Below are 56,833 nucleotides of genomic sequence, written 5' to 3'. Positions count from 1 at the left end.
CCAACTGGGACTGGCACGACGTGCCGTTGCTCGACCTGCTCGCCGAACACATCGCGTATCCGCTGTACTTGGACAATCCGCTGCGCGCGGGCGCGGTCGCCGAACTGTGGTTCGGGGCGGCCCGCGGGCACGGGGACGCCGTGGTGGTCAACCTGGGCACAGGTGTCGGGGCCGGCCTCGTCCTCGGGGGCGGGCTGCACCGGGGCGTCAGCAACAGCGCCGGGGAGTGGGGGCACACCACCCTCGTGCTCGACGGCCGGCTGTGCCGCTGCGGCAACCACGGCTGTGTCGAGACGTACGTGGGCGCGCCCGGCATCATGCAGAACCTGCGTGAACTCAGCCCGCGGAGCCCTCTGTTGCATCCCGACGACCAGACCGCCACGATCGACGCCCTGGCCGCCGGGGTCGCCGCGGACGACCCGGTCGCCGTCAAGGTCGTCCGCGACACCGCCCGCTACCTCGGCGCGGGCATCGCCAATCTGGTCAACGTGCTCAACCCCGAGGTGGTCGTCCTGAGCAGCTGGGTCGCCGCCCGGCTCGGCGAACCCCTGCTCGAGGAGGTGCGGGAGGCGGTCGCCCGGCACGCGCTGAAACGGCCGCTGGCCGCCAACCGGATCGTCCTCTCCCCCATCCCCACCGACCCGGCCTGTCTGGGCGCGGCGACGTTCGCGCTCGAAGGGGCGTTGCAGTCGGTCGGTCAGAGAAACGCCAAGCGCACCGTTTTCACCGGCGCGAGGAGCCGTACCGCGCCGCCCGCCCCGCCCGCGTGAACCAGGCGGAGCCGCACCACCTTCACGACGACGGAAGGGATGCAGTGTTACGCGCACCGAGGATCACGTAGGTCCTCGGCCCGAGGAAACCCCGAGAAACGCGGCGCTTCGCCTGCCGTGACGGTGACGGCACACCTGCCGGAAAACGTTCTCACAACGCGCTGCCCGCCGACGCGGCCGGCGGCACCGGCATCCCCGTGCGGGCGGCTGCGAGCAGCAGTCCAGCTGCCGCACGACGCACAGGAGGCACCGGAGGCACCGGAGGCACCGGAGGCACCGGAGGCACCGGAGGGATACCACCGCAAAGACACCGGCCGCCGGCCGGCGACCGGAGCGGGCGTCGCGCACACCTGGGCGGCCCCCCTCGCCGGTTCACGAACGCCGGCGGAGCAATCGGCGCGCACGCCGGTGACAGCCTCCCGGGCCGGTTGCCGAACGCGGGCTGACAGCGCGCCGGCCAAGCGAACGGCGGGTGCTCCGGCGTCGGCGACCGGAGGCCCGTCGACGGATCGACAGTGATGCGGGGCCCAGCCGGTGGTGACCGCCTGCGCGACTCCCGCGCGGCCGCGTACGCGGGGCCGGCGAGGCCCTGACCAGGCGACAGCCGCCGCAAACACCCCACTGACCGAGGGCCGCCGGCCCTGACACCGGCGGCCCTCAACCTCCGTGTGACGCAACCGCGTTACCCCTGCGCCAGCCTGTCCACACCCTTTGCCGCGTCCCCTCTCGTTCGCCATTCCGAACCGATCACAACGCTTCGAACAGACTTCGTCCAACCCCTTGCCGAAGGCTTAGCCGAAGGTTAACGTCCCGCTCCGCGACAGGAATTGAGCCGCCTGCGCCGAGCCACAGAGCCGTAGCCGTACTTCGAGACAAGGACGTCGCCATGTCGGCAATGAGCAACAGCAACTGGTCCCGCAGGTCCCTCTTCCGAGCCGCCGCGGGCATGGCCGCCGCCGGCACGCTCGCCGCCTGCGGCGGCAACAACGGCCGTGGTGGCGGATCCGGTTCGGGTGTCGGCCTCACGCAGTACTTCCACGCGTACGGCGAGCAGGGCACCGAGCAGGCCATCAAGAAGTACGCGAAGGCCTACGACAAGGCCGACGTGACCACGCAGTGGATCACCAGTGCCGACTTCGAGAGCAAGCTCTTCGCGACCCTGCTCACCAAGAACGCGCCCGACCTCTTCGAGTTCCACCCGCAGATCCAGCTGGTCAAGAGCGGTCAGGTGGCGGACCTGACCGACATCGTCACGCCCGTCAAGGACGACTTCAACCCGGCGGACATCAAGTCGCACACGGTGGACGGCAAGATCTACGGCGTCCGCATGATCGACGACCCGCAGTTCTTCTTCTACCGCAAGTCGATGCTGGAGAAGGCCAAGGTCGAGGTGCCGACCACGCTCGACGAACTGGCGGAGGCCGCCGCCAAGCTCACCACCGGCAAGGTCAAGGGCCTGTACATGGGCAACGACCTGCACAACGTCATCGACACGATGATCTGGTCGGCCGGCGCGGACCACCTCACCGACAAGAACGAGATCGCCTACCACACCCCCGGCGTCATCGAGGGTCTGAAGAAGATGCGCAAGCTGTTCACCAGCGGCAACCTCCTCCTCGGAGCCCCGACCGAGTCCTGGGACCCCTCCTCGCTCAACCAGGGCCTGTGTGCGATCCAGTTCTGCGGCATGTGGGCGATGCCGGGGATCCAGGCCGCACTCGGCGACGACTGGGGGGTCTTCCCCTTCCCGAAGACCATCGACTCGGGCAAGCAGTCGGTCTACAACGGCGGCTGGTCGATGTTCGTCAACGCCAAGGGCGAGAACGTCGAAGCGGCCAAGGAGTACGTCAAGTGGCTGTGGATCGACCAGAAGAAGTACCAGGAGGAGTGGGCCACCAACTTCGGCTTCCACATCCCTCCGCGCACCTCGCTCGCGCAGACCGCCACCAAGCTCAAGACGGGCAACGCCGCCGAAGGCGTGCGGCTCTTCAACGAGTTCGGCCACTTCGACAACATCGGCTGGACCCAGGCCATGCGCACCTCGCTCGAGGACGTCTTCGCCAACAGCGTCCGCAAGGACATGGACCCGGAGGCCGCTCTCGACAAGGCCGACACGGCCGTCAACCGCGAACTCAAGAAGCTGTTCGGATAGGCCGCGGGACGGAACACGACATGTCGACGACCAAGACGCGCGACCTCGCGCGCCCCGCCGCGGCGAAGGCCACACCGGCCAAGGCCCGGCGGGCTCTGCGGGGCAGCCCGACCTTCAACTTCTGGCTCTTCACAGGGCCGTTCCTCATCGGCCTGGCGATCTTCGTCTACGCGCCGATCCTCTGGAGCCTCTGGCTGAGCTTCTTCGAGGCCCGGTTCACCGTCACGCCCGACAAGTTCGTCGGCTTCGAGAACTACACGTACATGCTGACGAACGACGACTTCGTCGGCTCGCTCGGCACCTTCACCGTCTTCGCCGCGTTCATCGTGCCCACCACCTGGGCGCTGTCGCTGAGCCTCGCCCTGCTCGTGAACCGGCTGCGCTTCATGCGGGCCTTCTTCCGATCGGTCTTCTTCCTGCCGACCGCCTGCAGTTACGTGGCCGCCTCGCTGATCTGGAAGATGTCCATCTTCAGCGGCGTCCGCTTCGGCATGATGAACACGGTCCTCGGCTGGTTCGGGATCGAGAACATCGCCTGGCTGGCGGACCCCAGCCCGCCCTGGTACTGGTTCGTCATCGTCACCGCACGGCTGTGGCTCCAGTCCGGCTTCTACATGATCCTTTTCCTGGCCGCACTCCAGAACATCCCGGGCGAGCTGTACGAGGCCGCCGCCATCGACGGCGCCAAGCCGGGCTGGCAGACCTTCCGTCACATCACCCTGCCCCAGCTGCGCGCCACGTCCACCGCGGTGATCCTGCTGCTGCTCATCGCCGCATACCAGGCCTTCGACGAGTTCTACAACCTGCTGTCGAAGACCACCTGGGGACGTCCGCCCCTGGTCGAGCTGTACTACAAGGCCCTGGGCGAGAGCCAGGACTACGGCGCCGGCAGCGCGGGCGCGGTCATCCTGACCGTGCTGATCTGCGCCGTGACCCTGCTCCAGGGCAAGTTCCTGGGCTTCGGAAGGGGGGAGGAGTCCAAGTGACCACCACGACGCCCGAGGTGCGGGAACCCGCACCGCCGTCGGACGAGCCCCGCCGCGGCGGCCGCGGCGGCGTGATGAGCTCCACCGGGCTCTACATCGCCACCGGTATCGCCGGCTTCTTCTTCCTGATCCCGTTCTACCTGCTGGTCCGCAACGCCCTCTCCACCGACGCCGACATCACCGGAGAGAACTGGAAGTTCTTCCCCACGGACATCCAGTGGGGCAACATCGGCGAACTGTTCACCGACGAGACGGTGCCGTTCGGCCAGTCCCTGTGGAACTCGGCGGTCGTGGCCACCCTGCACACCGCCGGTGTCCTGCTGGTGTGCTCCCTCGCGGGCTACGGTCTGGCCCGCATTCCCTACCGGCACGCCAACAAGGTCTTCTACGCCGTCCTGGGCACCCTGATGGTCCCGACGGCGGTCACCTTCGTCCCGAGCTTCGTCCTGGTGTCGTCGCTCGGCTGGGTGGACACCTACCGGGGTCTCATCATCCCGGGCCTGTTCAGCGGTTTCACCTGTTTCCTGTTCCGCCAGTACTTCCTGGGGTTCCCCAAGGAGCTGGAGGAGGCGGCGCGGGTGGACGGGCTCGGCTACTGGGGTGCGTACTGGCGCATCGTGGTGCCCAACTCGCTGAACTTCTTCGCGGCGATGGCGACCATCACCTTCATCAACGGCTGGAACTCCTTCCTGTGGCCGCTGGTCATCGGCCAGGACCCGAGTTCGTGGACCGTCCAGGTCGCGCTCTCCAACTACATGACCAACCAGACCGTCGTCTTCCATCTGATCTTCATGGCCACCGCCTTCTCCATCCTGCCCCTGGTGTTCGTGTTCCTCTTCCTCCAGCGCTGGCTGGTCCAGGGGATCGCGCAGACCGGCATCAAAGGCTGACCTCAGGAGACCGCCCGGCAGGACGGCACGCGCCACGGCGTGCCGAGGGGTCGGCGGCGGCCCCGGCGAGGCCTACCCGGACACCGGGTGCCGCGGCCGTGCGCTGCCGGTGGGACGCGAGCGTCGAGGAGCCGCGGACCTCGCACGTGCGCCCGCAGGAGAGCGGCGCCCGGTCCTTCCCGAACGCCGCACCCGTGGCGTTCTCCTGCGTGTTCCCGGAGATCGATTGACCGATTGCCCCTTTGACCGACATTCCGACACGGTGATGACGACTCCCGCGGCCGGCCGGCTCCCCCACCGGCCAGCCGCGCTTCACTGGAGGTTGAGCAAGTGATCGGCAGCATCGAAGTACGCGGTCTCTCCCGCACTTTCCACACCACCGTCCGCCGACCCGGCCTGGCCGGCGGACTGCGTTCCCTGGTCAACCCGGAGCGGGTCGCCAAGCACGCCGTCCGCGACATCACCTTCGACGTGGCCGTCGGCGAACTCGTCGCCCTGCTCGGCCCGAACGGCGCCGGCAAGTCCACCACCATCAAGATGCTCACCGGAATCCTCACCCCCACCTCCGGCGAGGCACGGGTCGCAGGTGTGGTGCCCTACCGGGAACGGGAACGCAACGCCCGCAACATCGGTGCCGTGTTCGGGCAGCGCACACAGCTGTGGTGGGACCTGCCGGTGCGCGAGTCGTTCGCCGTCCTGCGGGACATCTACGAGGTGCCGAAGGCCGAACACGCCGTCCGTCTGCGGGAGTTCGACGACCTGCTCGAACTCTCGTCCTTCTGGGACACCCGTGTGCGCCACCTCTCCCTCGGCCAGCGCGTGCGCTGCGACCTCGCGGCGGCGCTGCTGCACGACCCACCCGTCGTCTTCCTCGACGAGCCGACGATCGGGATGGATGTGGTGGTGAAGGAACAGGTGCGGGAGTTCCTGCGCCATCAGGTCGAACAGCGGGGCCGGACGGTCCTGTTGACCACACACGACATGACGGAGGTCGAGCGGCTCGCCGAACGCGTGGTGCTGATCAACCACGGGCGGCTGGTCCTGGACGGCACCCTCGACGAGATCCGCCGCGAGTTCGGCTCGACCTGGCAGGTGCGGGCCACCCTCGCCGACCCGCAGGCCCAGGTCGTCGCCCTGCCGGGAATCACGGTGCTGCGACACGACGGCTCCCGTGTGGTGTTCGGACCGGACGGACCCGGCGCGCCCACGGTGCACCAGGCACTGAAATCGGTCGTCGAACGGTACGAGGTCACCGACATCGCCCTCGACGAGGCCGAGTTGGAGGACGTCATGCGGGCCGCGTACGTGCGGGCCGGGGACGCGTGATGGCCGTCCTGAACGCCTGGCGCACGGCCCGGGTCACCCCACTCGGCGAGCTGCACACCCCGCCCAGGATGACGGCCGCCCTGCTGCGACTGACGGTCCAGGTGGTGCTGGTGGCGTCGCTGTGGCACGGGCTGTACGCCCACACGGGAACCACCGCGGGAATGACCCGCGACCAGGCGGTCACCTACGCCGTGCTGGCCGTACTGGCCTCCCGCCTCAGGGAGTTGGACCAGTACGCGGCCCGGGACACGGTGATCCAGCACATGCACTTCGGCACCATCGTGTACTGGTACCTGCGTCCGTTGTCGCCGCAGCGCTACTACGCCCTGCGGGCGCTGGGCGAGCAACTGTACGGTCTGGCCTGGGCGTTGACCGGCTATGCCGTCTGCCTCGCTGCCGGGGTGGTGGAGCCGCCCGGGTCGGCCGCCGTGGCCGCTGTGTTCGCGCTGAGCCTCCTGCTCGGCCAGTGGATCCTGTACTACGTCATGCTGGCCATCGACCAGCTGTGCTTCTTCACCCTGCGCAACAACGCGGCGATGCTCATCCTGATCTTCGCGCAGAACCTGCTGTCCGGGGTGTACGCGCCGCTGTGGTTCTTCCCCGACTGGTTCGTCACGCTGAGCGGTTTCCTGCCGTTCCAGGCCACCCTGAGCGTTCCGCTGTCGCTCTACGTCGGCCGCATCCCGCTGTCGGACGCCGTCCCCGCGCTGCTGGTGCAGGCCGCCTGGGTGGCGGTGCTGGCCCTGTTCACCCGGCTGGTGTGGCGACTCGCCGCCCGGCAGGTCATCTCCCAGGGAGGCTGATGCCCTTGAAAGCCGTACGCCTCGCATGGCGCATCACCCGTCTCAACTTCCGCGCCCAGCTGGAATACCGCTCCGAGTTCCTGATGATGGTCGCGATCGGCGCCGTCTGGCAGGTCTCGGTCATCGTGTTCGCGACCGTACTGCTGACCCGCTTCAGCGGGATGGGCGGCTGGGACAGCTCGGACGTGCTGCTCATCCCGGCGACCCGGATGCTCGCCCACGGACTCTTCGTCCTCTTCCTGGGCCGCATGCACGGAATCGGTTACTTCATCCAGGAGGGCCAGATCGACGTCTGCCTGGTGCGGCCCCTGCCGGTGCATCTCCAGGTCCAGCTGCGCGTGTTTCCCACCAACGCCATCGGCGATCTGACCGTCGCGGTGGGTCTGATGGTGGCGGCACTCGGCCGCAGTCACCTCGACTGGACGGCGGGCCGGATCTCCTACCTGGTGGCGGCCGTGCTCGGCGGCATGCTGCTGGAGGCCGCCCTGTTCACGGCGCTCGCCTGCGCGGCTCTGCGTTTCCCGGCCGCCGACTACTGGGGCCGCTGGCTGGAAGAACTCCTCGGCACGTTCGGCAGCTACCCGCTCAACGTGCTGCCCAAGGCGGTGGGCGGCCTCCTGACGTACGGCCTGCCCCTCGCCTTCGTCGCGTACTTCCCGGCCGCCGTGCTCACCGGCCACGGCCACGGCACCGGAGTCCCCTACTGGCTGGCGGCGGCCTCCCCCCTGCTGGGCCTGCTGGCGTACCTCGGCTCACGGCTGCTGTGGCGGTGGAGTCTCGGGCACTACACGGGGGTGAACGGGTGACCGGGTGCCGGCGGGCGGGGGCCGGGCACCACCGGTTGGGGAACGCCGCGCACCTCCGGGCTCACCGATCGGACATCCGTATCCCGCGCCCGCATCCTGACGGGCGACGCCCGCATGGTCGACGTTCCGCCCGGGCGGCACCTGATACACGATGGCCTCATGTACGACTCCTTCGGCACACCCCGCCCGCGCACGGTCGAGCCCGGCGAGTACCCGGTATGGGACGAGGCACTGGCCCTCGTCGACCACGACCTGAGCGCCCTCCTGCCGGGCCGCGGCCCCCTGCGTCTGGTGGCACTGCCCTCCTGGCCGCAGGAGTCGGCCGACGACGAGCATGCGTCCGAGCACGTGTACGTCGCCCTGCCCGACGGCCGCTGGCACGGCAACGACCTGCCGCCGGACGCGGGTGAGGGGTCGCCCGGCAGCGCGCTCGCGGCGGTCGCCGAGGCCGCGCAGGACACGGTACTGGAGTGCCTGTGGCAGGTGTGGCCCGTATGCGCCGAGCACCGGCTCGGGATGCACCCGGGTCAGGAGGACGGGCGAGCGGTATGGAGGTGCGCGGGCGGAAACGACGAGCGGGGGCCGGGACACGTACAGGCGGCGGTCGGCAAGCTGGAGGAGTCGTACCGCTCACGGAGGGAGCGCCGCAAGCAACGCAAAGAGAACATGCAGAACAAGCAGAACAAGAGGAACCGGCAGGGGTAAGCGTTTTCTCCTCCGCACTCACTGTTTCCTCAACAGCCCTTGTGCGTCACTCCGGACGGCCTCAACCTGAGCTTTGTTCAGCTCCTTCGCCGCTCCTTCCCCCACCGGAGACACCCCCACATGAGACGACTCATCGGCACCCTCGCGGCCGGCGTCCTGGCCCTGACCGGCCTCACCGCGACCGCCGCAGCCCCGGCCCAGGCGGCCACCACCGCCACATCCGGCACGTTCAACGTCCTCACGTACAACGTCGCGGGCCTTCCCGAGGGCCTCAGCTCCGGCCACCCCGCAACCAACACCCCTTTGATCTCACCGCGGTTGGCCGCGTACGACATCGTCAACGTCCAGGAGGACTTCAACTACCACGCGGCGCTCTACGCGGGTGACAACCACCCGTACCGGACCGCGACCAGTGGCGGCGCGGCCATCGGCGACGGCCTCAACACGCTCTCGGACTACGCCTTCGAAGACTTCGAGCGCGTGCGCTGGAACGACTGCACGGGGACCAACTGCCTCACCCCCAAGGGCTTCACGCTGTCCCGGGTCCGGTTGGCCGAGGGCGTATTCGTGGACCTCTACAACGTGCACACCAACGCGGACGACTCGGACGACGCGCTGGCCGCCCGCCGCGCCAACATCGAGCAGCTGTCGGACTTCATCCAGGCGAACTCGTCCGGCAACGCGGTGCTCGTGATGGGCGACACCAACACGCGGTACACGCGTGCCGGCGACAACATCCGCACCCTCGCCGACGAGAACGGCCTGACGGACGCTTGGGTGCAGCGGGTGAAGGGCGGCACGCGGCCCACCCAGGGCACGGACGCGTTGCTCTGCCCGACGACCGCGCCGACCAACGACTGCGAGGTCGTGGACAAGGTCTTCTATCGGGGCAGCAAGCTCCTGAGCCTGAACGCAACCCGTTACAACAACGAGTGGGCGTCGTTCCTGGACTCCGCCGGCGGCAACCTGTCGGACCACTTCCCGCACACGGTCGACTTCTCCTACACCCTCAACTCGACGTTGCGGGCGAGCGACTTCCTCGGGGGCCCGCACGGCACCGCCTTCAACGACGCTGACGACCTGCCGGCCGCCCCGGCCCCGCGCACGCTGACCCTGCGCGGTGCGGCCCGCCTCGACGCGGTGGCACTCACCCACGACGGTGGTACGACCCTCACCCACGGCGGCACGGGCGGCACGGCGACATCGCTGACGCTCGCGACGGGCGAACACCTCACCTCGGTGAAGCTGACGCAGGGCCAGAAGGACGGCCGTACACGGATCTTCTCGGCCGCCTTCACGACCGACAAGAGCCGCACAGTCTCCTCCGGCACGGCGACGACCGACACCACCACCTTCACGGCCCCGTCCGGCTGGCAGATCGTCGGGTTCACGGGCCGCGCGGGCGACGAGGTGGACAAGCTGGGCGTGCTGTACGCGCCGATCGGCTGATCCGCGTCCTCGTCGGTGCTCGTGTCCTGCCTGCGCCTGCTCCTGGGCCTGGGCCTGGGCCTTCGCCAGAACGTTAGCCCGGGCGCCCGGCTAGGCGGGCCCTCGGGGGGATGCCTTCGGGGAAACGGTTTCCGGGGCAGAGGCGTGTGGGGCTGCGGAGCTCGGCGCCGCCGCAACTAGGTCGTCGACACTGCCGGACATGATCGTCCGTAGGTGGGTGGTGATGTGCTCCGCGGGCCAGTCCCACCAGGCGACCGCCAGCAGCCGGGCGACGTCCGCTTCGCTGTAGCGGGTGCGGATGAGACGGGCCGGGTTGCCGCCGACGATCCCGTAGTCGGGAACGTCGGCGGTGACCACCGATCCGGCGCCGATGATCGCGCCGTGCCCGATCCGGACACCGGGCATCACCGTCGTGCCGTAACCGAACCACACGTCGTTGCCGACCACGGTGTCCCCGCGGTTCGGCAGGCCGGTGAGCAGGTCGAAGTGCTCGGCCCAGGAACCGCCCATGGTGGGAAAGGGGAAGGTGGAGGGACCGTCCATCCGGTGGTTGGCGCCGTTCATGAGGAACCGCACTCCGGTTCCCAGCGCGCAGAACCTGCCGATGACCAGCTTCTCCGGACCGTAGTGGTAGAGCACGTTGCGCGTCTCGAACGCGGTGGCGTCGTCGGGATCGTCGTAGTACGTGTACTCCCCGACTTCGATCAGCGGGGACTTCACCAGCGCCCTGAGCAGCACGACCCGCGGCTGCTCGGGCATGGGGTGCAGGACGGTGGGGTCGGCGGGCACGGGCATGCGATGCGTCCTCGTGGAGATCGGGGCCGGCGCCTCGGGACTGCGCGCCGAGCCCGGGTGCAGGGGCTGGGGGTGGGGGTGGGGGTGGGCTCTGGTGTGGGTTCCGGGGTTGCGGACCGGTTCTCTGGGCGCTGGGTTCGGGGCTGAGGTTCCAGGGCTGGGCCCCGGGGCTGGGTTCAGGACTGAGGTCCGGGGGCCGGGTCCGGGGGCCGGGTCCGGGGGCCGGGTCCGGGGGCCGGGTCCGGAGATCCGTGTACCGATCATGTTCCCAGCGCCTGCCGTTCGGTGCCCATCATTTTCCCCCCCGGTGGGCAGAGCAGGCGCTGAGCGGGACCGGCGGCACCGGTCCGCCGTCGCAGGATCCGGCCCCTGTCTCCTTGTCTCCGGCTCCGCTCCCTGCCCCTGCCTCCCTGCCTCGGCCCCGGGCCTCGGCACCCTGACCGGGTCGGAGCAGGAATGCGGTTACAGAGGCGTTCCAGCTCCCTGATTCCGGCCCCGGCGCGGCGTCTCTCCATCCGCCGCCTCCACCCGCCGTGCGCCGACCGCCGTCCGTCGTCCGTCGTCCGTCGTCCGTCGTCCCACCTGCGAAACCCTTAGGATCCTGCCTGACACCTCCAGGTCCGAGCGCACACAAGGCGGTCCCCATGCCACGAGTCGGCCTGACCACCGACCGCCTCGTCGAAGCCGCCGCGGAAATGGCCGACGAGGTCGGTTTCGACAACGTCAGCATTTCGGCGCTGGCCCGACGGTTCGGAGTCAAGGACGCGAGCTTGTACTCGCACGTCAGAAACCTCCGGGAACTACGGACCAGGCTCGCGCTGCTGGTCGGCGGCGAGATGATCGACAGGATCGCCGTGGCCGTCGTGGGGCTCGCCGGCAAGGAGGCGCTGGTCGCCTTCGCGGGGGCTTATCGGGAGTACGCCCTGCGGCACCCGGGCCGGTACGCGGCCACCCAGATCCGGATCGAGCAGGACCTCGACCGGGAACTGGCCGCCGAGTCCCCGGCCCCCCGCCGGACCGTCGAGATCACCTACGGGATGCTCCGCGCCTACGGCCTCGACGAACCTGACCTCACCGACGCCGTCCGCCTGCTGCGCAGCACGTTTCACGGGTACTGCACGCTGGAGGCCGCCGGCGGCTTCGGTGCGCCCCGCGACGTGCAGCGGTCGTGGGACAAGGCGATCGAAGCCCTGCACACGGCCCTGATCCACTGGCCGCGGGAGACGGACACCGGCGACGCCCGCAGCTGACGCCTTCAGACATGGCGTGCTACGTCAGCGCACCTTCTCTGTATGTCCTATGTCCTCGTACGCCGGCGTCCGGCCGCCCGGCCTGTGCCCCGCACGGATCTCGTCGAGGGCGTCGAGCGCCGCGCCCAACGCCCGCCGGTACAGGAAGGAGCCGAGGCTGATACGGCTCACCCCCAGGTCGCCGAGTTGGAGGACCGTGGGGCCGGCCGGCGAGTAGAGGATATTGAGGGGGACGTCCAATCGTGCGACGAGCGCCGCGATCGCGCGCGCATCGGTCAGCCCCGGGACAAAGACGGCGTCCGCGCCCGCCTGTTGGTAGGCGTCGAGGCGGGACAGCGTTTCGGCTACGCCGCGTTCTCCGTTACCCCCACGCTCGCCGCGGGCAAGGCTTCCCCGCTCGCCCCGTTCGCCGAGCCAGTACGTGTCCGTGCGGGCGTTGACGAAGAGGCCGGGTGCGGCAGCCTTGACCGCGGCGATCTTCGCTGCATGGCGGTCGACCGACCCCAGCGCATCCTCCAGGTTGATACCGACCGCACCCACTGCCTCCAGCTGATGGGCGAACTCGCCCACCTCGTCGGGATCTTCGCTGAAACCGCTTTCCGCGTCGACCGAGAGGAGAAACGGTTGCGAACCCAGAATCAGCGCGAGCCGTAGGGTCTCGTCGCGAGTGGCCGACGCGCCGTCCGGCAGCCCCACCGCCGCAGCCACCGCGAGACTGGTCGTGCCGATCGCCCGGAAACCTTTGCGCGCCATGGCCATCGCGGTGGCATGGTCCCAGGCGTTGGGCAGGAGCAGGGGGGTATCGGCGTGGTGGAGGTCGGCGAAGGGGTTCGAGGACGCCCTGAGTGCACGCATGCGGTCCACGCTAGGGGCGCGTCCTTTCGGTCACCGCCGAACTGTTTCCACGGAGCTGTTTCCCGCTGATCCGCTTCCGTCGGACGGTGACTGTTTCCTGCGAAATTTCCCAGCAAACCGTTTCCGGTTGCCTTCCCATCCTCGCTGGCCCCTGCTCGGCAGCCAGTGCCGATTGAGGCGACACTCCCACTCAAACGGCCTTGGTCGAAAGCCCGGTTTCTTGCGGATCCCGCTCGGGGAACACGCTGGATCGTGGGGCGCGTCCCGCCTTACGGTGACGCCATGAGCGATCACTCACAAGCGCTTGCCTCGCCGGTCCAGGCCTTTGAACCCCCCTACTACGTCGCTGTCTTCACTGCGGTGCGCACTCAGGAGCAGGACGGCTACAGCGAGACGAACGCACGTATGGAGGACCTGGTGAAGGACGTCCCTGGTTTCCTGGGGATGGACCACGCGCAGACTCCGGGCGGGCTGTCCATCACCGTCGGGTACTTCCGCGACGCCGACGCCCTCACGGAGTGGCGGTGCAATGCCGAGCACCGTGCGGCGCAGAAGCGGGGACAGGTCGAGTGGTACCAGCGCTACACGCTGCATGTGGCGAAAGTGGAGCGCAGCCACGGGTTCGTCCGAGCGGGGGCCCCACAGGGCCCGACAGCGGGCTGACGAGCCGAAGTCACCATCGATCTCGCGGACGCGTACTCGTCCGGCCCCCGGACGGCCCGGCGGGACGGCGCTTGCCGGAGCAGGGGCCGAACGAGGCGTCACGTCTCAGGGGGAGATGTCAAAGACCCACGCCCAGCAGCCGCCGCCCACAGGGCGACGGTTCACTGACGCTTCACGGCTACCGGCCGCCGTGTTCGTGCCCCCTGACCGCGCCGCCTCAGCCGGCGGCCCGCTCTCCAGCGCTGCGCTCCACGCAGAACTCGTTCCCCTCCGGGTCCGCGAGGACCGCCCATCCCGTGCCGTCGGGCCTGCGGTGGTCGTCGACCAGTGTGGCGCCGAGCGCGAGCAGACGCTCCACCTCCTCCTCACGGGTGCGGTCCTGCGGCTGGATGTCGAAATGGATGCGGTTCTTCCGGCTCTTGGCCTCCGGGACGGTGACGAAGAGTATGCCCACGCCCTCGATCAACGCCTCCTCGTCACCCGGCTTGTCGTCCTCGTGGAGAGGGTGGCCGAACACCTCGGACCAGAAGCTGCCCAGGGCGTAGGCATCGGAGCTGTCGATCGTCACGTGACGGAGTGCAGAAGTCATACGCGGATTCTTCTGCACTCCGTTCCCGCAGGGCAACGGAGATTCCCCGTCCACCAGCACGCACTCACTCACTCACCGAGGCACGCCGACCGGGCCACATCCTCCAGGCCGGCTCGCTTCCGGTCTCACCTGGCCACATCCGCCACACCGGTTCACTCCACGCCGCCCGGCACGGCAACTTTTTCCCGCCCAGCGGCGACCACCGGCCATGACAACTGCACGACGCACGACGCGCCACCGCCGTATGCGCGCGGCCCGCAAGCCCGCGATCGGTGCCCTCGCGGCTGCCGGGGTGCTCGCCGGCGCCTGGTGGGGCACCGCCGGGGCCGCCACGACCTCCCCGAACCTCTCCCCCACCACCACCGCCGTCACGCTGGCCGCCAAGTTCCCCTATCTGTCCGCCGGTTACAACAACACCCGGGAGTGGACGCGGACGACGACGGCGGTGGCGCCGAACGGCACGCTCCGCGTCGCCTGGCCGGCGGTGGACGGCGTTCATGTCACCCCGCTCACCGCCGCCGGGAAACGCTCGGGCGCCGACACGGTCGTCAAGGGCGCCAAGGAGGTCGGCGGCCTGGTCGCACACAACGACGGTTTCGCACTGCTCACTCGAGTCGCCGACACGAACAAGTGGAAGGAGACGGCGGCCGCGATCGTCCGCTACACGAGTGGCAAGCGGGCCTTCCTCACGAAACTCACCGGAACCGCTTCCCACGACACCGCACCGCTGCTCGACGGGCAACTCACGTGGAACGGCACGAAGTACGGCGCCTACTTCGTCGTGCACGGAGCCGGCGGCTTCACCGACGGGCACTACGGGGACAAGATGGCGTACCTCAGCGCCAAGGGGGCGAAGCTCACCGGGGGCTGGAGCTGGGGGTGCAGCCACAACGAGGGCATCGCCCTGCACGCCGAGGCGTCCGGCGCCTTCACCTCCCTGTGCTTCGACGACTGGCGCTCGGGTCTGTTCGTCTCGACCGGCATCGGCTCTCCGGACACCGCCCCCGTGGTGCAGCGCGAGCAGTGCTGGGCCGGGTACTGCGGCGGCACCTTCCCCGGCCGTACGGGCGACCTCGTGAAGTCGTCCACCGGCCGTTACGCAACCGCCTTCGCATCCCGCGGCGCCGCCTCGGCCAAGAAGAACCCGGACGACGCCAGCGGCCGCGGCTGGACCGTGAAACCGAGGACGAGCACCCATCAGGTCGCGCTCGCCTTCATGAAGAACCGCAGCTCCGGGCCGGGCAAGGCCGTCTACCTCACCGGCGCCGTCGGCACGGAGAACGTCAACGTCCATGTCGCCCCCTACGGCAAGGACCGTCTCCTCGTCTCCTGGGAGTCTCTGAAGGGCGCCACGTGCGCGAGCGGTACCTGCACCGGCACCTTCACGGGCACCCACCTGCGTCTCGTCGACTGGAACGGCAGGTTCCAGAGCCCGGACAAGGTGGTGAGCACGCGCATCACCGGCGACCTCGCGGTCCTCAAGGACGGGACGCTGACCTGGGCGTACGCCCCCGTGACGCCGTCCTACGCGAAGCCGCTCACCGGGGCTTCACCGACCACGACGACGTTGCGGATCGCGCGTCTGAGGCCGTGAAGCGGAAATGGCGTTCGGAACCCGTCGGCCGGCGGACGCTCAGGTCGTACGCGCCGTGATCGCCGTCGGCATCCACCCTCTGCACCTCCACGGACACCAGTTCCCGCAGGGGCAGGGGGTCCGGCTCGGCCGTGAGGCGGGCCAGCGCGACGAAGAGAGTCGCAGGGCCCTCGCCCAGCACACCCGACAGGGGGGATGTGCCCGCCAGTCCGTGCGCGGGAACGAGCTCGGCCCGCTCGTCCCCGCCTTCCACCGGTGCCCAACCCGTGATGCGCACCTCCGTTCCCGGCTCCGCGCCGGCCACCAGGTGGGCCCGCACCTCCACCGCCCCCTCGGCCACCACCAGGCTGGTGACTTCGGCCCCGGAGCTCAGCGCATACCGGGAGGCCGCCCAGTCCTCTCCCACTCCGAGCGGGACGATGCCTTCGCGACGCGGGTCACCGCCGACCATGACGACGTTGTCCGGTGGCGTGTCCAGCGGCCGGGTGACCGTGGAGTACGCGAATCTCGTGTAGTACGGGTCGTAACGGACGTCCTCACTGCCGTGGTTGTGCAGGCGGACGAGGCCGTCCGAACTCGTCGACTGGAGAAGCCAGTTGGGCGCAGCAATGGGGGTAACCGCGTTCCCCCGTTCCACCGGCCCCGGCTCCTCCGTCGCCGTCCACACCTCGTGTTCCGGTGGGAGCAGCAACCCGAGGAAACCCTTGCTCGCCCAATAGGGGGAAGCCGGTCCCGAGTAGCCCTGGAGGACCGAGTCGTCGGGGCCGTGCCAGCCGAGGGTCAGCAGACCGTTCTCGCCGACCGCACCGCGCTCCAGGAAGTACTTCAGCGTACCCGAGGCGAGGCGCCGGGTCTCGCCGGCGGGGAGCGGGGTGTGGCCGGTCAGGGCGCCCAGCCACAGGGGGGCGGTGGTGGCGAAGCGGTAGGTGAGGGAGCGGCCCTGGTGCAGGGGCGCACCGTCACCGCCGAACAGGCGCGCGTAGTCGTCGAGATGGGTCCTGAGCCTGCCCCCGTAGAGGGTGAGCAGCTCGGGGTCGTCGGCCAGCCAGGCGTGCAGGACCGGGTAGAGATGCATCGCCCAGCCGTTGTAGTAGTCGAAGGCACGGCCTGCGCCGTCGCTGTACCAGCCGTCGGCGACGTACCACTGCTCGATGCGTTCCAACCCGCGGTCGATCGCCTTGCGGGAGGCTTCCGGCCGATGGCCGACGGATTCCAGGAAACCGCCTACCGTCACCGGGAACAGCTCCCAGTTGCAGGGCCAGGCCTCGGCGGTCAGCGCGTCCGCGAGCCAGGCCGCGGCGCGCTGGCGGACACCGTCGTCCAGGCGGTCCCAGAGCATCGGACGGGTCAGTCGCAGGGCGAGGGCGATGGAGGCGGCCTCGACGAGGGGCTGACCGCGGTCCTCGATGCGGGGCCAGACGCCGTTGACTCCGGCCGCGAGACCGGTTGCGTAACGCTCGAGCGCCGTCTCGTCACGCCGGAAGGCAGCCAGCAGCAGTGTGCGGGCGTACCCTTCCAGGCCGTCGGAGAGACGACCCGACCAGCTCTGCCGGTGGCCGGGAAAGTGGTAGAGAGCGCGATCCTCGGTGGCATACGGCTCGACCGCGGCGAGCAGCGCGTCGGCGGCGGCCTCCCAGTGGGCTCGGGCGTAGCCGGTGCGGGGGCTGCGGGCGAGGTCGGGCGGGGGCAGGTGCATCTGCTGTTTCTTTCCTTCACGGCCGGTGCGGAGCCTGGTGAGGCCAGGACCTGGGGGCGTCCCGGTTCCGGTCGGGGCGCCCCCAGGCGTTCATCCCACCCGCACGGTGCCCCTCGGCACCAGATGCTGGGTGACGAGTTCGTCGCGGACCAGGCCCGCGTAAACCGTTGCTCCGTGCACGGAGGTGTGCGTGTTGTCGCGCTTCTCGTTGTACAGGTAGAGCGCCTTGGAGCCCTCGACGCCCAGGGACTCCACCAGCGCCTTGGTCTTGGCGGTGAGATCGATCAGCGGAACCTCCCGCGTGGCGGCGACCGAGCGGATCACCGCCGGGTGGTCGACGCCAAGTCCGTTGACGAGCAGCGCTGTTCCGTTGTTCAACGTGCCGTCGGCATTGAACCACCGGCGCACGATGGGGGTCACCAGGACCGGCCGACCGCCCTTCTCCCTCACTCCCGCCACCAGTGTCTCGAGATTCGCCCGGTAGGTCGCCTCGTCGGTCGTCTTGTCGTTGTGGGCCAGCTGGACCAGGACGAGGTCGCCGGGGCGGATCAGCGGTTGAACCGTTGCCCAGAGCAGCGGGTTCCCCAGATAGGTGACCGTACTCTCGCCGGAATCGGCGTAGTTGGCGACCGAGACTCCCCTGCGCAGATACTGCGGCAACTGCTGGCCCCAGCCGGTGTAGGGGTCTCCCGGCTGGTCGCACACCGTGGAGTCACCGACGAGGAAGACCTGCCGGGCGTGCCGGGCCCGGGTGACCCTGATGTCGGCCAGGGCCGGCGCCGAGCCGGAGACCGCCAGGTCCAGACCGGCGGTTCCGGCCGCACCCGTCGGTTCACCCTCAGGGGTTCGGACGTCCACCGTGAAGCTGCGGACCACATGTCCGCCGGCGGGAGCGGCGGTCTCGGGGAGCAGGGCGCGCCGGGTCTCTCCGTTGATGCCGGTGCTCGACCCGACGTCGCCACCGAGGACGACTTCGACGTCGTAGGTTCCGGGCGGGACGTCGAAGTGGCACGCGGTTGCTGTGCAGTTGTCGATGCCGAGGGGCGCGCGGCCTCCGTGCGCCTGAGCGGCGGGTACCGCGGTCAGACCGGCGGTCAGGGTCAGCGCCGCCAGCACGGCAATGTTGAAACGTCTCACTTGCGGCTCCTCCGTGCAACAGGGGCTGGCGGCTGGACCGTACCGCCTTCGGCAAGCGCTTTCTAGACCTGGAGCCGATTTCACGAGATCGCCAACCTCCAGCGAGTGAAAGCCCTTTCGCGAAATCGATTCAACTGTCACTCTCTCAGGCACCCGCACCCCCACACCTCCCGAAGGAGGCACCCCCATGTCCGGATCCGGGAACCACCGGCCGATCCGACGCCGCACCTTCGTCCTCGGCACCGCGGCCACAGCAGGCTCGGCCACTCTGGCCGGGCCGCTGGCCGCACCGGCCGCCGCAGCGGCCTTCGGCTACACCGACGACGGCTCGAACTACGTCGTCGACACCGGCGCCAACCTGGTCTTCAAGGTCAGCAAATCCACCGGCGACCTGACCTCCCTGACCTACAGGGGGACCGAATACCAGGGCTACGGCGGCATGAACTCGCACATCGAGTCGGGCCTCGGCAGCTCCACCGTGACGATCACGCAGTCCGGCTCGACGATCCTGATCTCGGTCACGCACGGCACGCTGAAGCACTACTACGCGGCCCGGAGCGGCGAGAACAACGTCTACCTGTGGACCAACAAGGCCGACACATCCGTTTCGGCAACCCGTTACATCGTGCGCGTCAAGGCGGGCCTGTTCCTCAACGACGAGCCCGACTCCTACACGTACACGACCAGCACCATCGAGGCCTCCGACGTCTTCGCGAAGTCCGACGGCCAGACCCGCTCCAAGCACTACTCCAAGCTGCGCGTCATCGACTACGACTACATCGGCTGGACGACCGGCAGCGTCGGCCTCTGGATCGTGCGCAGCAATCACGAGAAGGCCTCGGGCGGCCCCTTCTACCGCTCCCTCCTGCGCCACCAGAGCGCCGACGGCGGCGGCCTGTACGAGATCCTGTACTACGGCCAGAACCAGACCGAGGAGCAGCGCTTCGGCCTCCAGGGCCCCTACGTCATCGCCTTCACCGACGGCGGCGCCCCCTCCTCGTCACTGTTCCCGGGCACCCTGACCACCTCGTGGGCGGACTCGCTCGGCATCGCCGGCTACGTCGCGGCGAGCGGGCGGGGCCGGGTCGCGGCAGTCGGCATCACGGGGCGCAACACGGCGTACCCGTACACGGTCGGGCTGGCCAACCCGGCCGCACAGTACTGGGGTTCGGCGCGGTCGTCCGACGGCTACTTCTCGATCACCGGCGTGCTCCCGGGGACGTACACACTGACCGTCCACAAGAGCGAACTGACTGTATACAGTACGCAGGTGACCGTATCCGCGGGCGGGACGACCACTCTCAACTCGATCGCGATCCCGTCCTCGAACGACCCGGGCAACGCGAGCGCGATCTGGCGGATCAACGACTGGACCGGCACGCCGAGCGGCTTCAAGAACGCCGACCTGATGACGTACGCGCATCCGTCCGACGTCCGGGCCGCCACCTGGACCGGCAACGTCGTGATCGGCAGCGGCAGCGAGACCTCGGCGTTCCCCTGCTACCTCTGGAAGGACGTCAACAGCGGTCTGCTCGTGTACTTCAAGCTCACCGCGGCCCAGGCCGCCGCCGCGCACACCCTGCGCATCGGCGTGACGACGGCCTACGCCAACGGCCGGCCACAGGTCGTCGTGAACGACACCTGGACCTCGGCCATCCCCTCCCCACCCACCCAGCCGAGCACCCGGTCCCTGACCAACGGGTCCTACCGGGGGAACAACTACACGTTCACCTACAGCGTTCCGGCGAGCGCGTGGCTCACGGACACCAGCCAGTACAACGTACTGAAGATCAACGTGGTGAGTGGTTCGGGGACGACCTCCTACCTCAGCGCGGGCACGTCGATCGACGCGATCGACCTTCTCGCCTGACGCAGATCAGGTTCCGCGCGTCCACTGCTGGTTGGTTCCTCCGTTGCACGTGTAGGTGATGAGGGCGGCGGAGTTGGCGGTGGACGCGCCGTTCACGTCCAGGCATTCGCCGCTCGCACGGGACTTGACGTTGACGTAGCTGCCGGAAGTCGTCAGCGACCACTGCTGACCGGTGACTGCCGTGTCGCAGTTCTCCTGGCTGACGGAGTTCGCGTTCTCCTGCACGCACAGAGAGCTGTTTCTGACGACCAACTGGTAGTAACCGCTTCCGACGGACTTGAACCAGTACTTCTGGTTGTTGCCGCCGTTGCAGTCGTACTGCTTGATCTGGGCGCCCGCCCACAGGGACTGACTCGTCACATCCGCGCACTTGCCGCTGTGCCGGGCGATGAGCGTGTTGTACGTGGCACTCGTTGCGGTAATCGTGCCGGCCGCCGTGTCGACGGTGACCTCGGGGGACCAGGACATCGAGAGCGAGGTGGTCGTGGGAAAGGTAAGCGGCAACCAGACATAGCGGGAGTCGTTGACGGTGCCGCCGAAGGAGTTGCCCCAGCGGTCGCCCAGGTAGAGGTACGAGGTCCCCGAAGCGCCCTGGACGGGCAGCACGTACGCGGTCTGCGAACCGTACGCCGTCGAGTCGCCGACGTTCGTCATGGCCGACCAGGGACCGGCGAGCGAGGTCGCCGTGGCGTACTGCTGCTGGTTGGGGTTCCAGCCGGTCGCGCCCGAGGTGAGCATGAAGTAGACGCCGCCCCGCTTGAACAGCGCCGGTGCCTCGCGGTGGCCGCCGTGCCAGGGGTCGGCGACCAGGCTTGCGATACCGGTGTAGTCGGCGGTGAGCCGGTAGATCTGGAGGTCGTAGTTCTCGCGTGCCGCCGAGATCATGTAGCCGGCGCCGTCGCTGTCCACGAAGACCGTGATGTCGCGGGACATGTGCTGGTCGAGCGGGCGGAAGCTGCCCTGCCAGGTGTAGTTTCCGTCGACGGTGTCGGACACGGCGACAGCCGCTCGGGCCTCGCTGTAGTCGGTTCCGTTCTCTTTGTGCATCCACATCACGAACTTGCCGGTGGACGCGTTGTACATGACCTTCGGACGTTCGATGTTGGCACTGGCCAACTCGGAGTCGCTCGACTGGGTCAGGACGTGGTTACGGAACTCCCAGTTCTTCAGATCCGTGGAGCGGTAGGCGTCCACGTACCGGAAGGTGTTGTCGGCGTTGCGGTTCTCGCCGAACCAGTAGTAGTAGGAGCCGACTTTGAGAACCCCGCCGCCGTGGGCGTGTACGGGGCTGCCGGAACTGTCGGTGAACTGAGTGCCGTTGGCGATCGTCACGGACGCCGCCTGGGCGGGTCCCGCGGTCGCAAGAACGCCCATCAGCACGAGACAGAGGGCGAGCAGTGTCATGTACGCACGTCTCATCTTCACGCACTCTCCTTCACGGGGTCGGCGACGGGAGCGCCGAAGTCGGGGGTGCCGTCCGGGTGCGGGCCGAAGCCTGGATCCGGGTATGTCGGCCGAGGTCGTCCAACGGAGCGTTGTCGAGGCGAACTGCGATGTGAGCTAGGGGACTTGGTATACAGCCTCTCCTTCATCGATCGGCGGCGATGGAGGAGAGGAAAGTCGCCGTGCTCCGGTCCTCGCGGGAGGAGTCGGGCTGCACCTGTGGGGCGGCGCGGCGGGAGACGAGTGGATCGGGGTGCACGCGGCTGCCTCTCGAGAGAGGGGCGTTCGGAACTCCGAACGACAAGTGGAATGACGAACGCCGAAAAGGTAAGGGCGCGTTACGAGCAGGTCAACGGGTCGGACGGGACTTGACGGAAAGCCCTTTCCGGAGGTTTCCGGCGGGAAGGTGGTTTTCTGGGTGGGCTGAGCCCACGTCGGCATCCCGGGGCGCAAATTTCTGTTATCGGTGTCGCGCCGACGCGTCTCCGGTGCGTGCGCAGCCCTCTCCACACCTCAGCAGCGGTCGTCGGTGCCCTCGCGGCCGTCGCCGCCCTCGTGACCGCCGCTCCCCCGGCCGTGGCCGCCGACACCCAGGACGTCACCGCCGACGTTCTCGCGAACCGGGACGTGACGCTCGCCGGCGACACCGTGGTCACCGTGCCCTCCGGGACGACAACCTTCGACGGCGTTTTCCGCGGCCGGGGAACGCTCACCGTGCGCGGCGGCGGAACGCTGGTCCTGAGCAAGGACAGCGATTTCACGTTGCCCAAGGCACGCCAGCGACAGATGGTGCGCACACAGGGCGGCAACCACCCCTACACAACGGTCGGCACCCCCGACCCGCCCGCGATCACGGTGGAACGTGGGGCGACCCTCCAGTACGGCACCGGCGGAAACACGGGACTGATCGGGCACTTCCCCTACGACACTCCCGGCTACCGGCTCAATCAGCTCAACGTCCGCGTCGACGGCACACTCCGGCTCTCACTGACCCGCACGTTCAACCTCGGCACGATCAGCGGCTCCGGTCTCGTCACCCAGCCCCGCAACATGTGGGGCACCCTCGACCTTGCGGGCACCCACCCGTTCTCCGGGGTCATCGACAACGGCACCGGGATGGCGGCCGGCCGCCCCGAATATCCGGTGTCGCTGCCCCACGCACGGGCGATCCTCAACCAGGGCTCCTGGATCATCGACACCCCGCTCCGCCAGACGATCACCCTGCGGCAGGACTTCTATCAGCGGGAGTACGGCAGCGACGTCAACGTCCACTCGCGACCCGGCAGCAAGGTCGTCCTCACCGGGCAGTACAGCTACAGCGACCAGGGCGGCGACACCCAACCCTCGCTCAGCGACCCGGACATCAACTGGCGCCCCATCGCTCACCAGTTGAACAAGCGCGGCACCAACATCGAGGGCGCCGACGTGCAGTGGGGCGACGGCACCACGCACAAGATCTTCATGCCGGGAACAAAGGACACCGTTTACATCAACCTGCACGAGGCCGGCGGACGACGGTCCCTGCTGACCTTCGACTACAACGGGCCGGTCACCTTGGGCGCGCCGATCGGCGGCGGTAAATACCACGACACCCTGGCCGTGCCCGGCGCCGGTGATGTCGTCATCGCCGGGACCAAGGGCAACGACGTCACCTTCGCGGCCGCGCAGTACTACGACGGTTCGACGACCGTGCGAGAGGGGGCGGTCCTGCGGCTGGGGTCGGCTCAGGGCGACGGCTCCCTGCTCACCGGTACCGCCCGGCGCCGGATCGTGAACGACGGCACTCTCGTGGTGCGCAACACGAGAGCCGCGATCGCCCTTTCCCGGCTGGGCGGCAGCGGCTCGTTCGTCCAGTCCGGAGCGGCCACGACGACCCTCACGGGCGCCGCGGTGACGTACACCGGGACGACGACGGTCAAGCAGGGAATCCTGGCGCTCAGGGACGGGGCAACCCTCGCCAACAGCAGGGCGATCCGGCTCACGTCGTCGGGAGCACGGCTGGACACCGGCGGCTCGGCACTGCGGGTGACGAGCGCACTCAGCGGCAAGGGCACCGTGGACGGCGCCGTGACCAACGAGGGTGTGGTCACCGGAGGGCTGACCGTGAGCGGCGCCTATACGCAGAACGCCGAGGGACAACTGGTCCTGGCGGACGAGCCCCTGAAGGTGGGCGGCAAGGTCACCCTGGGCGGTGGACTCGACCTGTCCGCGGCAGGGACGGCCACCGCCAGACCCGCGACTGGTACCGCTTACGGCAAATCCTCCGCCTCGACCGGAACTGGTGGCGCTTCCGGCAAGGATTCCCCCACGGCCGGAAACGACTCGGCCCGGGAGATCACCGTACTGAACCACACCGGCAACACCCGCACGACCGGCACCTTCGACAAACTGCGCGAGGGAGCCGAGGTGAAGCTCGCAGACACCGTTTACCGAATCAGTTACAAGGGCGGGGACGGCAACGACGTCGTCCTCACAGCGACAGCCGTGAGCCCGACCGCGAGCGCGCACGGGCAGGCCTCGTCGGGGTCCGTGACAGCCGAGACGCGCAGTGCGAGCGCGGCCGAGAGCGGCGCGTTCGGCTGGTGGCCCTATGCGCTGGCAGCCGGGTTGCTCGGCGGGCTGCTGGTCCCCGCGACCAAGCGCACGCGGGCCGGCGGGCGCCGCCGTGGTGGACGGCACTCGGCACACGGCGGATGAGCCGACACCGACACCTGCCACCCGGGCGGGAGGAAGTGAGTGAGGTCATGGCTGCCTTCTCGCATCCCATATCGTGGTCTCTGCGTTCATTCACCGGACGGATCCGACCGTGTGCCGCCCGTTCGTCTAGCGTCGTGACATGACCAGCGACATCCCTGCTCCCCCCGCCGAGACCTCGCTCATCACGGCTCTCGCCGCCGGGGCCGTCGTCCTTGACGGCGGTATGTCCAACCAGCTGGAGTCCGCCGGGCACGACCTGAGTGACGAACTCTGGTCGGCACGGCTGCTCGCCGAGCAGCCCGAGGCGATCACCCAGGCGCACCTCGCGTACTTCGAGGCCGGCGCGAACGTGGCGATCACCTCCAGCTACCAGGCCACGTTCGAGGGTTTCGCCAAGCGCGGCATCGACCACGCCGAGGCTGCCCGGCTGTTGGCGCTGAGCGTGGAACTGGCCCAGGAGGCCGCCCGGCAGGCTCGGGACAAGGGCCTCGCCCGCCCGTTGTGGGTGGCTGCCTCGGTGGGGCCGTACGGAGCGATGCTCGCGGACGGCTCCGAGTACCGGGGACGCTACGGGCTGAGCATCGCGGAACTGGAACGTTTCCACCGTCCCCGGCTGGAGGTCCTGGCCGCCGCGGCGCCCGATGTGCTGGCGCTGGAAACGGTTCCCGACGCCGATGAGGCCGAGGCACTGCTGCGCGCGGTACGCGGGCTCGGGGTGCCGGCCTGGCTGTCGTACTCGATCGCCGGTGACCGTACGCGTGCGGGGCAGCCGTTGGACGAGGCATTCGCCCTGGCCGCCGAGACGGACGAGGTGATCGCGGTCGGGGTGAACTGCTGCGCCCCGGAAGACGTCGAAGCCGCTGTGACCACCGCGTCCCGGGTGACGGGCAAGCCGGTCGTGGTCTATCCCAACAGCGGAGAGGTGTGGGACGCGGAAGCCCGCGCCTGGAGCGGCCGGTCCACGTTCACCGCCGAACAGGTCCTGGGTTGGCGGAAGTCGGGGGCACGTCTGATCGGCGGCTGCTGCCGGGTCGGTCCTGAGGCGGTCGCATCCATCGCTCGGACACTGACCTCCGCATAGCCCTCTGGGCTCCCGGCCACTGCTGCGGGCCTCCACTCGGGGTAAACGCTTGCTGCTGGATTTCGCCAGGCGGTGGGCGTCACAACGAGGAAAACCGCGGACGCGGCCGACAGCACGATCCGGGATGTGCTGGCCCAAGCGGGGGGTGTGTCCGCGCCGACGGTGGGGCGAGTGCCCTGCGGCCTGCATCGGGTCAGTGCGGAGGCCCGCCGACGGGTCTTCCGGGCCGTGGCGGTCAGCGTCCCTTCATTCCCCCGGCCCGGCGCAGTCGGCGCACCGCGGACCTCAGCTCCGGGCCGCGCAGGGTCCTGCCGAGCAGCGGGTCCGGTGCCGCCGTCCCGTCGACGGGTTCTCCCTGGGGAGCGATGGCTGCCGCCGCCGTCCACAGGGCCAGCTCACGGTCGCGCGGACCGTATGCGGTGTACGACATACCGTCGACCTCGTACGCAATACCGTCCTCCTCCCGCCCACCGGCCGGCTCGCCGAAGATCCGCACGGGATGCGCCGGCCCCCAGGCTTCCCAGCCCGGGTCACCCGTGGCAACGAACCGTGTCCACGCCCCGTGCATCGCGTCGGCCAGTTCCTGCGGCGCGCCGTCCCCGGCGAGTTTGGCGGACTCGGCCGTCTCGCCGGTGTCGAAGACGAAGCCGAGCTCGAGGGCATGACAGGCGCCGAGGCCGGGCTTCTGCGAGGGCCAGGCGAACTCGTACAGGTATGACGACCCGGAGCGCGCCTCGGCCAGCCGTTGCAGGGGTCCGCGCAGCAGGTTGTCGGTGACCATCTGGCCGACGATCTCGGCGGTGCCGACGTCGGGGCGCAGCACGCGGTAGCCGCGCGGCACCTCGTGTCCGCAGTGACAGCGGGCCATGGCGCCGGCCAGGGCGACGGGCCCCAGCCGGTCGACACGCTCGATCAGACCGCCCGGGACCAGCCACAGCCGGTACTCGTCGCGCGTCCAGCCCAGGAGCAGGTCGACGCCGGGGGCCGCGTCCCCGTCCACGAGTGCCTGCAGGGGGTCGCGCGGCACGAGGTCGCCGTCGACGACGATGCCGAAGGCGGGCCCGCCCAGGACGGGGCTGCTGAGCCTGCCGACCTCCGCCTGGGTACGCAACAGCAGGTCACGGTTGACGGCGGCGAAGGCCTCGGCGGTGGCGGGGATCTTCAGACGGGTCGCCATACGGCGGACCATGCGCCGGACCTTGTCCCGTTCGGAGGCCTCCGGCGGTCCGCTCTGGAGGACGGCCCGCCGGACCAGGCCCTGCGCCTGCGGGGCCGCGATCAGGGCGCCGGTACTGATGGCTCCGGCGGACTGTCCCGCCAGGGTGACCCTGTCGGGGTCACCGCCGAAGGCCCTGATCGAACGATGCACCCATTCCAGCGCGGCAAGCTGATCACGCAGACCGGGATTGGCGGGGGCATCCGGAAACAGTCCGTAGCCCTCCACCCCCAGCCGGTAGTTGACCGAGACGAAAACGATTCCATCGCGAGCGAAGTTCCGTCCGTCGTACACCGGCACTGCCGAGGATCCCCTGGTCAGGGCGCCGCCATGCAGCCAGACGAGGACGGGAAGGCGGGCTGCGGGGCCGGGCTCGGGCGTCCATACGTTGAGGTTGAGGCAGTCGTCGCCCGCCACCACGGGGTCGGACAGGTACTGGGCGAAAGCCTCGGAATACGGCGGTTTCGGCGATGTCGCGCCGAAGGCTCCGGCGTCGCGTACCCCGCCCCAGGGCTCGGGCGGCACGGGAGGCCGGAACCTGCGGGCCCCGAAGGGGGGCGCCGCATACGGAATCCCGCGGAAAGCGGCGATGCCGTTCTCGTACCTCCCGCGTACGGCCCCGTAGGGGGTCGTGACGACGGGATCGGGCTCGGGGTCCGCCTGGGCCTCGGCCCGTGGGTCCGTCTGGTCCGCTGTCATCTGCTCACCAGCCCTTCGCCGCGCTCGCGCACCGGTATGACCAGAGCACCACAACAGTGCGTGGTATTCCGGTGCACGAGCATGCGGCAGGGCTATTCGGCGTACGTCGGGGGTGCCGAGACGGCGCCGGTCATGGCCGCCGCTGGTGGAGCCTGATTCCCCCTGCCGCCCTTGGGGGCGACGGAGAAACACATCTGGGAGACGTATCTGTCGTTCAGGGACAGCAGTCGGCTGTCTTGGTAGTCGAGCAGCGCCCGCACCGGACGGGCCTGCCCGCGTGAGGAGGCGAAGATGGCGGTCTGAGAGTTCCGCGCACCGGTCTGCCCGCTGCACGCAGGGTGTAGGTGGGGAATGGCACGTCGTTGCCGAGGGGGTATGCGGCGACGTACCGGGCGGCTTTCAGGAACCGCTTGCTGTCGTAGCGGTAGAGGTCGCAGCCCTGGTTCCGGGCCACTCGCAGATCCCGCCCCGCGGCCCCGTGCCCAGCACGGTGTGTCCCTGATCCCCGTCCTCGCTCCTGCCGCTGACCGAGGTCGTAGCCGTCCGCGTCGGTGCACAGGGACGGAACGGCGTGCGCGACGGAGCCGTTTCCGGCACCGAACTTGGCGTCGGCGACCGCGTGGTCGTACTGGGCGGAGACCTCGTCGAGGATGCCGATTGCCAGGACGCAGGCGGTCTTGCAGAGGCTCCAGTTGGCCCAGTGGTCGGTGAAGACGAAGCATCGGCGGCTGAGAGGAGTACCGGTGGGGCGCATGAGTGCCTGGGCATGCGTTCCGGGAAGGCGTGAGCGTCGCTGACCCGGGGGAACGAGATCTACGGTCGCGAGAACTGTCGCAGCAACAGGTAGGAACCGGTTACTTCATCAGTGTCCAGGGGCATCTTCCGGTCCCGGTAGTCCGTCGAGGGACCCCGCAGACCTGCGAGAGACTTGTGCACCGCCCGGACGCGACCCCGCGCGCACCGTTGGCACGTCACCCACGGACTTCAGCGGCTTGACCTGCACAGATCGAAGTGACCGCTTGAGGAGAGCCCGGGCAAACGTCGACCGACTCGTTGCCGCCCCTGCGTTCAGACCCAGTGCGCGGATTCGACGCGCCCGTGGCAACCGGTTGTGGACCCACCCGCCTACCGCACGCGGGCCCACGGGGCGATCACACCCCTAGCACCCGCGTGGCTCACCGGTCGGAAACAGGTTTCACCTGCCCTCGCGCCTAACGAAGCCGTTCCTCCTCGCCACCTCAACAACCGCTCTGAGATGGTCATTTACTCAGTGGCCGGGGGCAAGCTCTCTCTCCCCCGGCGATCGCCGGACTGATTGACCACGCCTCTGCGCCAGATCTACGGTAGAAGGCGCTTTCAGAAAGCGTTTCCCACGCACCTCAGGAGAGTCATGCCCAGCGCCCAGCTGCCCAGGGCCGTGTTCGCCATGGATCCGGTGCACCTTCCCCTGTTGTTTCCCCCGCCGCTCGTGACCCGGCTACGGCAGGCGGCCGAGATCGACCCGTCGCTCGTCGTAAGGGATTTCACCGATCCCGGCGCCGCGTCGGCGCTGGCCGGCGCCGAGGTCCTGATCACCGGCTGGGGCTGTCCCCGCCTCGATCCGGACATCCTCGATGCGACACCTCGCCTCCGTACGGTCCTGCACGCTGCGGGCTCGGTGCGCTCTCTGGTCGGAGAAGCCCTGTGGAGCCGAGAGGTGACCGTTTCCAGCGCGGTGACCGGCAACGCCGTCCCGGTCGCCGAATACACACTCGCGATGATTCTCCTGGCCGGAAAGGACGCCTTCGTCCACCGTGAGCGCTTCCGGCGCACCCACGCCCAGCCGGCACCCGCGGAGACCGCGACCACCGGCAACCTCGGCCGGCGAATCGGGGTGATCGGCGCGTCGCGTGTGGGGCGACGCCTCCTGGAACTGCTGCGCCCCTACGACTTCGAGATCCTCCTGCACGACCCCTTCGTGGATGCGGCAGAGGCCACCGAACTCGGCGCACAGCTGCTCCCTCTGGAAGACCTTCTGCGACACAGCGACATCGTCAGCCTGCATGCGCCCGACATCCCCGAGACCCACCACATGCTCGACCGCGCCCGCCTCGCCCTGATCCGTGACGGCGGCGTTCTGATCAACACCTCCCGGGGTGCCCTCGTCGACCATCGCGCCCTCACCGACGAGTTGGTCTCCGGTCGACTGCACGCCATCCTGGACGTCACCGAACCCGAACCACTGCCCGCCGACTCTCCTCTCTACCGGTTGCCCAACGTGTTTCTGACCCCGCATATCGCCGGCTCCCTAGGAAACGAGCTGGAAAGGCTCGGCCGCATCGTCGTCGAGGAGATGGAACGGCTCGCCGACGGGCTGCCCCTCGCCCACGAAGTACGTCGCGCCGACCTGGCCCGGGTGGCGTGAAGCGCAGGCCCGCCCCGCTGCCGCGTCTCTGAACACGGCTATGGCCGAGGTTATCCACAGGCGCGTCCACCTGGCGGACCCCCGGGATACGGTTCCCGCACCGATGGGGGGCCGGGTCCCCGCCGTGCTGATCAGCGACGGCGGGGCCCGTGACCGTGGCTTCCATGACGTCCTCGTCGGCGCCCACGAACAGTGAAGGAGCCGCAACGTGAGTCAGCGCAGGACGACGGGTAACGCCGGCCGGGCGACGATACGGGATGTGGCGGAACGCGCGGGTGTGTCCGTGGCAACCGTTTCCCGCGTGCTGTCGGGCAACTACCCGGTCTCCGAGGAGCTGCGGCGCCGTGTGATGAAGGTCGTCCGCGACCTGGACTATGTCACCAACGCGCACGCCCGCTCCCTGGCCGGTGGTGGTACTCCGACGGTGGCGATACTGATCAACAACATCACGAGTGCCGCGTTCGCCCACGTGGCGAAGGGCGTCGAGGGTGCGGCCACCCTGCACGGCTGGCTGTCGATCGTCGGCACCACGGGCGACGACCCCGAACGCGAACTCGCCCTCGTCAACCTGATGCGCCGGCAGGGCGCCGACGCCGTGGTCCTGCTCGGCGGCGCCTACGACCATGACGAGTACCAACTGCGAATGGCTCGGTTCGCCCGTTCGCTGGACGCGGCCGGCTCGCATCTGGTCCTGGTCGGCAGGCCACCGCTGGAGGGGAACGTCCCGGCCACGACGATCGACTACGACAACGAGTCCGGCGCCTACGCCATGGCCGGCCATCTGCTCTCGGCCGGTCACCGACGGGTGCTGATCCTGCCCGGTCCCGCTGAACTCACCACCGCTCAGGGCAGGTTGAGTGGAGTCCGCCGGGCCTTCGAGGCGTACGGGGTGCCGTTCGACCGGGGGCTGGTGCGGCACGGTCCGTACGACGACGAGCACGGGTACGCCGCGGTGCAGGCCGCTCTGCACGAGACGCCGGACTTCACCGCCGTGCTCGCCGGCACCGATATCGTCGCCGCGGGGGCGATGCAGGCGCTGCGCGGGGCCGGCCTGCGGGTGCCGGACGACGTGTCGATCTCGGGATACGACGACATTCCCCTGGCGTCCCATCTCACCCCCCGATTGACCACGGTCCACGTGCCGTACGAGGAAATGGGCCGGGTCGCCCTGCGCGCGGCGGCCGACCGCCGGCAGGGTCGCGGGGGCGGCGCCCGACGTAAGAGCGGAGACGCCGAGCGCCTGGTCCTGGGCACCCACGTCGTCGTACGGGACTCGGTGCGGCCGCCGAAGCGGCAACGCTGAGCCGCGGCGTCGGCAGAAACGTGCTTGTCGAACTGTCTTCGTAAGCCCTTACCAGCGTCTTCATCGGTGTGCAGGGCTCTCCGGGAGCTCCGCCCCAGACCACGGCACACCGCAGACCATCGCCCCCTGGTCTGCACCTCTGCAGTTCGCCACGGGCTCTCTCCGCCGTACGTTACGACGCCCTACCGCGTTGTACCGGCGCAACGGAGCACGGGCTTCCGCCCCCGATCCGCCCCCGATCCGGTCCCGCGCCCTGGCTACGCCACAGGCCGCCGTCCCGTTTCCGGGCTCCCGCCCCTTCGAGCCACTCCGGGCGGGGTCCGGCGTTTCGAAAGTTCCGGCGCTCAAGATCCCGCGTTTTCCGGAGTCTTCACGTCACGCCGAGGCACACCTAGGATAGCAAGCGCTTTCTGTGAGCTGTCTGTTTCCGAATCGGCTCCGAAAGGGCGCTGGTCGAACTTTCGCTGGCCTTCGGGCGGGCCGGAGAGGTGGTTCCCGATGGTGCGCACGGCAAGTGCGAGTGTGACGGCCGGGCCGACCCTGGCGGTCGTGGCCCGCGAGGCCGGGGTGTCGGTACCGACCGCCTCCAAGGTGGTCAACGGCAGGGAGGATGTCGCCCCCGAGACCAGACGCCGGGTGACGGAAGCGCTGGACCGGCTGGGTTATGTGCGCAGACCACGCTTCGACGCGACCAAGCCGCCCCGGCTGATCGATCTCGTGGTGCACTCGCTGGACAGCTCCTGGTCGGGCGCGGTGCTGCACGGTGTGGAGGAAGCGGCACACGACGCGGGTCTGGACGTGGTCGTCTCCGCCGCCCTGTCCCGCACCCGCGTCGGCCGCCCGCAGCGCGGCTGGTTGGACAAGCTGACCGTGCGCGGGTCGGCCGGAGTGCTGTTCAACCTGACGGAGTTGACGGGCTCTCAGTACGCCTGGCTGGAGCAGCACCGCACCCCGTTCGTGCTGATCGACCCGGTGGTCGAACCGCCGCCCGGGGTGGTGTCGGTGGGTGCGGCGAACTGGCAGGGCGGGGTGACCGCGGCCGAGCACCTGCTGGCGCTGGGACACGAACGCATCGCCGTGATCGCCGGCCCGCGGCGCAAGATGTGCAGCAGTGCCCGGGTGGCCGGTTACCGCTCGGCTCTGGCGTCCGCGGGGATCGCGTACCGCCCCGAGTACCTGCGCAACGGTGGGTTCGACGAGTCCGTCGCGCACCGGCGCATGCATGAGCTGCTCGATCTGCCCGAACCGCCGACGGCCGTCTTCGTCTGCTCCGACCACATGGCCCTCGGCGTCTATCTGGCCTTGGCCGAAAGGGGGTTGAGGGTCCCGCACGACGTCAGCGTGGTCGGATTCGACGACTTGCCGGAGTCCCGATGGACCACCCCCGCTCTCACCACCGTGCGCCAGCCGCTGGCGGAGATGGCGGCAACGGGGTTGCGGTTACTGCTGCGGATGATGGACGGTGAGCACCCCGAGGGGACACGGACGGAGTTGTCGACGCGGCTCGTGGAGCGGGCGAGCACGGCTCCACCGCGTCGGCGGGCAACGATGTGAAACGGTGACCTCTCAGCGTTACTGATCGTTTTCAGGGCATGAATCTCAGCACGCGCACCACGGTCCTGTTCGTCGTTGTGTCCGCCGTCCTCATCGCGGTCATGGGGACGGCGCAGGCCGCGACCATCGGTGCCGTCCATCGGGACGCCACCGCCCACGCCACCGTCGGCGATCCCGGTGACGAGCCCGAAGACGTCGAGCTGGACGAGGGCGGACGCCCCGACGTCGACGAGGACTGACGCACCGTTCGGCCACTCGGTCGCCCGGGCCGGTCCCTCTCGCGTGCGTCGGCACGTGCGAGCGGCGCGGTCGCGGCCGCAGCCGGGTCCCGGCCGTTGCCGTGGCCATCGCTGCGATGCGTCTCTTCGCCGTGGGATTCCTCGGGATTCCTCCGCCCGGCAGCGGAGCGCTCACCGGGATTGCCGAGAAAAACTGTCGTAACAGACAGCGGAAGGCCGGGCGCCACCATCACGGTGACTCCCGGCCGGTGGTCTCCTCGCCTCAGTCCGCACCCCGGTCCGGCGCGCCGACCAGCGCCTCCATCATGTCGACCGCGCTTCCGTCGTGGTCGCTGCCCGCGGTGCCGCTGCTGCCCTGCTGGACGTTGGCCGCCCGGTCGACCTCGAGGATCGAGTCGGCGTGCGAGTTGTCGATCACGGTGATCAGGCTTCCTTCGGCGACCGCGGGCGCCGCGGCGGCGCCCAGCAGGGCGACGGCCGCCAGGACCGTCGCCGTCCTGAGCCGGGGCGCGACGAGGCTCACGCGTTCACGCTCTCGGGCGCGGTGCGCAGGCGCGCGATGTTCCGCTCCAACAGTTCGGTCGAGGCCCGCACGCCGATACCGCTCGCCGCGTCCACCTCGGGAAGCCTGCCGTCGGCGCGCTTGAGGTCGGTGAGCGCGGAGTCCATCGCCGCGTGCGCGGCGAAGAGACAGGGCGTGCTGTAGATCGCGACGTTCACGCCCAGGTCGGACAGTTCGCTCAGCGAGAGCCTGGGGGACTTGCCCCCGGCGATCTGGTTGAACAGCAGCGGCTTGTTTCCCACCACGTCACGGATCCGGCGGATCCACTCCACGGTGCGGACCCCGTCGACCAGGATCACATCCGCTTCGGTGGCGGCCAGCGTGGCGGCCCGCCGCAGGATGTCGTGCTCGTCGGTGGCGTCCGTACGGGCCACCACGACCAGGTCGCGCCGGGTCGCCAGTACCATCTCCAGTTTCACCAGGTACTCGTTCAGCGGCAGCACCTGCTTGCCGTCGGCGTGCCCGCACCGGCGCGGCCGCTTCTGGTCCTCGAGGATCACGCCCGAGGCCCCGATGCGCTCGAGGCTCTCGACCACATGACAGGCGACCTCCGGATCGACGTAGCCGTCGTCGATGTCCACCAGCAGGTGCTGCAGAGGGAACGCGCCCCGCAACCGCTGGACGAAGGCCAGCATGTCCGGCCATGCGATGAAACCGATGTCCGGCAGCCCGTAGTGCGAGGCCGCGAAGCCGAAGCCCGAGACGAACATCCCGTCGTAGTGCTCCGCCGCGATCGACGCCGAGTACATGTCGTACACGCCGATCAGCGGGGTCGTTCCCGGGTCGGCGATCCGCTCCCGCAACTTGTTCCCGTAAGTCACCGTCCGGCTCATCCAATGGAGTCGAGGGGTCAACACACCAGGTGCAAGAAAGCCGTTGCGACACAACAGCCCTTTACGAAGACAAAAGGATCTCTAGGGCGATGCTCGACTTCCTCCATGTGAAGGCTTTGCTCACCCCAATGGCGCAACCGGTTCACCGGAGAAACGTCACTGGTCCCGCAGCCGTGCCGCCCAGGCGATGCCGCCGCCCAGATGGGCACGGAAGTGAGGGTCGGCGTAGGCCTGGGAGGCGTGCCCCAGGGCCGTGTAGAAAACGCGTCCGCGGCCTTGCTCACGGCACCAGACCAGCGGGTGGTCGGCCCCCATTCCGCCACCCGTGTAGGACGACTCGTCGGCGACGGCGAGCACACGTACTCGGCCGCGCGGGTTGGCGCGGAAGTCGTACCACTCGTCGGTGAAGTCCCAAACGGCCGGCAGCGAGCGGGTGGCGGGATGGTCGTGGTCCTCGATCACCACCTTGCCCGACTGGTACTCGGGGTGGCGGGCGAAGCGGGCGCCGAGGAGTTCGCCGTAATAGGGCCAGTCGTACTCGGTGCAGGCCGCCGCGTGCACCCCTGCGAAACCGCCACCCGCCTCGACATAACCGGCGAGACGTTCCTGCCCTGCCGGGGTCAGCACCTCGCCGCTGGTGGAGAGAAAGACCACGGCCGCGTACCCGTCCAGCGAGGCCTCCAGGGCCGCCGGGTCCTCGGTGTGATCGACGGCGAAGTCGCCCCATCCGCGTACGGCGGCGACGGCATCCGGGATGGAGTCGTGACGGTAGTCGGTGGTGCGGGTGTACACGAGCAGGCGGGCGGTCATGGGGACGAGCCTAGGCGGGCAGAAGTCCGGGTCCGAGGGAGATGATCAGGGCGAAAATTTCGAGGGGTGGGCCTTGTTCTCGGAATCCGAGGGGCGGGCTCGGCCCTGACCGCGAGGTCGGCTCTCGGACCGGTGAGACCCGAACGCCTGCACCGGAAACCGTCGGAGCGGTGCGCTCGGCCGCGGCGAACCTGAACCTCGGACAGGCTGCTGAGCAGTGGTGTAACCGGTTGCTTCGTGTTCGCGCAGGCTCCCTGCGGTGCCCGAGATGCTGCACGGGGCACCAGTGCAAGCGAGTCCACCGCTTTCATCTGGTTTCCGACGCCGACGACCACCGACCGACGCCCGCCACCTCCCGGTACGGCGCGGGTACCGAGCAGCGCATGGACCCCAGCCGTCCTGCCGCGCAGGCGTTCCATCGTCCCGGCCGTCTCGGAGGCCGACGCGTAGGCTCGGGCAGGATGAACACCATTCCCGCACGCCTCGATCACATCGTCCTCGCAACGCCCGATCTGGCGGCGACGGTCGCCGAGTTCACCCAGCGCACGGGATTGGCCCCGGCGCCGGGCGGGGTGCACGTCGGGCTCGGCACCCGCAACTACCTGGTCGACCTGGGCCATCGCGCATATCTGGAGATCATCGGCCCGGATCCGGAACAGCCGCCGCCTTCCTACCCGCGTCCCTTCGGCGTGGACGCGCTCGCCTCCGCGCGGACGATCACCTGGGCCATCAGCCCGCCCGATCTGGACGCGACGGTCGAGGCCGCCCGCTCGCGGGGCTACGACACCGGAGACGTACGGGAGATGAGCCGGCGTCGCCCCGACGGCACCCTGCTGCGATGGCGGCTGACCGACGGCGGCTCCCCCCATCCGTCCGGTCTGGTGCCCTTCCTCATCGACTGGGGCAGCACCGTCCACCCCTCCGCCTCCGGTCTGCCCGTCAGTCGCCTGCTGGAACTGACCGCCACCGCTCCCGACCCCGAGGAGATCCGCCCCCTGCTGGCCACCCTCGGCACCGACCTCGCCCTCAGCGAGGGCCCGGCGGGATTCTCGTTCACGGTGGACACACCCAACGGGCCGGTGACCTTCGGCTGACCCGGGGCGCCCCGCCCTCAGCAGGGCGCAGCCGCCGCTCTCGGCCACTCCAGGGGAACGGAGCGGCTGGGCGAGGTCGGCATCGGTGAACCTCGCGACGGCGACCGTCCACTCCCCGTGCGATCCCGGAGCCCACGACAACTGGCTTCTTGCGCTCCTGGCAGGCGAATGTCGGCGCGCTCTCCTGGCCGGCGACCGACAAAGCGATCGGCAACAGAGCGCAACCGCTTCCAGCGAGGGGCCTGAGTTCCGTGTCCGCGTGGTCGGACTTCCGCCGACCGTCGCCGTCCGGGTGTACGGAAAGGTTTTCCGGGGGCGTGTCCGTTTTTTTCAAGACCAGATGCGGCAGGTCTGCCTACCGTTGCCGTATGAGTCCACGATTCGATGCCATCGGCCTGGTCGTATCCGACATGGCCGCCTCCGTCTCCTTCTACCGTCGGCTCGGCTTCGCCTTTCCCGAGGGGGCCGAGCACGAACCGCACACCGAGGCCGAACTTCCCGGTGGGCTGCGGTTGTTGCTGGACACCGAGGACACCGTCCGCTCGTTCAACCCGGGATGGCAGCCGCCGTCCGGTGGTGGTCGCACCTCACTGGCGTTGCGCTGTGACACACCGGGCGAGGTCGACAGGGTGTACGAGGAGTTGCTGAGCGCCGGCCACCAAGGCGACCTGAAGCCGTGGGACGCCTTCTGGGGCCAGCGTTACGCCGTCGTGCTCGACCCCGACGGCAACGGCGTCGACCTGTTCGCAGCGCTCCCCCAGTAGCACAGCCCGCTCAGCTCAGCAGGGCGCCCAGCGTGAGGCCGGTGAACTCCCGCACGTCCCGTGAGAGATGAGCCTGGTCCGCGTAACCGGCCCGGTTCGCCGTGTCCGCGTACGGCACGCCCTGCCGGGCCAGTGCCAGGGCCCGTTGCAGGCGCAGGATCCGGGCCAGCGTCTTGGGACCATAGCCGAAAGCGGACAGCGAACGGCGATGCAACTGTCGTGCTCCGAGGCCTAGTTCGTCGGCCGTTTCGGCCACCGCCCGACCTGCGGCGAGTGCGGCGACCAGTCGGCGCAGCGCCCGGTCCGGCGGCGCCGCCCTCTCCAGGGCCAGTTCCTCCAGTGCCACCGCCGGCTGCGCGGCCGCGGCGACCCGGCCGGTAAGGCGGCGCACCTCGGACGCGGTCCACAGGTCGGCCAACTCGACACGGCGATCCCGTAGTTCATGGGCCGGTACGCCGAGCAGCGCGGGCGCGGTGCCGGGGAACAGGCGGATGCCCGTCCAGGTGACGGGCGGGCCCTCGGGTACATGAGCGTGGGTGTCCGGTCCGGCGACCAGCAGTCTGTCCTCGCGCCACAGCAGGTCCATGCAGCCGTCGGGGAGCACGGGAAGCGTGCCGGGCGGCGCGGACGGCGTGTTCGTCCACACCACCGCCCCGACCAGCCGGGAGGGCCGCTCCTCGTACATGTACGCCAGGCTACGCCGCCGCGATCCGGGACGCCGGTACGGAGGCGCTGCGCTCTCTGGACCGCTTCCACCAGCGCTTCCTGCATGGGAGGCGTCACCGTCCGTGCTTGTGGCGGCGTCCGTTCCGCGGCCGGAAACCGGATTCCCCCGTGTGACGACGCTCCGCCCCGGCGGCTGCAGTGAGAGGAGCCGACGCGGTGCACTCGGCGCCACGGCGAGGAATCCGCATACCGCCGGCCACCGAGCGCTTCCACGGCGTCGCGCCGGAGATCGTCGTAGCCATGACGTCAGTCAAGACCTTGCTGCAGTCGGCGACCGAAACGCGACCGGAAACAGGTTTCTCCTCCGCCCCGGCCTCTCCTCCGCAATGTGCGCGCCGGACAGGGCACCGCACCGCGCGCACCAGCGCATCTCTCGCCCCGGCCGGTCCATGAGCCCAGGGGCTCACGCCCCCCGGCCCTTCCTAAGCCACCCGCGTCCGGTGTTCCTGTGGGCTGACGCCGTACACCCGCTTGAAGGCGCTGGACAGGGCGAAAGCGCTCCCGTAACCGACCTGGCGGGCGATCGCGCCGATCGTGTCCTCGGTGTCGCGCAGTCGGTCGGCGGCGAGAGCGAGGCGCCAGCCGGTGAGGTAGGTCATCGGGGGTTCGCCCACGAGCTCGCTGAATCGGCGGGCCATGGCCGCCCGGGAGACCCCCGCCTTCGCGGCGAGGGAAGCGACCGTCCAGGGGTGCGCCGGATCGTCCTGGACGAGGCGCAGAACGCGGCCCACGACCGGATCGGCCAGCGCCTGGTACCAGGCCGGCGCCGCCGCTTCCGGGCGGGAGAACCAGGCCCGCAGCGCGGCGATGACCAGGAGGTCGAGCAGGCGGTCCAGGACGACCTCCTGGCCGGGTTCGTCGCGGACGATCTCCTCCATGAGCAGCGGGGTGAGCGGACACTGCCAGACGTCGGAGGTCAGGGACAGCAGTGGGGGCAGCGCATCCAGCAGTCGGCCGCTGATCTCGCCCTGCATCAGGTACGTGCCGATCAGGACGACGGTCGAGCCGTCCAGCCGGTCGCCCCAGGTACGCACACCCAGGTCCATGGAGCCGTTCAGGAGGCGCCCGTCGGGGTACGCGCACCGTCCGCCGGGGAGGATCATTGCCTGCGGGGGCGTGCCGGGGGCATCGGCACAGGTGTAGGGGGCGGGCCCGCGCGCGATGGCGAGGTCGCCGGCCCGCAGGCGGACGTCCTGCCCCTCGTCCGGCACGACCCAGCCCTCGCCGCGCACCATGAGCATCACCGTCAGCGGGGCGCGGTCCTCTACCCGTACGGCCCAGGGTGGGTCGAAACACGCGCGGATCATGAGGGCGCCACGCGCGCGTGGACCCTCCAACAGGCCTGCAAGGGGGTCCCCTCGCGTGAGCATGTTCGAGGGTGCGGGAGCGTCCATGCGGCCAGCGTAGACGCGCGCTTATGGGAATGAGCCGTTCAGCGATGGGCCCGTGCCTCGTACGGCAGTTGACTGAACGCATGACACAGAACACGGCACAGCGGATGACGGTGGTGGTGACCGGCGCGTCCGGTCGTACGGGCAGCCGGGTGGCGCAGGCGGCCGAGACGGCCGGGCTGACGGTGCGGGCGGCCTCGCGGGCCCAGGGGTTCGACTGGCACGACGGCTCGACGTGGGCGGACGTGCTGCGTGGCGCGGATGCGGCGTACCTGGTGTATCCCTCGGACGTGGGGGCGCCGGACGCGGCCGACGCGGTGGGACGGCTGGCCCGGGAGGCGGTCGCACTCGGGGTGCGGCGGCTGGTGCTGCTGTCGTCACGGGGTGAGGAGCGGGCGCTGCCGACCGAGGAGGCGCTGCGGGCGTCGGGCGCGGACTGGACGGTCGTACGGGCCGCGTGGTTCGCGCAGAACTTCAGTGAGGGGCCGCTGGTGGAGGGGCTTCGGCAGAGCGGCGAACTGGTGTTCGCGGGTGGGGAGGTACAGGAGCCGTTCGTCGACCTGCGGGATGTCGCCGACGTGGTGGTGAAAACGCTTACCGAGGGTGACCGTTATGTGGGCCAGGCACTCGAGGTGTCCGGGCCGCGGCTGCTGACGTTCCGGGAAGCGGTTGCGGAAGTCGGGCGGGCAGCCGGGCGTGAGCTGACGTACAAGCCCGTGCCGGCGCATCAGTACGGTGAGCAGTTGGCCGGGTTCGGGGTGCCCGCGGAGGAAGTCGCGTTCCTGGTGGAGCTGTTCGAGTCGCTGCTGGACGGTCGTAACGCCTACCTGTCGGACGGCGTCCGAGAGGTGCTCGGCCGCGAGCCCCGTGACTTCACGGAGTTCGCGCAGGAGTCGGCGGCGGCGGGCGTCTGGAAGGCGTAGGTTCCTCGTTTCCGGGAGCGCTCCGGGGCCTCGCTCGTCCTTCCCGGTTCGCTCCCCGGGGACTCACCCTCCCCCAGTGCTCACCTCTCCGGGGGCTGTTCCTCCCCGTTTCCGCCGTGTGCCGCGTGGCCCTTCGGAACACTCTTCGCGTGCGTACGGAAACGTCCCGTCACGTCCTCCGGTGGAAGAAAGCGGGACCACCGCTCGGGAAACTCGGACGGCATGTCGGGATCGTCGGGGTCGTCCTCCTCGTGGGAGCGGATCGCCGCCATCCGGGCGATGTACTCGGCGGCCTCCTCCTCCCGGAGCCGTTCGTTGGCGGCGCGGGCCGCGGCCGTCGCGGCGGCCGGCCAGACCCGGTCGATCGCTGCGTTGACGGCGGCGCCGACCAGGACGGCGAACGCGGACACCCCGATCCACAGCAGTACGGCGACGGCGGCGGCGAGGGAACCGTAGATCGTGGCGCCCTCGATCGTGTTCGTCAGGTAGATGCGCAGCAGGAAACTGCCGAGCACCCACATGGCGAGGGCGACGAGCGCGCCGGGGACGTCCTCGATCCACGGCGAGCGCACGGGTACCGAGACGTGGTAGAGCGTTGTCAGAAACGCCACGGACAGGACGATCACGACCGGCCAGTACAGGACCTGCACCACGGTGGTGGACCAGGGGACGATCCGTACCACCGCGTCCGGCCCCGCGACCATCAGCGGCAGTGCGACCGAGCCGATCAGCAGGGCCCCGACGAACAGCAGGAAGGCCACCAGCCGCGTCTTGACGATCCCGCGTACGCCGTCGAGGCCGTACATCACCGTGATGGTGTCGATGAAGACGTTCACCGCGCGCGAGCCCGACCAGAGCGCGAACAGGAAACCGATGGAGATGACGTCGGGGCGGCCGCCCTTCATCACGTCGTCGAGGATCGGCTGGGCGATCTGCCTGACGCCCTTGTCCGAGAGGACCGTGCGCGAGGCGTCGAGGAGGTTGGCCTCCAGGCTGGTGATGGTGTCGGTACCGGTCCAGTCGTCGACGTAGCCGAGCAGTCCGATGAGGCTGAGCAGCAGCGGCGGCACGGACAGCAAGGTGAAGAAAGCGGCTTCGGCGGCGAGACCGAGGATGCGGTACTCGATGCAGGTGTTGGTGGTGTCCTTCAACAGCAGCCAGGCTGTCCGTCGCTTGGAAACGTTGCGGTAAAGGGCACGCGCCCGGTGGAGACGCCCGGTGGGGCTCCCGGGTTGCTCGGGTGACTGACTTCCTGGCTGCACGCCCTAAAGGTATCCGCCGTTCGGGGCTGCACTCACCTCCGGCAAGGCCACTTCACCGGGTCGGGGAGCGGCACTCGGGCTCCCGGGTGGCCATGACCGCCGTACCCGGGGGTAGGTTCGGGCTATGGCAGGCACCACGCACACCGTGACCAACCAGCCCCCGCCCCTGACCGGGTACGACGTGTACGGCGCCGATCAGGCGCTGGTGGCGGCCGTGGAACGGCATCTTGATCCGGAACTGCTCGACGAGGCGCACGGTGAGTTGTCGGCGCTCGGCCGGGCGGCCGGGTCGGAGCAGCTGCACGAGTGGGCGGTGCAGGCCAACGAGTATCCCCCGAAACTGCGTACGCACGACCGGTACGGGCACCGCATCGACGAGGTCGACTTCCATCCGGCCTGGCACCGGCTGCTCGGCAAGGGGGTAGGGGCCCATCTGACCGACGCCTGGGTGCGGCCGGGCGGGCATGTGCGTCGGGCGGCGGGTTTCCTGGTGTGGACCCAGGTGGAGGCGGGCAACGGCTGCCCGCTGTCGATGACCCACGCGGCGGTGCCCGCGCTGCGCGCCGATCCGGAGCTGGCCGCCGAGTGGGAGCCCCGGCTGACGTCCACGATCTACGACCGTGAGCTGCGGCCGGCCCGGCTGAAGGCCGGGGCCCTGTTCGGCATGGGCATGACGGAGAAACAGGGTGGCAGCGACGTACGGGCGAACGCGACGCTCGCCACCCCTCTCGCCGAGGACGGGACGTACGAACTGACCGGTCACAAGTGGTTCTGTTCGGCGCCCATGTCGGACGGTTTCCTGGTGCTCGCGCAGGCGGCCCCTGTCCGGGGCGAAGGGGGGCTCACCTGTTTCCTCGTGCCGCGCGTGCTGGAAGACGGCACCCGTAACGTTTTCCGCCTGCAGCGGCTCAAGGACAAGCTGGGAAACAGGTCCAACGCGTCCGCGGAGGTGGAGTTCGACGGGACGTGGGCCCGTCGGGTCGGTGAGGAGGGGCGCGGGGTGCGCACCATCATCGACATGGTGGCGGCGACCCGGCTCGACTGCGTGCTGGGCTCGGCGGGGCTGATGCGGCAGGCGGTGGCGCAGGCGATCCATCACTGCACGCACCGTGAGGTGTTCGGCGGGAAGCTCGTCGACAAGCCGCTGATGCGCAACGTGCTGGCCGACCTCGCGCTGGAGTCGGAGGCGGCGACCGTGCTCGGGCTGCGGCTCGCGGCCGCCTATGACAACGGTGGGGAGCAGGAGCGGGCGCTGTTGCGGATCGCGGTTCCGGCGGCCAAGTACTGGGTGACCAAGCGCTGTGCGCCGGTGGCGGTGGAGGCGTCGGAATGCCTGGGTGGAAACGGTTACGTCGAGGAGTCGGGGATGCCCCGGCTGGTGCGCGAGTCGCCGTTGAACTCGGTCTGGGAGGGCGCGGGCAATATTCAGGCACTGGACGTGCTGCGCGCGCTGCAACGGGAGCCGGATGCGCTGAACGCCTATCTCCAGGAGGTGGGGCAGGCGCGCGGGGCCGATCACCGGCTCGACAGGGCGATCAAGGGCCTGCTGACGGAACTGGCCGATCTGGACGGCGTCGAGGCACGGGCGCGTCGGCTGGCGGAGCGGTTCGCTCTGGTGCTTCAAGGGGCACTGCTCGTGCGATTCGCGCCGCCGGAGGTCGCCGACGCGTTCTGCGCCTCACGGCTGGGCGGGGACGGGGGCGCGGCCTTCGGGACACTGCCCCACAGCTTGGACCTGGCGTCGATCGTCGAGCGGGCCGAACCCCGCTGCTGACCGCGCCGGCCTGCGGAAAAAGGAAGCGGGGGTGGTGCTGCGCCGACACGGCACCACCCCCGCCGCAATGGCCCTGCGAGGCCAGAATCGCCGCTCGGGACGGCGTGGCTCAAGTTTCAAACACCCTGTGGATGTTCACCAGGGTTGCAGGGGGTTGCAACTTGTCGGTGGTTGTGACCGGACTATGCCCCTCCGTCACCCGCGGACGGCAAGATGGGGCCTTCAGCAAGACCGGAAACAGTCGGCGCAGAAACTTGACATCCGGTTGTCCGACTGTGTGTTCCCGGGAGGCCCAGTGGTGATGCCACCGATGAACGTGCCGCAGCTCGCGGCCGTCGACGCCGCGCGGGCGGCGCGGGTGCTCAACGAGGTGCGCGACGCCCGGCTGGCCGGTCAGCAGGCGCGCGTCGCCCCGCGCCCCGTGATCGAGCAGTCCTGGGATCGGATGCTGCGCAGCGGTGTCGATCCGGATCACGATTTCCGAGCGGGGCTGCTCAGCGCCGACGAGGTGCGGCGCAGGCGGGAGGAGTCGCCGTTGCGGGAGGTGCTCCCGGTGCTGCGCGAAGGGCTGCTGTCGGTCGCGGACGTCGCCCACCACATCATGGTCGTCGCCGACGCGGAGGGCCGGGTGCTGTGGCGTGAGGGCTGCGGACCCGTGCTGCGCAAGGCCGACGGGCTCGGCTTCGAGCTGGGTGCGGACTGGGGCGAGGCCGTGGTCGGCACCAACGGCGTGGGCACGCCGGCGGTGGTGCGCCGTCCGGTGCAGGTGTTCGCCGCCGAGCACTTCGTGCGCTCGCACGCGGCCTGGACCTGCGCGGGCGCCCCGATCACCGACCCGCGCAACGGCCGGCTGCTCGGCGTGGTCGATGTCAGTGGGCCGCTGGAGACGATGCATCCGGCCACGCTCGCCTGGGTCGACTCGGTCGCGAAGCTCGCCGAGTCGAGGTTGCGGGAGAGGCATCTGGGGTCACTGGAACGGTTGCGCGCGGTGGCGGCACCGGTGCTGGCCCGGCTGGGCGGCCGGGCGGCGGCGGTGGACGGGGACGGGTGGACGGCCGCGGTGACCGGGATGCCCTACGCGAGCCGTATCGCGCTGCCCAAGTCGCCGTCGCCGGGCCGCCGCTGGCTTCCGTCGCTGGGGCTGTGCTCGATGGAGCCGCTGGCCGGGGGCTGGCTGGTGCGGTCGGTGGACGAGAGCGCGGAGTCGGCGCCGCACGGCGCGAGCCGGATCGTGCTGGACCTGACCCGGCCCCGGCGCTGGTCGGTGACGGTGTCGGGGGGCGCGGGTTCGTGGTCCCACGAACTCAGTCCCCGGCACGCCGAGTTGCTCTATCTGCTGGCGGCCGACCGGGGCGGTCGCAGCGCGGCGGGCCTGGCCCAGGACATGTTCGGCGATCCGGGCCGTACGGTGACGGTGCGGGCCGAGATGTCCCGGGTGCGGCGGTATCTCGGGGGTTTCCTGGAACATCGGCCGTATCGTTTCTGCGAGGACGCCGAGGTCGAGGTGCTCCTTCCGGCCGATCCGAAGGGCCTGCTGCCGCATTCGACCGCGCCGGCGGTGGTGAGAGACCGGGCGGCGGCACCGTGACAACAATGGTTGAGCCGAGTCCTTCCGGTGGCGTCTTCCGCATATTTGCGCGGTCTTCGTCCCCTACCGGGCCCGACTGCCGTAGCATCCCTGTACGGGTCACCCCACCTGCTCCTCGGTCAACGTACGGATCATCAGGCGCAGTTGGCCCGCCTCGGGAGGGCAAATGAAGCAACGCGGCCGGCACCGCCGGCGCAGACGGGGCAGGGCACTGCGCGCGTTCCTGTCCGGAACCGCTCTCGCGCTCACCGCTGCCGCCACCATGATCAGCGCCTCCCAGGCAACGGGCACGGCCGACCGGCCCGGGGACCTGAAACCCCTGACGGCCTCGGCAGAGACCGCGAAACTGCGTCTCACGGAGAACCGGGTGCCGCAGGCCTCCCTGGACCGGCTCGCCGCGGGAATGGGGCGACCGGTCGGCGTCGGCGCGGTGCTGGACGGGGCCGACCGTACGCTGCGGGACGCGATCGACTGCTCGGCGAGTGAGCGGAGGGCTCTGCCCGTCTCCCCCGCGGCCTCGCGCGCCTACTGCTGGAACACCGACGACACCGAGGGCTGGCAGCCGGGCGCGGTCACCACCTCGGGGGACGCGGACGACGACGGCGTCTGGGGCTCGAACCGGGTGATCCTCTCCGGCTGGTCGCGCAGCGGCGGCACGGCCGCCGACCGCGGCCTGGCCCGGGTCGGCTTCGTGAACGCGGGCGACCTGGACCACCTCACCTACACCTGGGCACTGCTCGCCGTCCCGGTGGACGAGGGGCGGGACTACCGGGGACTGGTCTCGCACGTCTCCGGGATGGTCTGGTACCAGGACAAACTGCTGGTCACCACCGACGAGGGGGACCGGGCCGCGCTCTACGTGTACGACATGAACCGGGTCCAGCGGGCCGACGTCGCCGGTGAGGCGGTCGGGCGGGTGCCGGGCGGCTGGTCCGCAAACGGTTACCGCTTCGTACTGCCCGCCATCGGTTCCTACGCGCTCGGCGGGGACTCCGACGCCCCGCACCCGGCAACCGTTTCCCTCGACCGCAGCACCGCACCGGACAGCCTGGTCGCCGGGGAGTGGACCCTCGACGACGGCGACCGGGACGCCCGCCTCTGGCGCTACCCCTTCAGCACCGCCCCCGGTCACGAAGGGCTGCTCGCCACGAGCGCCACCGGCCGGGTACGCGCCTCGGAGGCCTACGAGACGAAGGTGACGGGCGTACGCGGTGTGCTGTCGTACGGGGCGGAGTGGTACGTGACCCGTGCCGCCGGCCCCCGGGACGAGCAAGGAACGCTGTGGCGGCAGGACGACGGCGAGGACGACGGCAACAAGGCGGACACGTCCGAGGCGGCCGTGTGCGGCGCCGAGGAAACGCACAGCTGCTGGAGCCCGCAGACCGCATCCCTTTCCTACTGGGAGGCGACCGGCGAGGTCTGGACCCAGTCCGGGCGAGCGCTCTTCGCGCTGCCGCTGGCCTCGATCGACAGAACAACGGGATAGATGATTCCCTGACGGGCATGACCCACATCCCCGTGACCACCTGGTCCCTGGAGCAGACCGACCCGAACGACGTCCTCCCGGCCGCCGCGCCCGAGGGCGACGTCAGGATCGTCCGCTCCGAGGTCCCCTCCCCCGAGTTCAGCCGTTTCCTGTACGCGTCGGTCGGCGGGGACATCCGCTGGATCGACCGGCTGCGCTGGACGTACGCGCAGTGGCAGGAGCATCTGGCACGTCCCGGGGTCGAGACCTGGGTCGCCTACGACCGGGGCACGCCGGCCGGGTACGTGGAGCTGGAGCCGCAGGACGACGGTGCCGTAGAAATCGTTTACTTCGGCCTGATCCCGGCCTTCCGGGGACGCCGCATCGGCGGGCACCTGCTGGCCTACGGCGCCGCCCGGGCGTGGGACCTCGCGGACCGCTGGCCGGGACTGCCGCAGACCAAACGGGTGTGGCTGCACACGTGCAGCCTGGACGGCGAGCACGCCATGGACAACTACCGGCGACGCGGTTTCAAGCTGTTCGACACCAAGGTCGAGGAGCAGCCCGAGGTGTCCGCGCCGGGCCCCTGGCCAGGCGCCCTCCCCGCCTGACCCCTCGCTCATACCGGCTGTGACCTGCGCCGACAAGAGGACCGGCGAGTCATGTGATCGACGCCACCCTTGTCTCGCATTTCGGGACAAGGGTGTCCGCATCGCGGACGAAGCTGGACTGTGTCCAGATCGCCGTGACACGCTTTCGCCATGTCCGGAACTGGAATTGCCTTGGTGAGTCGGCGACACGTCGACCTCGGCCGCATGTCCAGCGCCATCTGTCCGGCGAGCTGACGAGCCGCAGCACCGCCGACATCTCCGTTCGAGCCTCCCGCCCGCGCAACGACGCGCACGCATGCTCCATGCGCCCGCGCGCGCAGGTCAGAGCCGCCCGCCCGACACCCGACCGCCACCCCTGCCGGACGGCGCCAAGCGCCGACACCCTCCTCCGCTGTCCCGAAGGACGTATCAACCATGGCCGCCACCCCGCAGAACCCTGCCGCCGCGACTCCCCGCCGCAAGGTGAGCCGTCACCGCGGTGAGGGCCAGTGGGCCGCGGGACACTTCACCCCGCTCAACGGCAACGAGCAGTTCAAGAAGGACGACGACGGTCTCAATGTGCGGACACGCATTGAGACGATCTACTCCAAGCGGGGTTTCGACTCGATCGACCCCAACGATCTGCGCGGCCGGATGCGCTGGTGGGGCCTGTACACCCAGCGCAAGCCGGGGATCGACGGCGGCAAGACGGCGATCCTGGAGCCGGAGGAGCTGGACGACAAGTACTTCATGCTGCGCGTCCGCATCGACGGCGGCCGGCTCACCACCGAGCAGCTGAGGGTGATCGGCGAGATCTCGCAGGAGTTCGCCCGCGGCACCGCCGACCTCACGGACCGGCAGAACGTCCAGTACCACTGGATCCGCATCGAGGACGTGCCCGAGATCTGGAACCGCCTCGAGGCGGTCGGCCTGTCCACCACCGAGGCCTGCGGCGACACGCCCCGGACGATCCTCGGTTCGCCGGTGGCCGGCATCGCCGAGGACGAGATCATCGACGGCAGCCCGGCCGTGGAGGAGATCCACCGCCGGTTCATCGGCAGCAAGGAATTCTCCAACCTGCCGCGCAAGTTCAAGACGGCGATCTCCGGCTCCCCGCTCCTGGACGTCGCCCACGAGATCAACGACGTCGCGTTCGTCGGCGTCGAGCACCCCGAGCACGGCCCCGGCTTCGACCTGTGGGTCGGCGGCGGCCTCTCCACGAACCCGAAGATCGGCGTCCGGCTCGGCGCCTGGGTCCCGCTGGACGAGGTCCCGGACGTCTGGGCGGGCGTGATCGGCATCTTCCGCGACTACGGCTACCGGCGACTGCGCACGCGGGCGCGCCTGAAGTTCCTCGTCGCCGACTGGGGCCCGGAGAAGTTCCGCCAGATCCTCGAGGACGAGTACCTCAAGCGCAAGCTGGCCGACGGCCCGGCGCCCGCCGCCCCCGTCGAGCGCTGGCGCGACCACGTCGGTGTGCACCGCCAGCAGGACGGCCGTTACTACGTCGGTTTCGCCCCGCGCGTCGGCCGCGTGGACGGCGCCACCCTGACGAAGATCGCGGAGCTCGCCGAGGCGCACGGCTCGGGCCGGGTGCGGACCACCGTCGAGCAGAAGATGATCGTCCTCGACATCGAGGAGGGGCAGGTCGAGTCGCTGGTCGAGGCGCTGGAGGCGCTGGACCTGACTGCCAAGCCCTCTCCGTTCCGGCGCGGCACCATGGCCTGCACCGGCATCGAGTACTGCAAGCTCGCCATCGTCGAGACCAAGCAGCGCGGCTCCGCCCTGATCGACGAACTCGAGCGCCGTATCCCGGAGTTCGACGAGCCGATCACCATCAACATCAACGGCTGCCCGAACGCCTGCGCCCGCATCCAGGTCGCGGACATCGGACTCAAGGGCCAGCTGGTCCTGAACGACCAGGGCGAGCAGGTCGAGGGCTTCCAGGTGCACCTGGGCGGTGCGCTCGGGCTGGAAGCCGGTTTCGGCCGCAAGGTCCGTGGTCTGAAGGTCACTTCGGAGGAGCTGCCGGACTACGTGGAACGCGTGCTGAAGCGGTTCCAGGCCGAGCGCGAGGACGGCGAGCGCTTCGCCGTCTGGGCCAGCCGCGCCAGCGAGGAGGCCCTCTCATGAGCGAGCGGGCCGCACCCTTCTACTGCCCCTACTGCGGCGACGAGGACCTGCGTCCGAGTGAGCAGGGCCATGGCGCCTGGGAATGCGCGGCATGCAACCGCGCATTCCAGCTGAAGTTCCTCGGGCTGCTCGCCCGGGGCGTTCAGCGCACCGACCCGGGAGGGGACCGGATATGACGACGCTTCAGGAAGGCCGTACGACCGACGAGTTGAAGGCGCTCGCCGAACAGGCGGGCCGCGACCTGGAGGAGGCCTCCGCGCTGGAGATCCTCCAGTGGGCGGTGGACACCTTCGGCAAGCAGTTCTGCGTGACGTCCTCGATGGAGGACGCCGTGGTCGCGCACCTGGCGTCCCGGGTCCGCAAGGGCGTGGACGTGGTGTTCCTCGACACCGGTTACCACTTCCCCGAGACCATCGGCACCCGGGACGCGGTCGAGGCGGTGATGGACGTCAACGTCATCACGCTCACCCCGCGCCAGACGGTCGCCGAGCAGGACGCCGAGTACGGGCCGAAGCTGCACGACCGCGACCCGGACCTGTGCTGCAAGTTGCGCAAGGTGCAGCCGTTGGAGGAGGGACTCACGGGCTACCGGGCCTGGGCCACCGGCCTGCGGCGCGACGAGTCCGCGACCCGGGCGGGTACTCCGGTCGTCGGCTGGGACGAGAAGCGGCAGAAGGTCAAGATCTCGCCCATCGCCCGGTGGACGCAGGAAGACGTCGATGCCTACATCACCGAGCACGGTGTGCTGTCCAACCCCCTGCTGATGGACGGTTACGCCTCCGTCGGCTGCGCCCCGTGCACCCGCCGGGTTCTGGCGGGCGAGGACGCGCGCGCCGGCCGCTGGGCGGGCCGCTCGAAGACCGAGTGCGGGCTGCACGGCTGACCGCGATGACCTCGAACCCGACGAACACCCCCACACCCGCCCCCACTTCAACGAACCGGGAGAACCACGTGACGACCGGAGCCACCGTCTGGCTCACGGGTCTGCCGAGCGCCGGCAAGACCACCATCGCGTACGAGCTGGCCGGCCGACTGCGCGAGGAGGGCCACCGTGTCGAGGTCCTCGACGGCGACGAGATCCGCGAGTTCATCTCCGCGGGTCTCGGTTTCAGCCGCGAGGACCGGCACATCAACGTGCAGCGCATCGGTTTCCTGGCCGAACTGCTCGCCCGTAACGGCGTCAAGGCCCTGGTCCCGGTGATCGCGCCCTACGCGGACAGCCGGGACGCGGTGCGCAAGCGCCATCAGGAGAGCGCAACCGGTTACCTGGAGGTGCACGTGGCGACTCCGGTCGAGGTGTGCTCGGTCCGGGACGTGAAGGGCCTGTACGCGAAGCAGGCGGCGGGCGAGCTGACCGGGCTCACCGGGGTCGACGACCCCTACGAGGCCCCGGAGTCGCCCGACCTGCGGATCGAGTCCCAGGACCAGACCGTGCAGGAGTCCGCGGCGTCGGTGTACGCCCTGCTCACCGAGAGGGGACTGGCATGACGACGACCGTCGCCGAGGCCGAGGAGGGCACGGCCAGCCCGTACGCCCTCAGCCACCTGGACTCGCTGGAGTCCGAGGCGGTGCACATCTTCCGCGAGGTGGCGGGCGAGTTCGAGAACCCGGTGATCCTTTTCTCCGGTGGCAAGGACTCCATCGTCATGCTGCACCTGGCCCTGAAGGCGTTCGCCCCCGCCGCGGTCCCCTTCTCGCTCCTGCACGTCGACACCGGGCACAACTTCCCCGAAGTCCTCGAGTACCGCGACCGGGTCGTCACCGCGCACGGGCTGCGCCTGCACGTGGCCTCCGTCCAGGACTACATCGACCGCGGCGCGCTGCGCGAACGCCCCGACGGCACGCGCAACCCGCTCCAGACACTGCCGCTGACGGAGAAGATCCAGTCCGAGAAGTTCGACGCCGTCTTCGGCGGCGGACGCCGCGACGAGGAGAAGGCCCGCGCCAAGGAACGGGTTTTCTCCCTGCGCGACGAGTTCTCCCAGTGGGACCCCCGCCGCCAGCGCCCGGAGCTGTGGAACCTCTACAACGGCCGCCACGCACCCGGTGAGCACGTGCGGGTGTTCCCGCTGTCCAACTGGACCGAGCTCGACGTCTGGCAGTACATCGCCCGGGAGGGCATCGAACTGCCCGAGATCTACTTCGCGCACGACCGGGAGGTCTTCCGGCGCGGCGGGATGTGGCTGACCGCCGGTGAGTGGGGCGGGCCGAAGGACGACGAGACCGTCGAGAAGCGCCTCGTGCGCTACCGGACCGTCGGCGACATGTCCTGCACCGGCGCCGTCGACTCCGACGCGGTGACGCTCGACGACGTCATCGCCGAGATCGCCGCCTCCCGGCTCACCGAGCGCGGCGCCACCCGCGCCGACGACAAGATGTCCGAGGCCGCGATGGAAGACCGCAAGCGCGAGGGGTACTTCTAAGCATGAGCACGATCACCTCCGAGGAACTCTCGGCAACGACCCTGCTGCGGTTCGCCACGGCCGGTTCCGTCGACGACGGCAAGTCCACGCTCGTGGGCCGGCTCCTGCACGACTCCAAGTCGATCCTCAGCGACCAGCTGGAGGCCGTGGAACGCGCCTCGGCCAACCGCGGCCAGGAAGCCCCCGACCTGGCGCTCCTCACCGACGGCCTGCGCGCCGAGCGCGAGCAGGGCATCACCATCGACGTGGCCTACCGCTACTTCGCCACGCCCCGGCGCCGCTTCATCCTCGCCGATACGCCCGGTCATGTGCAGTACACCCGCAACATGGTGACGGGTGCCTCCACGGCCGAGCTGACGGTGATCCTGGTCGACGCCCGCAACGGAGTGGTGGAACAGACCCGCAGGCACGCGGCGATCGCGGCCCTGCTCCGGGTTCCGCACGTCGTTCTCGCCGTCAACAAGATGGACCTGGTCGAGTACAGGGAAAGCGTCTTCGCTGAGATTGCCGAGGAGTTCACGGCATACGCGAGCGAGCTCGGTGTTCCCGAGGTCACCGCGATCCCGATCTCGGCACTCGCCGGTGACAACGTGGTGGATCCGTCGGCGAACATGGACTGGTACGGCGGGCCGACCTTCCTGGAACACCTGGAAACGGTTCCGGTCAGCCACGACCTGGCGCACTGCCACGCACGGCTGCCGGTGCAGTACGTGATCCGTCCGCAGACCGCCGAACACCCGGACTACCGGGGGTACGCGGGCCAGATCGCGGCAGGCACCTTCCACGTGGGCGAGGCGGTGACGGTTCTGCCGTCCGGCCGTACCTCGACGATCTCCGGCATCGACCTGCTGGGCGAGCCGGTGGACTCGGCGTGGACGACCCAGTCGGTGACCGTGCTGCTCAGCGACGACATCGACATCTCGCGCGGCGACCTGATCGTGCCCACCAAGGACGCGCCGCCCACCACGCAGGACGTCGAGGCGACCGTGTGCCACGTGGCCGACCAGCCGCTGACCGTCGGGCACCGGGTGCTGATCAAGCACGGCACCCGCACCGTCAAGGCGATCGTCAAGGACATCCCGTCCCGTCTCACGCTCGACGACCTGTCCCTGCACCCGCACCCGGGACAGCTCGTCGCCAACGACATCGGCCGGGTGAAGATCCGTACGTCGCAACCGCTTCCGGTGGATTCCTACGCCGACTCCCGCCGTACCGGCTCGTTCATCCTGATCGACCCGGCCGACGGCACCACGCTCACCGCGGGCATGGTCGGCGAGTCGTTCGCTTCGCCCGAGCCCGTCAAGGACGAGTCCGACGACGACGGTTGGGACTTCTGAACATGACCACAACCGACTTCTACTCGACGTTCGCGAAGGAGGGCGGCCGTGTCGGCAGCGGCGCCCTCGGCAGCGGGCAGGGCGGAGTGGCGCGATGTGCGCTCTGACGTACGCGCACTGCCTGCGCGCCCCGTCCCCCCACCCGCCGTCCCGGAAGCGACGAAAACCCTTTGCCGATTTCCCGGCCACGACCTGAAAACCCGTGACCGCCGGGCCAACGAGAGGAACCCCTCCCGTGCCTGCCAACCGCTCAGTTCTTCTTCGCCGCGGCATCGCCGCCGTAGCGGCCCTTCCCCTGCTCGCCCTGGCCGCCTGCGGTTACGGTTCCGAGTCCAAGGACGACAACGCCAACGAGAAGGTCGCCGCCGGCTCGGAGAAGATCGACGGGCTCGACACCGTCAAGATCGGCTACTTCGGCAACCTGACGCACGCGACCGCACTGGTCGGCCGTGAGCAGGGCATCTTCCAGAAGGCGCTGGGCGCCACCAAGGCGTCGTACGCGACCTTCAACGCGGGTCCCTCCGAGATCGAGGCGCTGAACGCCGGCTCGATCGACATCGGCTGGATCGGCCCCTCCCCGGCGATCAACGGCTTCACCAAGTCCGCCGGCAAGAGCCTGCGCATCGTCGGCGGTTCGGCGTCCGGCGGCGTGAAGCTCGTCGTCAACCCGGACAAGGTCAAGTCCCTCAAGGACGTCAAGGGCAAGAAGATCGCCACGCCTCAGCTCGGAAACACGCAGGACGTGGCGTTCCTGAACTGGATCGCGGACCAGGGCTGGAAGGTCGACGCCCAGAGTGGCAAGGGCGACGTAACCGTTGTCCGCAGCGACAACAAGGTGACCCCGGACGCGTTCAAGGCCGGTTCGATCGACGGTGCCTGGGTGCCGGAGCCGACCGCCTCCAAGCTGGTCGCCGAGGGCGGCAAGGTGCTGCTCGACGAGGCGTCGCTGTGGCCCGACAAGAAGTTCGTGATCACGAACATCATCGTGTCGCAGAAGTTCCTCACGGAGCACCCGAAGGTCGTCGAGGCGGTGCTGAAGGGTTCGGTCGACTCCAACAAGTGGATCAACGCCAACCCGGCGGCGGCGAAGGCAGCGGCGAACAAGCAGCTGGAGGCGGACTCCGGCAAGGCACTGCCGACCGAGGTCCTGGACCCGGCGTGGACGTCGATCCAGTTCATCAACGACCCGCTGGCCTCCACGCTCAACGCCGAGGCGGAGCACGCGGTCAAGGCGGGTCTGCTGGAGAAGCCCGACCTCAAGGGCATCTACGACCTGAGCATCCTGAACAAGGTCCTCAAGGCCGAGGGCGAGTCCACGGTCGACGACGCCGGTCTCGGCGTCAGCTGATCGGAATCCGATGAGTTCCCAGGAGGTGACGACCATGGCCACGACCTTCGCCAAGGCCGCCGAGTCCGCGGAGTCCGTGGAGTACGCGGCCCGGCTTGAGCACGTCTCGAAGTCCTTCGCGGGGCCGGGTGGGCAGCAGCTCGTCCTGGACGACATCACTCTCGATGTCGCTCCCGGCGAGTTCGTCACCCTCCTGGGGGCTTCGGGCTGCGGCAAATCCACGTTGCTCAACCTGGTGGCGGGGCTCGACGAGCCCACCACCGGCTCCATCACGACGGACGGCCGGCCGGCGCTGATGTTCCAGGAGCACGCCCTCTTCCCGTGGCTGACCGCGGGCAAGAACATCGAGCTCGCCCTGAAGCTCCGGGGAGTCGCCAAGCCCGAGCGGCGCGACAAGGCCGAGGAGCTCCTCGAGCTGGTGCGGTTGAAGGGTGCGTACGGAAAGCGTGTTCACGAACTTTCCGGCGGTATGCGGCAGCGCGTGGCGATGGCCCGCGCGCTGGCGCAGGAGAGCAACATCCTGCTGATGGACGAGCCGTTCGCGGCGCTGGACGCCATCACGCGGGATGTTCTGCACGACGAACTGACCCGGATCTGGGGAGAGACGGGACTGTCCGTCCTCTTCGTCACGCACAACGTGCGGGAGGCGGTGCGGCTCGCGCAGCGGGTCGTCCTGCTGTCCTCCCGGCCCGGCCGGGTGGCGCGCGAGTGGACGGTCGACATCCCGCAGCCGCGCCGGATCGAGGACGCCCCGGTGGCGGAACTGTCCATCGAGATCACCGAAGTCCTGCGTGGGGAGATCCGCCGTCATGGCCAGCACTGAGACGAAGACGACGGTGACGAAGCCGGCCACCACCGAGCTTGCCGGGGTGGAGGCGGGGCTCGACGCGCTGGACGTCGTGGCGCCCACCGGCCGTACGCCCTTTCGCCGGACCTTCATCGACAAGATCCTCCCGCCGATCCTGGCGACCCTGCTGCTGCTGATCGTCTGGCAGATCACCTTCAAGGTCGTCGACGACCCGACCAAGCTGGTCTCCCCCGTGGACGTCTGGCGTACGCTCCAGGACGCCTGGCTCGAGGGCAAGCTGCTCGGCTACATCTGGACCAGCGTCTCGCGCGGTCTGCTCGGCTTCCTCTTCGCGCTGGCGATCGGCACCCCGCTGGGTCTGCTGGTGGCCCGCGTGAAGTTCGTGCGGGCGGCGATCGGTCCGATCCTGTCCGGTCTCCAGTCGCTGCCGTCGGTGGCGTGGGTGCCGCCCGCGGTGCTGTGGCTGGGGCTGAACAACTCGATGATGTACGCGGTGATCCTGCTCGGTGCGGTGCCGTCCATCGCCAACGGGCTGGTGTCCGGCGTCGACCAGGTGCCGCCGCTGTTCCTGCGGGCGGGCCGCACGATGGGCGCGACGGGGCTGAAGGGAACCGTGTACATCACGTTGCCGGCAGCCCTGCCGGGCTATGTGGCGGGTCTGAAGCAGGGCTGGGCGTTCTCGTGGCGTTCGCTGATGGCTGCGGAGATCATCGCGTCCTTCCCCGACCTCGGCGTCGGTCTCGGTCAGTTGCTGGAGAACGGGCGCAACGCCAGTGACATGTCGATGGTGTTCGAGGCGATCCTGCTCATCCTGTTCGTCGGCATCGCGATCGACCTGCTGATCTTCAGTCCGCTGGAGCGGTGGGTGCTGCGCAGCCGTGGTCTGCTGGTGAAGAGCTGAATTCACATGTACAGGAAACCGGTTCCTCCCGTTCTCGTGGTGATTGCCCACGGCAGTCGTGACCCGCGGCACGCGGCGACCGTGCACGCCCTGGTGCGGCGGGTGCGGTCGTTGCGGCCGGGCCTGCGTGTAGAGACCGGTTTCCTGGACTTCAACATCCCCTCCGTCCATGGGGTGCTGGAGTCGTTGGCGGCGGAGGGCGTCCGTGACGTCGTGGCCCTGCCGCTGCTGCTGACCCGGGCGTTCCACGCGAAGGCCGACATCCCGGCGGTCCTGCGGGATGCTCCGGCACAGCTGCGGATCAGACAGGCCGAGGTGCTCGGCCCGTCGCCGCTGCTGCTCGCCGTCCTCGAACGGCGGCTGTACGAGGCCGGCCTGACGCCCGCCGACAAGTCCTCGACCGGGGTCGTGCTGGCCTCGGCGGGGTCCACGGACCCGGAGGCGATCGCAGTGATCGCAGACATCGCGCGGGAGTGGCGGCGCACCGGTTGGTGTGCCGTGCGGCCTGCGTTCGCCTCCGCCGGTTCTCCCTCGGGGTTCCCGCGCACCGAGGACGCGGTCCGCGAACTGCGGGCGCTGGGGTGCTCGCGGGTCGCCGTCGCACCGTACGTCCTGGCCCCCGGCTTCCTGCCGGACCGCATCGCGCGAGGCGCCGCCGCGGCGGACGTGCTGGCCGATGTGCTGGGTCCGGCGCCGGAGGTGGCGCGGGTACTGCTGGAACGGTACGACGCGGCGCGTACGCCGGCGCTGGCGGCCGTAGGAGCCTGACCGGCGATGGGCTCTCGCGCGCCGCGCGGGGATCTTGGCTTCACTTTCGACAGCGGTTTCCGTTGCGACACCGCTTGCCTTGCCTCACCCCCGGCCGACCCGAGGTGATCGCTCAGCGGTCCGCGCGTACGGCGCCCTGCCGGGGGTCGCGGCCGCTCGCCGCAAGCGCCCGTTCGAACGCCGGGGCGTCCTCCGCCCACGGCACCACCGCCGCGAAGCCCTCGTACCGGCGGTAGAGGTCGCCGTGCCGTTCGACGACGTCGAGGACGAAGCGGGCCGCGTCGTCCGAGATGTGGAACTCCTGGTCGGTGGCGACCGCCACGTCCCAGCCGTGTACCGCCGTCTCCTTGACGATCATCGC

At 69.6% G+C, this 56,833-nt stretch carries 52 protein-coding genes (2 of these 52 running past the window's edge); 37 read left to right on the top strand and 15 right to left on the bottom strand.

Annotated elements, in window-relative coordinates; genetic code table 11:
• The 9 genes from ASD48_RS35245 to ASD48_RS35205 all read left to right on the top strand — a co-directional run.
• Positions 1-770: the 3' portion of an ROK family transcriptional regulator gene (locus ASD48_RS35245; RefSeq protein WP_057605933.1), read on the top strand. It extends 493 nt beyond the left edge of the window; the window shows 770 of its 1,263 coding nt (coding positions 494-1,263); the start codon falls outside the window, past its left edge; it ends in the stop codon at positions 768-770.
• Positions 771-1,665: 895 nt separating this feature from the next.
• Positions 1,666-2,922 carry a sugar ABC transporter substrate-binding protein gene (locus ASD48_RS35240; RefSeq protein ID WP_079074167.1) on the top strand — a complete coding sequence of 419 codons (1,257 nt, stop codon included), beginning with the start codon at positions 1,666-1,668 and terminating at the stop codon, positions 2,920-2,922.
• A gap of 20 nt (positions 2,923-2,942) precedes the next feature.
• Positions 2,943-3,908, top strand: a complete 966-nt coding sequence (locus ASD48_RS35235; protein WP_057605931.1) for a sugar ABC transporter permease — start codon at positions 2,943-2,945, stop codon at positions 3,906-3,908.
• Positions 3,905-4,798, top strand: coding sequence for a carbohydrate ABC transporter permease (locus tag ASD48_RS35230; RefSeq protein ID WP_057605930.1), 894 nt, complete (start codon positions 3,905-3,907; stop codon positions 4,796-4,798). The genes ASD48_RS35235 and ASD48_RS35230 overlap by 4 nt, the downstream gene beginning before the upstream one ends.
• Before the next feature lie 330 nt (positions 4,799-5,128).
• The gene (locus ASD48_RS35225; protein ID WP_057605929.1) at positions 5,129-6,124 is read left to right on the top strand and encodes an ATP-binding cassette domain-containing protein; all 996 of its coding nucleotides are present in this window, start codon (positions 5,129-5,131) and stop codon (positions 6,122-6,124) included.
• Positions 6,124-6,927 (top strand): ABC-2 family transporter protein, encoded by an 804-nt coding sequence (locus tag ASD48_RS35220; RefSeq protein ID WP_057605928.1) that lies wholly within the window; start codon positions 6,124-6,126, stop codon positions 6,925-6,927. Before ASD48_RS35225 ends, ASD48_RS35220 begins: the two co-directional genes overlap by 1 nt.
• Complete coding sequence (locus tag ASD48_RS35215; RefSeq protein WP_057605927.1) at positions 6,927-7,733, top strand: ABC-2 family transporter protein; 807 nt, start codon at positions 6,927-6,929, stop codon at positions 7,731-7,733. Before ASD48_RS35220 ends, ASD48_RS35215 begins: the two co-directional genes overlap by 1 nt.
• 159 nt (positions 7,734-7,892) lie before the next feature.
• Entirely contained in the window at positions 7,893-8,438 is a 546-nt protein-coding gene (locus tag ASD48_RS35210; protein WP_057605926.1) for a hypothetical protein, read from the top strand.
• Positions 8,439-8,558: 120 nt separating this feature from the next.
• Entirely contained in the window at positions 8,559-9,887 is a 1,329-nt protein-coding gene (locus ASD48_RS35205; protein ID WP_057605925.1) for a jacalin-like lectin, read from the top strand.
• Positions 9,888-9,977: 90 nt separating this feature from the next.
• On the opposite strand, the gene ASD48_RS35200 is transcribed toward ASD48_RS35205, so the two are convergent.
• Entirely contained in the window at positions 9,978-10,682 is a 705-nt protein-coding gene (locus ASD48_RS35200; protein WP_057605924.1) for a CatB-related O-acetyltransferase, read from the bottom strand.
• A 644-nt stretch (positions 10,683-11,326) separates the two neighbouring features.
• On the opposite strand from ASD48_RS35200, the gene ASD48_RS35195 reads away from it, so the two are divergent.
• Positions 11,327-11,932 (top strand): TetR/AcrR family transcriptional regulator, encoded by a 606-nt coding sequence (locus ASD48_RS35195; RefSeq protein ID WP_057605923.1) that lies wholly within the window; start codon positions 11,327-11,329, stop codon positions 11,930-11,932.
• A gap of 24 nt (positions 11,933-11,956) precedes the next feature.
• Here the strand turns inward: ASD48_RS35195 and ASD48_RS35190 are convergent, their stop codons facing one another.
• Positions 11,957-12,787, bottom strand: coding sequence for an isocitrate lyase/phosphoenolpyruvate mutase family protein (locus ASD48_RS35190; protein ID WP_057606110.1), 831 nt, complete (start codon positions 12,785-12,787; stop codon positions 11,957-11,959).
• A gap of 282 nt (positions 12,788-13,069) precedes the next feature.
• Between ASD48_RS35190 and ASD48_RS35185 the strand changes: the two genes are divergently transcribed.
• Positions 13,070-13,450, top strand: coding sequence for an antibiotic biosynthesis monooxygenase (locus ASD48_RS35185; protein ID WP_057605922.1), 381 nt, complete (start codon positions 13,070-13,072; stop codon positions 13,448-13,450).
• A gap of 217 nt (positions 13,451-13,667) precedes the next feature.
• Here the strand turns inward: ASD48_RS35185 and ASD48_RS44545 are convergent, their stop codons facing one another.
• Positions 13,668-14,039, bottom strand: a complete 372-nt coding sequence (locus tag ASD48_RS44545) for a VOC family protein (RefSeq protein WP_057605921.1) — start codon at positions 14,037-14,039, stop codon at positions 13,668-13,670.
• 208 nt (positions 14,040-14,247) lie between these two features.
• Here ASD48_RS44545 and ASD48_RS35175 point away from each other — a divergent pair, with 208 nt between their 5' ends.
• Positions 14,248-15,633 (top strand): hypothetical protein, encoded by a 1,386-nt coding sequence (locus ASD48_RS35175; protein WP_057605920.1) that lies wholly within the window; start codon positions 14,248-14,250, stop codon positions 15,631-15,633.
• On the opposite strand, the gene ASD48_RS35170 is transcribed toward ASD48_RS35175, so the two are convergent.
• The gene (locus ASD48_RS35170) at positions 15,578-17,329 is read right to left on the bottom strand and encodes a DUF2264 domain-containing protein (protein WP_057605919.1); all 1,752 of its coding nucleotides are present in this window, start codon (positions 17,327-17,329) and stop codon (positions 15,578-15,580) included. The two genes, ASD48_RS35175 and ASD48_RS35170, sit on opposite strands and share 56 nt — an antisense overlap.
• Positions 17,330-17,419: 90 nt before the next feature.
• The gene (locus tag ASD48_RS35165) at positions 17,420-18,466 is read right to left on the bottom strand and encodes a rhamnogalacturonan acetylesterase (RefSeq protein WP_057605918.1); all 1,047 of its coding nucleotides are present in this window, start codon (positions 18,464-18,466) and stop codon (positions 17,420-17,422) included.
• Between the two features lie 187 nt (positions 18,467-18,653).
• Here ASD48_RS35165 and ASD48_RS35160 point away from each other — a divergent pair, with 187 nt between their 5' ends.
• Positions 18,654-20,336 carry a rhamnogalacturonan lyase B N-terminal domain-containing protein gene (locus ASD48_RS35160; RefSeq protein WP_057605917.1) on the top strand — a complete coding sequence of 561 codons (1,683 nt, stop codon included), beginning with the start codon at positions 18,654-18,656 and terminating at the stop codon, positions 20,334-20,336.
• Positions 20,337-20,342: 6 nt separating this feature from the next.
• Here the strand turns inward: ASD48_RS35160 and ASD48_RS35155 are convergent, their stop codons facing one another.
• The gene (locus tag ASD48_RS35155; RefSeq protein ID WP_057606109.1) at positions 20,343-21,755 is read right to left on the bottom strand and encodes an RICIN domain-containing protein; all 1,413 of its coding nucleotides are present in this window, start codon (positions 21,753-21,755) and stop codon (positions 20,343-20,345) included.
• Between the two features lie 516 nt (positions 21,756-22,271).
• Here ASD48_RS35155 and ASD48_RS35150 point away from each other — a divergent pair.
• Both ASD48_RS35150 and mmuM read left to right on the top strand, forming a co-directional pair.
• A complete protein-coding gene (locus ASD48_RS35150; RefSeq protein WP_057605916.1) occupies positions 22,272-24,476 on the top strand; it encodes an autotransporter in 2,205 nt (734 codons plus the stop codon).
• A 139-nt stretch (positions 24,477-24,615) separates the two neighbouring features.
• On the top strand, positions 24,616-25,557 hold the full coding sequence (gene mmuM / locus ASD48_RS35145; RefSeq protein WP_057605915.1) for a homocysteine S-methyltransferase: 942 nt from the start codon (positions 24,616-24,618) through the stop codon (positions 25,555-25,557).
• Positions 25,558-25,792: 235 nt separating this feature from the next.
• On the opposite strand, the gene ASD48_RS35140 is transcribed toward mmuM, so the two are convergent.
• The gene (locus ASD48_RS35140) at positions 25,793-27,472 is read right to left on the bottom strand and encodes a carboxylesterase family protein (RefSeq protein WP_057605914.1); all 1,680 of its coding nucleotides are present in this window, start codon (positions 27,470-27,472) and stop codon (positions 25,793-25,795) included.
• 214 nt (positions 27,473-27,686) lie between these two features.
• Positions 27,687-28,226, bottom strand: coding sequence for a hypothetical protein (locus ASD48_RS35135; protein WP_057605913.1), 540 nt, complete (start codon positions 28,224-28,226; stop codon positions 27,687-27,689).
• A 636-nt stretch (positions 28,227-28,862) separates the two neighbouring features.
• Between ASD48_RS35135 and ASD48_RS35130 the strand changes: the two genes are divergently transcribed.
• From ASD48_RS35130 to ASD48_RS35115, 4 genes are all read left to right on the top strand, one after another.
• On the top strand, positions 28,863-29,876 hold the full coding sequence (locus tag ASD48_RS35130) for a hydroxyacid dehydrogenase (RefSeq protein ID WP_057605912.1): 1,014 nt from the start codon (positions 28,863-28,865) through the stop codon (positions 29,874-29,876).
• A 208-nt stretch (positions 29,877-30,084) separates the two neighbouring features.
• Positions 30,085-31,179, top strand: coding sequence for a LacI family DNA-binding transcriptional regulator (locus ASD48_RS35125; RefSeq protein ID WP_057605911.1), 1,095 nt, complete (start codon positions 30,085-30,087; stop codon positions 31,177-31,179).
• Positions 31,180-31,677: 498 nt separating this feature from the next.
• Complete coding sequence (locus ASD48_RS35120) at positions 31,678-32,733, top strand: substrate-binding domain-containing protein (RefSeq protein WP_057605910.1); 1,056 nt, start codon at positions 31,678-31,680, stop codon at positions 32,731-32,733.
• Positions 32,734-32,771: 38 nt separating this feature from the next.
• Positions 32,772-32,972, top strand: a complete 201-nt coding sequence (locus ASD48_RS35115) for a hypothetical protein (RefSeq protein ID WP_057605909.1) — start codon at positions 32,772-32,774, stop codon at positions 32,970-32,972.
• 262 nt (positions 32,973-33,234) lie between these two features.
• On the opposite strand, the gene ASD48_RS35110 is transcribed toward ASD48_RS35115, so the two are convergent.
• From ASD48_RS35110 to ASD48_RS35100, 3 genes are all read right to left on the bottom strand, one after another.
• Positions 33,235-33,495 (bottom strand): hypothetical protein, encoded by a 261-nt coding sequence (locus ASD48_RS35110; RefSeq protein ID WP_057605908.1) that lies wholly within the window; start codon positions 33,493-33,495, stop codon positions 33,235-33,237.
• Positions 33,492-34,355 (bottom strand): isocitrate lyase/PEP mutase family protein, encoded by an 864-nt coding sequence (locus tag ASD48_RS35105; protein WP_057605907.1) that lies wholly within the window; start codon positions 34,353-34,355, stop codon positions 33,492-33,494. Before ASD48_RS35105 ends, ASD48_RS35110 begins: the two co-directional genes overlap by 4 nt.
• Positions 34,356-34,523: 168 nt before the next feature.
• Positions 34,524-35,177 carry a ThuA domain-containing protein gene (locus ASD48_RS35100; RefSeq protein WP_057605906.1) on the bottom strand — a complete coding sequence of 218 codons (654 nt, stop codon included), beginning with the start codon at positions 35,175-35,177 and terminating at the stop codon, positions 34,524-34,526.
• A gap of 461 nt (positions 35,178-35,638) precedes the next feature.
• Here ASD48_RS35100 and ASD48_RS35095 point away from each other — a divergent pair, with 461 nt between their 5' ends.
• Both ASD48_RS35095 and ASD48_RS35090 read left to right on the top strand, forming a co-directional pair.
• Entirely contained in the window at positions 35,639-36,271 is a 633-nt protein-coding gene (locus tag ASD48_RS35095) for a VOC family protein (RefSeq protein ID WP_057605905.1), read from the top strand.
• A gap of 368 nt (positions 36,272-36,639) precedes the next feature.
• Complete coding sequence (locus ASD48_RS35090) at positions 36,640-37,035, top strand: VOC family protein (protein WP_199876113.1); 396 nt, start codon at positions 36,640-36,642, stop codon at positions 37,033-37,035.
• 10 nt (positions 37,036-37,045) lie between these two features.
• Here ASD48_RS35090 and ASD48_RS35085 read toward each other — a convergent pair whose 3' ends face one another.
• Both ASD48_RS35085 and ASD48_RS35080 read right to left on the bottom strand, forming a co-directional pair.
• Positions 37,046-37,720 carry a helix-turn-helix domain-containing protein gene (locus ASD48_RS35085; protein ID WP_057605903.1) on the bottom strand — a complete coding sequence of 225 codons (675 nt, stop codon included), beginning with the start codon at positions 37,718-37,720 and terminating at the stop codon, positions 37,046-37,048.
• 463 nt (positions 37,721-38,183) lie between these two features.
• Positions 38,184-39,155 (bottom strand): AraC family transcriptional regulator, encoded by a 972-nt coding sequence (locus tag ASD48_RS35080; RefSeq protein WP_079074164.1) that lies wholly within the window; start codon positions 39,153-39,155, stop codon positions 38,184-38,186.
• An 80-nt stretch (positions 39,156-39,235) separates the two neighbouring features.
• Between ASD48_RS35080 and ASD48_RS35075 the strand changes: the two genes are divergently transcribed.
• Positions 39,236-40,075, top strand: coding sequence for an NmrA family NAD(P)-binding protein (locus ASD48_RS35075; protein ID WP_057605901.1), 840 nt, complete (start codon positions 39,236-39,238; stop codon positions 40,073-40,075).
• An 80-nt stretch (positions 40,076-40,155) separates the two neighbouring features.
• Here ASD48_RS35075 and ASD48_RS35070 read toward each other — a convergent pair whose 3' ends face one another.
• Positions 40,156-41,337: a YihY/virulence factor BrkB family protein gene (locus ASD48_RS35070; RefSeq protein WP_057605900.1), complete on the bottom strand. Its 1,182-nt coding sequence runs from the start codon at positions 41,335-41,337 to the stop codon at positions 40,156-40,158.
• 124 nt (positions 41,338-41,461) lie between these two features.
• Here ASD48_RS35070 and ASD48_RS35065 point away from each other — a divergent pair, with 124 nt between their 5' ends.
• The 15 genes from ASD48_RS35065 to ASD48_RS34995 all read left to right on the top strand — a co-directional run bounded on the left by ASD48_RS35065 (position 41,462) and on the right by ASD48_RS34995 (position 56,472).
• Complete coding sequence (locus ASD48_RS35065; RefSeq protein WP_057605899.1) at positions 41,462-43,111, top strand: acyl-CoA dehydrogenase family protein; 1,650 nt, start codon at positions 41,462-41,464, stop codon at positions 43,109-43,111.
• A gap of 310 nt (positions 43,112-43,421) precedes the next feature.
• Positions 43,422-44,699, top strand: coding sequence for a GAF domain-containing protein (locus ASD48_RS35060; RefSeq protein WP_057605898.1), 1,278 nt, complete (start codon positions 43,422-43,424; stop codon positions 44,697-44,699).
• A gap of 166 nt (positions 44,700-44,865) precedes the next feature.
• Positions 44,866-46,185 carry a hypothetical protein gene (locus ASD48_RS35055; RefSeq protein ID WP_057605897.1) on the top strand — a complete coding sequence of 440 codons (1,320 nt, stop codon included), beginning with the start codon at positions 44,866-44,868 and terminating at the stop codon, positions 46,183-46,185.
• Positions 46,186-46,202: 17 nt separating this feature from the next.
• Positions 46,203-46,775, top strand: a complete 573-nt coding sequence (locus ASD48_RS35050; RefSeq protein WP_057605896.1) for a GNAT family N-acetyltransferase — start codon at positions 46,203-46,205, stop codon at positions 46,773-46,775.
• A gap of 150 nt (positions 46,776-46,925) precedes the next feature.
• Complete coding sequence (locus ASD48_RS46235) at positions 46,926-47,009, top strand: putative leader peptide (RefSeq protein WP_309486338.1); 84 nt, start codon at positions 46,926-46,928, stop codon at positions 47,007-47,009.
• Positions 47,010-47,189: 180 nt separating this feature from the next.
• Positions 47,190-48,887, top strand: coding sequence for a nitrite/sulfite reductase (locus ASD48_RS35045; protein WP_057605895.1), 1,698 nt, complete (start codon positions 47,190-47,192; stop codon positions 48,885-48,887).
• The gene (locus tag ASD48_RS35040; protein ID WP_054243299.1) at positions 48,884-49,063 is read left to right on the top strand and encodes a hypothetical protein; all 180 of its coding nucleotides are present in this window, start codon (positions 48,884-48,886) and stop codon (positions 49,061-49,063) included. Before ASD48_RS35045 ends, ASD48_RS35040 begins: the two co-directional genes overlap by 4 nt.
• The gene (locus ASD48_RS35035; RefSeq protein WP_057605894.1) at positions 49,060-49,770 is read left to right on the top strand and encodes a phosphoadenylyl-sulfate reductase; all 711 of its coding nucleotides are present in this window, start codon (positions 49,060-49,062) and stop codon (positions 49,768-49,770) included. Before ASD48_RS35040 ends, ASD48_RS35035 begins: the two co-directional genes overlap by 4 nt.
• 5 nt (positions 49,771-49,775) lie before the next feature.
• Positions 49,776-50,375, top strand: coding sequence for an adenylyl-sulfate kinase (gene cysC, locus ASD48_RS35030; protein WP_079074194.1), 600 nt, complete (start codon positions 49,776-49,778; stop codon positions 50,373-50,375).
• Entirely contained in the window at positions 50,372-51,310 is a 939-nt protein-coding gene (cysD, locus tag ASD48_RS35025; protein ID WP_057605892.1) for a sulfate adenylyltransferase subunit CysD, read from the top strand. The genes cysC and cysD overlap by 4 nt, the downstream gene beginning before the upstream one ends.
• A 2-nt stretch (positions 51,311-51,312) precedes the next feature.
• A complete protein-coding gene (locus ASD48_RS35020) occupies positions 51,313-52,647 on the top strand; it encodes a GTP-binding protein (RefSeq protein ID WP_057605891.1) in 1,335 nt (444 codons plus the stop codon).
• Positions 52,648-52,882: 235 nt separating this feature from the next.
• Positions 52,883-53,995: an aliphatic sulfonate ABC transporter substrate-binding protein gene (locus ASD48_RS35010; RefSeq protein ID WP_057605890.1), complete on the top strand. Its 1,113-nt coding sequence runs from the start codon at positions 52,883-52,885 to the stop codon at positions 53,993-53,995.
• A gap of 34 nt (positions 53,996-54,029) precedes the next feature.
• Positions 54,030-54,818 (top strand): ABC transporter ATP-binding protein, encoded by a 789-nt coding sequence (locus tag ASD48_RS35005; RefSeq protein ID WP_057605889.1) that lies wholly within the window; start codon positions 54,030-54,032, stop codon positions 54,816-54,818.
• Positions 54,805-55,704, top strand: a complete 900-nt coding sequence (locus ASD48_RS35000; protein WP_057605888.1) for an ABC transporter permease — start codon at positions 54,805-54,807, stop codon at positions 55,702-55,704. The genes ASD48_RS35005 and ASD48_RS35000 overlap by 14 nt, the downstream gene beginning before the upstream one ends.
• A 6-nt stretch (positions 55,705-55,710) precedes the next feature.
• Positions 55,711-56,472: a sirohydrochlorin chelatase gene (locus ASD48_RS34995; protein ID WP_057605887.1), complete on the top strand. Its 762-nt coding sequence runs from the start codon at positions 55,711-55,713 to the stop codon at positions 56,470-56,472.
• A 112-nt stretch (positions 56,473-56,584) separates the two neighbouring features.
• Here the strand turns inward: ASD48_RS34995 and ASD48_RS34990 are convergent, their stop codons facing one another.
• Positions 56,585-56,833: the 3' portion of a TIGR03086 family metal-binding protein gene (locus tag ASD48_RS34990; RefSeq protein ID WP_057605886.1), read on the bottom strand. 351 nt of this gene lie beyond the right edge of the window; the window shows 249 of its 600 coding nt (coding positions 352-600); its start codon lies off the right edge, out of view — the gene reads right to left on this strand; it ends in the stop codon at positions 56,585-56,587.

This window comes from Streptomyces sp. Root1310 (assembly GCF_001426425.1).
In the GTDB taxonomy this organism is placed as follows: domain Bacteria; phylum Actinomycetota; class Actinomycetes; order Streptomycetales; family Streptomycetaceae; genus Streptomyces.
The sequence above is the reverse complement of the archived record's forward strand: the minus strand, read 5'-3'. Positions and strand labels throughout refer to the sequence as shown.

Excerpts from the sequence above, each read along its gene's own strand:
- ASD48_RS35170 (WP_057605919.1), bottom strand. The coding sequence starts at position 17,329 with ATGCACCTGCCCCCGCCCGACCTCGCCCGCAGCCCCCGCACCGGCTAC.
- ASD48_RS35195 (WP_057605923.1), top strand. The coding sequence starts at position 11,327 with ATGCCACGAGTCGGCCTGACCACCGACCGCCTCGTCGAAGCCGCCGCG.
- ASD48_RS35055 (WP_057605897.1), top strand. The coding sequence starts at position 44,866 with ATGAAGCAACGCGGCCGGCACCGCCGGCGCAGACGGGGCAGGGCACTG.
- ASD48_RS35005 (WP_057605889.1), top strand. The coding sequence starts at position 54,030 with ATGGCCACGACCTTCGCCAAGGCCGCCGAGTCCGCGGAGTCCGTGGAG.
- ASD48_RS35045 (WP_057605895.1), top strand. The coding sequence starts at position 47,190 with ATGGCCGCCACCCCGCAGAACCCTGCCGCCGCGACTCCCCGCCGCAAG.
- ASD48_RS44545 (WP_057605921.1), bottom strand. The coding sequence starts at position 14,039 with ATGACTTCTGCACTCCGTCACGTGACGATCGACAGCTCCGATGCCTAC.
- ASD48_RS35210 (WP_057605926.1), top strand. The coding sequence starts at position 7,893 with ATGTACGACTCCTTCGGCACACCCCGCCCGCGCACGGTCGAGCCCGGC.
- ASD48_RS34995 (WP_057605887.1), top strand. The coding sequence starts at position 55,711 with ATGTACAGGAAACCGGTTCCTCCCGTTCTCGTGGTGATTGCCCACGGC.
- ASD48_RS35215 (WP_057605927.1), top strand. The coding sequence starts at position 6,927 with ATGCCCTTGAAAGCCGTACGCCTCGCATGGCGCATCACCCGTCTCAAC.
- ASD48_RS35190 (WP_057606110.1), bottom strand. The coding sequence starts at position 12,787 with ATGCGTGCACTCAGGGCGTCCTCGAACCCCTTCGCCGACCTCCACCAC.
- ASD48_RS35095 (WP_057605905.1), top strand. The coding sequence starts at position 35,639 with ATGAACACCATTCCCGCACGCCTCGATCACATCGTCCTCGCAACGCCC.
- ASD48_RS35155 (WP_057606109.1), bottom strand. The coding sequence starts at position 21,755 with ATGAGACGTGCGTACATGACACTGCTCGCCCTCTGTCTCGTGCTGATG.
- cysD (WP_057605892.1), top strand. The coding sequence starts at position 50,372 with ATGACGACGACCGTCGCCGAGGCCGAGGAGGGCACGGCCAGCCCGTAC.
- ASD48_RS35090 (WP_199876113.1), top strand. The coding sequence starts at position 36,640 with ATGAGTCCACGATTCGATGCCATCGGCCTGGTCGTATCCGACATGGCC.
- cysC (WP_079074194.1), top strand. The coding sequence starts at position 49,776 with ATGACCTCGAACCCGACGAACACCCCCACACCCGCCCCCACTTCAACG.
- mmuM (WP_057605915.1), top strand. The coding sequence starts at position 24,616 with ATGACCAGCGACATCCCTGCTCCCCCCGCCGAGACCTCGCTCATCACG.
- ASD48_RS35240 (WP_079074167.1), top strand. The coding sequence starts at position 1,666 with ATGAGCAACAGCAACTGGTCCCGCAGGTCCCTCTTCCGAGCCGCCGCG.
- ASD48_RS35060 (WP_057605898.1), top strand. The coding sequence starts at position 43,422 with ATGAACGTGCCGCAGCTCGCGGCCGTCGACGCCGCGCGGGCGGCGCGG.
- ASD48_RS35115 (WP_057605909.1), top strand. The coding sequence starts at position 32,772 with ATGAATCTCAGCACGCGCACCACGGTCCTGTTCGTCGTTGTGTCCGCC.
- ASD48_RS35135 (WP_057605913.1), bottom strand. The coding sequence starts at position 28,226 with ATGCGCCCCACCGGTACTCCTCTCAGCCGCCGATGCTTCGTCTTCACC.
- ASD48_RS35000 (WP_057605888.1), top strand. The coding sequence starts at position 54,805 with ATGGCCAGCACTGAGACGAAGACGACGGTGACGAAGCCGGCCACCACC.
- ASD48_RS35200 (WP_057605924.1), bottom strand. The coding sequence starts at position 10,682 with ATGCCCGTGCCCGCCGACCCCACCGTCCTGCACCCCATGCCCGAGCAG.
- ASD48_RS35065 (WP_057605899.1), top strand. The coding sequence starts at position 41,462 with ATGGCAGGCACCACGCACACCGTGACCAACCAGCCCCCGCCCCTGACC.
- ASD48_RS46235 (WP_309486338.1), top strand. The coding sequence starts at position 46,926 with ATGTCCGGAACTGGAATTGCCTTGGTGAGTCGGCGACACGTCGACCTC.
- ASD48_RS35080 (WP_079074164.1), bottom strand. The coding sequence starts at position 39,155 with ATGGACGCTCCCGCACCCTCGAACATGCTCACGCGAGGGGACCCCCTT.
- ASD48_RS35085 (WP_057605903.1), bottom strand. The coding sequence starts at position 37,720 with ATGTACGAGGAGCGGCCCTCCCGGCTGGTCGGGGCGGTGGTGTGGACG.
- ASD48_RS35220 (WP_057605928.1), top strand. The coding sequence starts at position 6,124 with ATGGCCGTCCTGAACGCCTGGCGCACGGCCCGGGTCACCCCACTCGGC.
- ASD48_RS35120 (WP_057605910.1), top strand. The coding sequence starts at position 31,678 with ATGGTGCGCACGGCAAGTGCGAGTGTGACGGCCGGGCCGACCCTGGCG.
- ASD48_RS35050 (WP_057605896.1), top strand. The coding sequence starts at position 46,203 with ATGACCCACATCCCCGTGACCACCTGGTCCCTGGAGCAGACCGACCCG.
- ASD48_RS35140 (WP_057605914.1), bottom strand. The coding sequence starts at position 27,472 with ATGACAGCGGACCAGACGGACCCACGGGCCGAGGCCCAGGCGGACCCC.
- ASD48_RS35175 (WP_057605920.1), top strand. The coding sequence starts at position 14,248 with ATGACAACTGCACGACGCACGACGCGCCACCGCCGTATGCGCGCGGCC.
- ASD48_RS35075 (WP_057605901.1), top strand. The coding sequence starts at position 39,236 with ATGACACAGAACACGGCACAGCGGATGACGGTGGTGGTGACCGGCGCG.
- ASD48_RS35040 (WP_054243299.1), top strand. The coding sequence starts at position 48,884 with ATGAGCGAGCGGGCCGCACCCTTCTACTGCCCCTACTGCGGCGACGAG.
- ASD48_RS35035 (WP_057605894.1), top strand. The coding sequence starts at position 49,060 with ATGACGACGCTTCAGGAAGGCCGTACGACCGACGAGTTGAAGGCGCTC.
- ASD48_RS35205 (WP_057605925.1), top strand. The coding sequence starts at position 8,559 with ATGAGACGACTCATCGGCACCCTCGCGGCCGGCGTCCTGGCCCTGACC.
- ASD48_RS35160 (WP_057605917.1), top strand. The coding sequence starts at position 18,654 with ATGTCCGGATCCGGGAACCACCGGCCGATCCGACGCCGCACCTTCGTC.
- ASD48_RS35020 (WP_057605891.1), top strand. The coding sequence starts at position 51,313 with ATGAGCACGATCACCTCCGAGGAACTCTCGGCAACGACCCTGCTGCGG.
- ASD48_RS35130 (WP_057605912.1), top strand. The coding sequence starts at position 28,863 with ATGCCCAGCGCCCAGCTGCCCAGGGCCGTGTTCGCCATGGATCCGGTG.
- ASD48_RS35100 (WP_057605906.1), bottom strand. The coding sequence starts at position 35,177 with ATGACCGCCCGCCTGCTCGTGTACACCCGCACCACCGACTACCGTCAC.
- ASD48_RS35235 (WP_057605931.1), top strand. The coding sequence starts at position 2,943 with ATGTCGACGACCAAGACGCGCGACCTCGCGCGCCCCGCCGCGGCGAAG.
- ASD48_RS35185 (WP_057605922.1), top strand. The coding sequence starts at position 13,070 with ATGAGCGATCACTCACAAGCGCTTGCCTCGCCGGTCCAGGCCTTTGAA.